This is a genomic window from Paenarthrobacter sp. NCHU4564 (assembly GCF_052156435.1).
GTDB lineage: Bacteria > Actinomycetota > Actinomycetes > Actinomycetales > Micrococcaceae > Arthrobacter.
The window spans coordinates 1-52,482 of sequence record NZ_JBQLIS010000028.1 but is presented as its reverse complement, the minus strand read 5'-3'; the positions used below and the strand labels follow the sequence as shown (position 1 = coordinate 52,482).

Below are 52,482 nucleotides of genomic sequence, written 5' to 3'. Positions count from 1 at the left end.
AGAGGGTCAGCGCAGGAGGGGGTTTTGGTGAGAGAGGGTTGGGGTGGGTGGGGGTTTTGGTGAGAGAGGGTCAGCGCGGGGTGCGGAAGCGGCTGAATCCCCGCCATAAGCCGTAGATGGCCCCGCCGACTGTGGCGGCCTTGAGGCCGAGGGTTGCCGCCCGGCGACCTGAACGGAAGTCATATACAGGCCAGTTGTTCTCCCGGGCGTGCCTGCGCAGGCGTGAGTCGGGGTTAATGACGACGGGGTGGCCCACCATGGTGAGCAGGGGGATGTCGTTGGCGGAGTCGCTGTAAGCCCAGCAGTGGTCCAGATCCAGACCTTCCTGCTCAGCCACCAGTTGGACCGCGACGGCTTTGGCGGGGCCGTGCAGGATGTCGCCGACGAGCCGCCCGGTGTACATGCCACCTTCGATCTCGCCCACCGTTCCCAGAGCGCCGGTCAAACCCAGCCTGGTGGAGATGACCGTGGCAACTTCGATGGGCGTTGCCGTCACCAGCCATACCGGCCGGCCCACCCGAAGATGTTGCTCCGCCAAGGCTTTGGTGCCCGGCCAAATCCTGGACTCGATCATCTCGTCGTAGACCTCTTCGCCAAGGGCCTTGATGTCATCGACCGTGATCCCTGCCGCGAGCGTCAAGGCGGAATCGCGAACCGCGTGGACATCGTCCATGTTCTCGCCCCGCAGGACAAACTTGAATTGCTTCCAGGCAAACCCCGCCGCCTGTGACAGCGTGAAAGCCTTGCGTTCGTACATTTTGCGCGCAACGTGGAAGAGGCTGGCGCCCTTCATCAACGTATTGTCGACGTCGAAGAAGGCAGCTTCGCCGGTGTGCAACTGTGCTCGGGCAGTCGCGGCGACAGCGGCGTTCTTCTCCTCGGGCATGCCTCGAGTCTAGTCAATTGCCGGTGTCCTGCGCTGAGGGCACACAGAAGGCGATACCGGGGGTGGGATGTGAGGGAGGAGACGGGGTTAATGTGGAGTCATGGCTACTCCCGACATCGTTCTCCTCACCAAAGCTGACTGCCACCTGTGCACTGAGGCGCGTGCCGCCGTCTGGCGGGTTACGGCCGCCTTGGGGATCGAATGGACCGAGCGCGGGATCGACGCCGACCCCGACCTCCGCGACCGGTTCGCCGAGGAGATCCCGGTGGTTTTGGTCAACGGCGTGCAGCGCGACTTCTGGAAGATCGACGAGCAACGGTTGGAGCGCACCATCAGGAAAGTCATGGAAGCCTGAGCCTGTCAGGTTGCATGCGGCCGCTTTGGTTGAGCCCGGCAATGAGCCATAGAGTGGAACAACAAGCGACGCAATGGAGAACACCGTGACTGCGCTGGAACCGTCCCCGGGAGCTACAACCGGAGACAACGAACCTGCGGCAAAGCAGATCCCGCCCGCGGCCGTGGCCCGGATGACCCTCTATTTGCGCGCGCTCAATTCGTTGCTGGCCGAGGGCGTGGAGCGTGTCTCCTCGGAGGCGCTGGCCGAGGCATCCGGCGTCAGTTCATCGACGCTCAGGAAGGACCTGTCCTACGTGGGCTCCTACGGAACCCGGGGCGTGGGCTATGAGGTCCAATACCTGAGCCGCCATATTGCCGCCGCGCTCGGACTGACCCATGACTGGAAAGTGGCGATCGTCGGCGCCGGAAACCTGGGCAAGGCGCTGGCGCGGTACGGGGGGTTCGAATCCCGTGGTTTTGACGTGGTGGCGATCTTTGACGCCGACCCCATGGTGATCGGCAACGAGGTTGGGTGGCTGCGCGTCAGCGACTCCGCTGAACTGGAACGCGTCCTGGAACGCACCCATACCAATATGGTGGTCCTGGCACTGCCGGCCACGGTGGCGCAGGAGGTATGCGACCGGGTCATCGCTGCCGGTATCCGCAGCATCCTCAGTTTTGCCCCGGTCCTCCTCCAGGTTCCGCCCCACGTGAATCTCCGCAAGGTGGACATGGCCACCGAACTCCAGATCCTGGCTTACCACGCACAAAGGGCGCAGACACCGGGTCAAGCTGTGTAGCTTTACCGGGTCCGCGCCCTGTGCGTGATTCTTTAGCGGCCGTAGGGGTTCTGGTACGGGTTGCCGAACGCTTGCTGCTTCCGGAAGTACGGAGCCGACGCCGGCAGGTACAGCAGGACAATGGCCGCAACTCCCAGCAGGATCACCACCAGCTGGAGGAAGCCGTAGGTGGGACCGAGGGTAAACACGCTGGTCAGGCCGAAGACGGAAATCGCAGCGAAGACGGTGCCCAGGATGCGGGCCCAGTTCTTGCCCTTGCGGACCGGGAAGGCGACCAGTGCGTAAAGACCCAGGGAGATGATGGCTCCGATGACGCCGCTGACGGCAAAGAGGCCCTGCATGCCCTCGAAGGCCTCCGGCGGGAATTCCTGTCCCTGCCGTTCGGCCTCGGCAACCATCAGGTCAATCATCGGCTGCGCGCCGGAGAAGGCCAGGACCAGGGAGCTGATGGCGGAGAGGACGCCGGCGGCAATGATCATCCAGAAAGCGGTGTTGACCAACTGGGGAACACTGCTGGGCCCGGGCTGCTGGCTGGGCCAGTTGGTGTCCTGGCCGTACTGGGGCGCCTGCTGGCCGTAGGGGGAGGGCTGCTGGCCATACGGCGATTGCTGTCCGTACTGCGGAGCCTGTTGCCCGTACTGGGGCGATTGCTGTCCATACTGCGGGGCCTGTTGCCCATACTGGGGCGCCTGCTGCCCGTACTGGGGAGCCGAAGGCTGTCCGGACTGCGGTGCCTGCTGTCCGTACTGGGGCGTCTGTCCATACTGGGGAGTGGACGGCTGGGAGCCCTGCTGCTCAGGCTGGGAATCGCCGGGGTTGGACGGCGGGTATGGAGGGTTGCTCATGGCATTCCTTTGCTTGGGTGGACTGCTGGTACCTCTGCCGGGAAAAGCAAAACCCTGCCCCCAGCGTGGTTCTGGTTCCACCGTACCTCCACGGTCCGGCGCGGGGGAGAATCACACGCTGGATTTCGCCCCTGAGCACCGCAAATCATCACGCGGGCGTACTCCTTGATGATGAAAGCCGCGGCCGGTCCAGTGGACCAGCCGCGGCTCCCGGCACTGTTTCGGTGCGAACCACCCATGCGGATGAATGCACGACGGCGGCAGCGCACCTGCCGTCGAATAGTTCAGGCGGTGCCCTTGACCGCCTTGAACCACAGCTGCGAGTTGGGCAGCCACATGAGGACGACGGCCACGGCGCTGACGAGGAAGCCGAACAGGTTGCTGCCCAGTCCGGAGCCTGCTGCGCCGAGGTTGGCCGCACCGAAGATGGCAAGGAGCAGGGAGATTCCTGCGATGACGGTCAGGGCCAAACGGGCCCATTCCTTTCCTTCCTTCATTTTCATGGCCAGGATTACCTGCGCCACAGCCACGGCGAGGCTGATGAGGAGCAGAACCAGGCCGATTGCGGCGAGCCCTGGCGCGAAGGCGAAGGCAGCAATGAGGGCGAAGAATCCGATCAACCCGAACAACAGGCCGAGAAGCCCGGAGATCACCCAGATGAAGTAGGAGACCTTCAGTTCCGTGGGAAGTCCCTGGGTCTTGAAGAGCCCGGAGAAGCCTCCCTGCGGCAGGACATCGTTGAAGTTCCTGGGACCGTCCGTGGGCATTTCAAAATGGAAGCCGCCGGACTGGCCAGGTTGCTGGTACCCGCCGCCCTGCTGGCCGGGCTGGTTGTAGGCACCCGGTTGCTGTTGCTGGCCGGGCGGGGACGGGGGCTGGTAGCCCTGGGGCGGTTGGTAGCCCTGCGGGGGCTGGTAACCCGCAGGCGGAACATTGCCGGGCTGCGGAGGCTGGGCGCCGGGCTGCTGTGGCTGTGGTGTTTCATCCGGGGTACTCATGGCATCACTTTAGACCGCAGGGTGCAGTAAACATAGGCAATCCGGCGGGTACTGGAGGCAACTTGCGCGGGGCCGGACCGGTGCCCCGGGGAGGGCCGCCAGCCAAAGCCGGCTTAAAGCAGAACGGCGCCCCGGGCCGAAGCCAAAAGGGGCGCCGTTCAGGCAGGGGTTGCCGGGAACTTAGGCAGCAGCCGGTGCGATGAAGGCGAGTTCGAGATTGATGACAACCTTGTCGCTGACCAGCACGCCGCCGGCCTCGAGGACGGCGTTCCAGGTAAGGCCGAACTCCTTGCGGCTAATGGTGGTTTCGCCGGAGACGCCGGCGCGGGTGTTGCCGAAGGGGTCCACGGCCACGCCATTGAATTCGGTCTCGATGGCGACTTCCTTCGTGACACCCTTGATGGTGAGATCGCCCACAAGGTCGAAGCCGTCGCCGTTTGCCTTGACGTGGCGGGAGACGAAGGTGATCTCCGGGAACTTCTCCACGTCGAAGAAGTCCTCGCCCTTGACGTGGCCGTCACGGTTGGCGTCTCCGGAGTCGAAGCTGGCGGTCTGGATGGAGGCGGTGACCTTGGAGTCGGTGAGGGTCTCGCCGACCTCGAGAGTTGCCTCGGCTTCCTTGAACTGGCCACGGACCTTGCTGATGCCGGCGTGGCGCACGGTGAAGGCGATTTCGCTGTGCGAGTTGTCCAGGGTCCAGGTGCCGGTGGTGACGTTGGCGGGAAGGGTCATCATGCTTGTTGCTCCTCTTAGTGGAAGGTTCCGGTGCTACCCCGGGTGATTACTTGAAGCGTCAACCGAGGTTCGTATCCAGTATAAACATGCATATGCATCTTTTATTCCAACGTGACGGAACTTTTTGGGAAATTTTTGAGTTCTACTCTCGGTAGAAGATTTCAGATCGCTACGTATCTTTGAGAAACTGGTAAACATGCCCCAAGCAACTGTCCATCTGCTTCGCCATGGCGAGGTTCATAATCCCGATGGCGTCCTGTATGGCCGGCTGCCCGAGTTCCACCTCTCCGAGCGGGGCCGGGAGATGGCCCGCATGCTCGCCAACCACTTCGCCGAACGAGCCCGCCAAGGGTCCAACATCGTCCATCTCGTGGCGTCCCCCCTGACGCGCGCGCAGGAAACCGCGATGCCTACCGCCGAAGCCCTGGGCCTTGAAATCCACACCGAGCCCCGCATCATCGAGGCCGAGAACCACTTCGAGGGGCTGCACCCCACCCGCAGTGAATTCCTGAAGCCCAAGCACTGGTTCTACTTCCGGAACCCCATGCGGCCATCGTGGGGAGAAGCCTACAAAGACCAGGCCGCGCGAATGCTGGCCGCGGTAGAGGATGCAAGGCTCGCAGCGATCGAAGCAGGGGGAGACGGGGCAGAGGCCATCATGGTCAGCCACCAGTTGCCCATCTGGACCACACGCCTCACGGCCGAGGGCCGCAGGCTTGCGCATGATCCCCGCAAACGCGAGTGCACCCTGACGTCCTTGACGTCACTGGTCCTGGATGATCGCGGCAGGATCGTCCGCGTCGACTACAGCGAGCCGGCTGCCGTCCTGCTTCCCGGTGCCGCCAGCACCCCCGGAGCGTGAAAGCGAATCATGGATAACAACCCCTCCCGCCGCGGTGTCCTGTCTGCCGGCGGAGTACTCCTTGCAGGGCTCACCATGGGTCTGTCCGCCTGTGCCCAAAAGGACTCCCTGGCCGACCAGGCACGCGCCGGCGACAACAAGAACTACGTGGCCGGCGATGGCTCCGTGACCGAGTTCGCCAAGGCCGACCGCAGCGCCCCCGTGCAGCTCCAAGGCACCCTGTTCAACGGCTCCTCCGTCAAGCCGGAAGACATCGTCGGCAAAGTCACCGTGCTGAATTTCTGGTTCGCCGCGTGTGCGCCCTGCCGTGTCGAAGCCCCTCAGCTGGAGGCCCTCCACCAGGAGTTCAAGGACCAGGGCGTGCAGTTCTTCGGCGTGAACCTCCGGGACGAGAAAGCCACGGCAGAAGCTTTCGACAAGACCTTCAACATCACCTACCCCAGCTTCAATGACCAGGACGGAGCCGTGTTGCTCTCCGTGTCCGGGATCGTGCCTCCAGGCGCCGTGCCCACCACGCTGGTCCTGGACAAGGAGGGCAGGGTGGCATCTCGCGTGCTCGGCGAGATCGAGAAGAGCACTTTGAAAGCGCTCATCACCACCGCGGCAGCCGAGTAGCCAACCATGAACAGTCCCTTCGCCGAGACGATCCTCAACGGGTCCTTGCTCCTGGCCGTGCCCGTGGCGCTGCTGGCCGGGCTCGTGTCGTTCCTGTCGCCCTGTGTGCTGCCGCTCGTCCCGGGCTACCTGGGCTACGTGACAGGACTGACCGGCGTCGACCTCCAGCGCCAGCGGCGCGGCCGCATGCTGGCCGGAATCGGCCTGTTCGTCCTGGGCTTCTCGGTGATCTTTGTCCTGCTGGGCGGCGCGTTCGGCCAGCTGGGGACACTCGTGACCGGCCGCCAGAACGCGTGGATCACCCAGATTCTGGGCCTCTTGGTGATTCTGATGGGCGTGGTGTTCATGGGTGGGTTCTCGTGGTTGCAGCGCGATGCGAAGATCCACGCGAAGCCGCCGGCCGGCCTGTGGGGTGCGCCCCTGCTGGGGCTGACGTTCGGGCTCGGCTGGGCGCCCTGCATCGGTCCCACCTACTCCGCCGTGCAGCTGCTCAGCCTCTCCGGCGGTTCGTCGGCGGCCAAAGGCGCCCTGCTGGCGTTCATCTACAGCCTTGGCCTGGGCATCCCGTTCCTGCTGATCGCCTTGGCGGTCCGCCGCGGCATGGGTGTGATGGCCTTCTTCCGGAAGCACCGCCTGGCCATCCAGCGGACCGGCGGAGGCATTTTGGTTTTGCTCGGCATCCTGATGGCCACCGGTGTGTGGGGCATGTGGGTGACCGAGTTGCAGTACTGGTTCCAAACCGACGTGAAGTTGCCGATCTGATGAGCGAGTCCGTGAAAGCCAAGAAGAAATCGCCAACCGCCGGCGAAGCCCCGTCCGAGGGTGGGGACAAGCTCCAGCAGGCCAAGTCCGACGCCGCCCTGCCCGCGCTCGGTGTCAAGGGCATGATCCGCTGGGCCTGGACGCAGCTGACCAGCATGCGCACTGCGCTGTTCCTGCTGCTTCTCCTTGCCATCGCTGCGGTCCCCGGTTCGCTCTTCCCGCAGCGGCCTGCCAACCCGTCGGTGGTGACGCAGTACATCAAGGACAATCCGTCTTACGGCGAACTCCTGGATGCGCTCCAGTTGTACGACGTCTATTCTTCGGCGTGGTTCTCGGCCATCTACCTCCTGCTGTTCATCTCGCTGATCGGCTGTGTCACGCCGCGTGCGATCGCCCACTACAAGGCGATGAAGTCGCAGCCGCCCCGCACGCCCAAGCGCCTGTCCCGGCTTCCGGAGTACGGCACCCTGGTGCTGCCCGCCGACGCCGGGATCCCGGCGTCGAAGGCCATCCATGATGCCGCCGGGCTGCTCAGGAAGCGCGGCTACCGCGTTGAGGTAAGGGACGCCGACGGCGAGCTGCCGAACCTGGGTGCCGAGCGGGGATTCATGAAGGAAGTTGGAAACCTGGTCTTCCACACCTCCCTGATCGGCGTGCTGGTCTCCGTGGCCATTGGCGGCCTCTTCGGCTACAGCGGCCAGCGCATCCTGGTTGAGGGGGACACGTTCGTCAATACCCTGGTGGGCTACGACCAATTCACTCCAGGCACCAACTTCCAGAGCAGCTGGCTGCAGCCCTACTCCATCCGGCTGGATAAGTTCGAGGCACAGTTCGACCGCGAATCGGCGGGCAAGATCGGCCAGCCCATCGATTTCACCGCTGATGTGACCACCAAGGATTCCCCGGACGCACCGGAGCAGAAGGAAGTCCTCAAGGTCAACGAGCCCGTGAGCCTGGGCGGTACCAGTGTCTACCTGACCGGTAATGGCTACGCCCCCGTGGTGACGGTCCGTGACGGCAGCGGAAACGTTGCCTTCCAGGGCCCGGTGGTTGCCAAGCTGCAGGGTGACAACTACTACTCGTCCGTGGTGATCAAGGTTCCGGACGGCCGGCCCGAGCAGCTGGGCTTTGTGGGCTTCTTCCTGCCCACGGCCTATGTCACGGAGGACGGCGTGTCCTTCAGCGCGAGCCCGGAATTGTTCAACCCGCAGCTGAGCCTGAACTCCTACTACGGGGATCTGGGCCTGGACAAGGGTGTGCCGCAGAACGTCTTCGAACTCGATGTCTCCGAGCTCCAGCAACTCAACGGGCGGGACCTGGAAGCCGGGGGCATTACGCTGGCACCGGGCATGACCAAAGACCTGCCTGACGGCAAGGGAAGCATCACCTTTGACGGGGTCAAGAAGTACGTGGGCGTGGACATCCACCACAACCCGGGCCAGCTTTATGCCCTGATTTTCGGCTTGCTTGCAGTGGCGGGCCTGGTGACTTCGCTCTACATCGGCCGCCGCCGCGTCTGGGTCCGCACCGGAACCCATCAGGACGGCCGCACCATGGTGGAGTACGGCCTCCTGGCGCGCGGTGAAGACCACCGCCTCACCGGTGAAGCCGCAGCACTGCGGGAGCTCTTTGCCCGTGAGTGGCAGGTTTCCACCGATACCACCAATGCCTCCAATACAGTCTCTTCCACAACCTCGAAGGACCAGTAATGCCCGTCATCAACGAAACCCTGGGCCAGTACAGCGAGCTGTTCATGCTGCTCGCGGCCGGAACGTACACCGTGGCCTTCATTGCCTTTGCGTGGGACCTGGCCAGGAGCAGCAAGACCCTGCGGGCAGTGGACCTGAAGGCGGCCGCCTCGTCGGCTGCCACGAAGGTGGCCGTGGCGGCCGGCAGCGCCGGTGCAACAGCCGGAACTCCCGACGACGGCGGGCCGGCTGACCGGGCCGGGCGTCCGGCGTCGGGCATCTCCTTGGAGGAATCCACGGCGGCAGGCGACATGAAGTACGCGGCCGAGCGCCGCGTGCCTGCCCGCGTGGGTGTGGCGCTGACGGTCCTGGGCGTGCTGATCCATGGCGCCGGCGTGGTGACCCGTGCCCTGGGCGCCGGCCGTGTGCCCTGGGGCAACATGTACGAGTTCCTCACCACGGGTGCCTTCGTGGCTGTGGCAGTGTTCCTGATCGCCTTGATCCGCCGCGACCTGCGATTCCTGGGCACGTTCATCGTTGGCTTGGCCATCATCATGCTGGTGGCCGCCTCGGTGGCGTTCTGGACCCCCGTGGGCCACCTGGTTCCTGCGCTCCAGAGCTACTGGCTCATCATCCATGTTTCGATCGCTGTCCTGGCTTCGGCGCTGTTCACGCTGACTTTCGCCATGTCCGCGCTGCAGCTGGTGCAGTCCTACCGGCAGAAGAACCTGGCCGCCGGCCGGGCCGACAACCTGGGCTTCATGCGGCTCGTGCCCAGCGCGCTCAGCCTGGAGAACCTCTCCTACCGGATCAACACGGTGGCGTTCGTCGGTTGGACCTTTACGCTGATGTTCGGCGCCATCTGGGCAGAGAAAGCCTGGGGCCGTTTCTGGGGCTGGGACCCCAAGGAAGTGTGGACGTTCGTGATCTGGGTGGTCTACGCCGGCTACCTCCACGCCCGCGCCACCCGTGGTTGGACCGGAACCCGTGCGGCATGGCTGTCCATTGTGGGCTACGCCTGCGTCATCATCAACTTCACGCTGGTGAACACGGTCTTCAACGGACTGCACTCCTACTCCGGCCTCTGAGCCGCGCATTCCGGCCCTGAACAGGGCTTCTGTCCGGACCGGGTCAGGCTGGCCCGTCATGCCGCCCTGACCGGCGTCGGCCGATTCAGTAATTGAGCCTTTTGCGCGCCCAAGGCAAGTGCTAACTTGTTGGGAACCCGCTTGTGATGAAGACCGCATGCGCTATGCCGTGTTCTTTTTCGAGGTAACCATGAGCTACGTTCTCGCCATTGACGTCGGGACAAGTTTCACCGCAGCAGCCTTGATGAAGCCCGTTGAACGGGTTGGACCAACGGAGCCCTCCGCCGCAGGTGCCGCTCCAAGGCCTGCCATCCTGCCCCTGGGACTGCACAGCAATGCCGTGCCCTCGGTGGTGTATTTCGCAGAGGACGGCCGGGTCCTGGTGGGCGAGGCCGCCGAGCGCCGGGGCCTTGATGACCCCGCACGGATGGTGCGCGAGTTCAAGCGCCGCATCGGCGACTCCGTACCCATCGCGGCAGGGGATTCGTGGCTGGGTCCGGAAGAGGTTTTCGCCCACATGGCCCGCTGGGTGGTGGACCGGGCGGAGGAGCGCGAGGGTGGTCCGGCGTCCGCCCTGGTCCTGACCCATCCTGCGTCCTGGGGCGGACACCGCACCGCCGTGGTGCGCGAGGCCCTTGCGCAAGCCGGCCTCCCGGAAGTCACCCTGATCAGCGAACCCGAGGCCGCCGCCCTGCACTACGCTTCCCAGACGCGTGTGGAGGATGGCAGCACGATCGCGGTCTACGACCTGGGCGGCGGGACGTTCGACACCGCGATCCTCCGCAAGGTGGCGGCCGGCGATTTCCGGCTTCTTGGCCATCCGGACGGCATCGAAACCCTGGGCGGCGCCGACTTCGACGCCGCCGTTGTGCGTCATGTGGTTGATTACCTGGGCGGGACAGTGGCCGCGCTTGACCCCGAAGCGCCGGAAACATTGGCCGGGTTGTCCAGGCTGCGCCGTGAATGCCGTGAGGCCAAGGAAGCGCTCTCCGCAGACAATGAAGCAACCATCTCCGTGTCCCTGCCGGGGACTCAGCAGTCCATCCGTATTGTGCGGTCCGAGTTCGAGGACCTGATCGATGCACCGGTCCGCAGCACCGTGGAGGCCCTTGAGGGAAGCCTGGAGCGCATGGGGCTGGCGCCTGAGGACCTCAGTGCCGTGCTGTTGATCGGCGGCTCCTCGCGCATCCCGCTCGTGGCGGAACTGATCTCGGCAGGGCTGGGCCGGCCGATCGCCGTCGACGCCGATCCCAAGTCCTCCATTTGCCTCGGTGCGGCGGCAGCGGTGGCCGGCGCCCTGGGCCTTGGTGCCGCCGCCAGTCAGGAGGAAAGCCCGACGGCGGCTGGTCCGGTCGCTGCGGCTGTACAGGCCCGCGGAACACAGGAAACACAGAGATCGGAGTTCCCGGTGGGGGCGGGCACCGCGCAGCACCTTTTTGCCCGGGCGCACGCCCCGGGCCACCGGACCCACCCGGCTGCCGGACGGCACGCGCCGCGGTCACGGGTGAAGATGACCGCCGCGGCTGCGGCGGCCGCCACGGTCCTGACGGTGGCCACCGCCACGGCCGCGCAGAGTCCGGACGGAAGCGGGTTGCTGGCGTCGGTATTCGGGGCCCAGGCCGCGGATGTCATTCGCGACGGCGGCACTCCTGCAGGCGGCCAGCAAGCCGCCCAAGCACCCGCCGGTGGGACGGATTCGGTCCCGGCGACCGGACGGCCGGCGTCGGGATTGGAGGCCAGCGCGCGCAGCGGAGCGGCGAGGACGGGCGCCACCCGGCCCCAAACCCCTACCCGGCAAGGTACCTCAGGTTCCGGGGCGGGGTCCGCGGGCTCCGGTACAGGTACGGCTGCCGGCGCCGGCGCCGGCAGCGCAGCGGGACCTGCTGGGGCAGGCACCGGCAGCGGAACAGGCACCGGAACAGGGACCGGCACGGGAGCCGGCACCGGAGGAACAGCGACGGACGGAACCGGCGGAACCACCCCGGGCACGGGGACGCCGGCGCCGGATCCCGGGACCACTCCCACAACGCCAGGCGGAGCCGCAAGCGGTCCTACTCCGGACCCGACCACCCCGACCGTGCCCACCACGCCTCCCGTGGTCAACGACCCCACCACGCCGCCTGTGGTCACGGACCCTGTGACCCCGCCGCCCACCGGGCCAACCACACCGCCGGCAACGGAACCACCAGCGCCCGCCCCTGAACCGCCGGCCACCCAGGACCCGGTGCCGGACCCCGCTCCCACCATCACTGAAAGCAGTCCCGGTCCGGATCCCGCGCTGACCCCCGGAGCGTAGGCATGGGCAGGGCGCACGCCGGAGCCGATTCCACCGCGGCCGGAACCCAGCCGGACCTCCAGATGCTGGCGGCCGGGTTGAGCGGCACCACGGCATCTGTCAGGGAACTGTTGCTGGCACTGTCGGCCGGGTTTACGCTGCCGGGGCCACTGCCGGCCACCCTCGAATCGAGGGAGGATCTGGGCGTCATCATCGAAACGGCGAAGGAGAGCGGGCTCCTTTCCGAGGACGGCCGGGTGGTGGGTACCGTTCAGCACGCTCTCCTGACCGGCACACCGGACGCCCATCTGCACGCCCTTCAACGGGAGCTGGTGGACAAAGTACTGTCCGCCGGACTGCCGTTCACTGATCTGGCCCGGGAACTGGCCCGCGGTGGTTTGCACGACGCCAGGGTGGCGGCCGAACTCGAGCGGGCTGCCGCCGTCGTGGTTGATACGGACCCGCGGCTGGCAGCTGACCTGTTTGCCGAGGCCCTCCTTGCCGGGGCCGATGAATTGGACAAGGCCGCACAACGCGCCCAGGCCGCGGCGGCGATCGGCGAGCTGGACACCGCAGGCCAGCTGGTGGACCGGCTGCTGGCCATGCCGGATCCGCCCGGGCTGCTGCTGGGCGTGGACGTGGCCGCGTCCGTATGGTCGCAGCGCGGGATGCTGGCCCGGGGCGCCGATACCTACAGCTGGCTGGGCAAAGAACGTCTTGGTTCCTCGGCTCCATTGGCTGCCGTTGCGATGGCCGGCTCCGGCGACCTGGCCATGGCCGAAGCCGTCCTTGAGGCCAACCGGATGTCCGGCTCACCGACCCTGCTGGCGGTCTCCTTGTCGCTGACGGGGCAGGGGCTGCGGCAAACACTGGGCCCCGAACCCCAACTGGGTTTGCCGGACCTCATCCGCGCCTCGGACATGATGAATGCGGCCGGGACCGTGATTCCCATGCCGGAGACCCCTGCCGCCCTCGCTGCGTTGTGCGCGCTGCACGGCGGCGAGCCCGCGCTTGCTGAAACCATCCTGAGATCGGCGTTGACGGCCGGGCAAGGCGGCGACCCGGCAAGACCCCGGCACTTCCTGCTCCTGGCCTGGTCCCTGATGCACCGCGACAACGCCGACGAAGCGCGGCTGGCAATCAACGAGGCCCTCAAAACGAACCCGTGGAACCTCCCGCCCAGGGACGCGTTCCTGCATGCTGCCCTGGACGTGGGGCTGGCCCGTCGTGGCGGTGACGTCCACGAACTGGTGGTGGCCTGGGACCGCGCACGCGAGGCGATGATGCACGTGTCCGTGGACCTGTTCAATCTGCTGCCGTGGGGTGAACTGATGATCTCGGCGGCGCGCCTGCGGGAGACGCCCAAAGCAGCGCATTACCTGTCCGCTGTCCCGGAACTCCTGGAACGCCTTGGCAACCCGCCGCTGTGGGGCGTGCCGGTGCACTGGGCAGGGGTGGAAGCGGCGTTGCTGGCCGAAGACCCGGCCGGACTCGCGCCTCATGCTGCAGCCCTGGTGCGTGCATCGGAGCACAGCCACTTGGCTTCAGTGCTCGCCAGGGGCGGCCGGGCCTGGGTATCCGTGCTGGCCGGACGCTTCGAAGCCTCCGATGTCGAGGCAGCGGCCCGTGGTCTTGCCGCCGTCGGGATGCCCTGGGAGGGTGCCCGGCTGGCAGGCCACGCCGCCGCGCACGCCGACGAGCGGCGCGATATGGTCAAGTTGCTCGCCTGTGCCCGGGACATCCACCCGCCGGCTTCCGGCGGCACAGCACCGGGAATACCGCAACAGGTAGCGGCAACGGACCCGCCCCCGGAGACCCGGGCCGACGCGGCTGGGCTCAGCGCCCGGGAGCGGGAGGTTGCCCGGCTGCTGCTGGAGGGCAAGACCTACCGGGAAATCGGGGAGGCGATCTACATTTCCCACCGCACCGCTGAGCACCATGTGGCCCGGATGCGGCGGCGACTGGGGGCCGAAAGCCGTTCCGAACTGCTCTCCAGGCTCCGGATTGCCCTTGCGGAGGGGTACCCGGACCGGGAACATCCCCCTGAACCCCCTCTTGGTCCCCCGCGAATCCCCTAACGCCCGGGGTGCGGGTAGGGGGACCACACCCGATGCCCCGCCCACCCCCACCTCAATACGTTGGTTCCAAGCCCGGCAAAGGCGCCGGGCGGCAACCACCAACCACAGAATTTGAGGGAGCATCCAATGCCTACACTCGCACAACAGCTCGTGCAGTTCCTGATGAGCCTGTTCAACGATCCCGAAGCCGCCGAGGAATTCGTCCGGGACCCGGAAGCCGCCTTGGCTGCCGCAGGGCTCCGGGACGTCTCCTCCGCTGACGTGGACGCAGTCCGGCCGGTCGTGCTGGACTACGCGCCCATCAATGCCCGTTCCTCGTTCGACCGCGAATACAACACCGGCGGAAACCACGGTTCCACCGGTGGTTGGGGCGGCCGTGACAATGACGACGACGGCGGTTACGGCGGCGGCGGCCACGGCGGCGGCGGTTGGGACGGCCACGACGACCACGATGACGATCATGATGGTGGCCACGGCGGCGGTTGGGGGGACCATGATGACGATCACGACGGCGGTCACGGCGGCGGCGGTTGGGACGGCCACGACGACCACGATGACGATCATGACGGTGGCCATGGCGGCGGTCACGGCGGCGGCGACTGGGACGACCACGCCCATGCAGTCCAGCAGCTGGTGCACGTGGTCAACAACTACTCGTACACCACCACCATTGACGACCGGGACACGATCACCGACCAATCCGTGAACCAGAACATCTGGGCCGACGGAGACGTGACCCAGCTCTTCAACCAGGATGCCGTGGTTGCCTCCGGTGACGGCGCAGTAGCTGCCGGCGACGACGCCGATGTCAGGGATTCGAACAATACCGACAACTCGGTGGACAACTCCGAGGACAACTCGGTCACGGTGGACGCCCGCGGCAACAACGACATCTCCATTGGAAACACGTACGAGGACAACTCGGTCACCAAGGACTCCTACAACACCGATGTGGACCTTGACCTGGACGTGGACATCGAGGATTCGTTCAACGACGACCACTCGACGCACACGGACAACTCGCACACGAACATCCACAACACGGACTCCTACAACGAGGACTCGTACAACGACGACCACTCCAACAACCTGGAAGTTGGCGACGTGGACGTGGAGTACACCAACATCGAGGACTCCACGATCATCAAGGACAACGAGGTCACGGTCGATTACCGGGACGACCACTCCACCAACGTGGAAGTGGACGACGTCCAGGTCATCAACGACTCCATCGTGGTCCAGGACAACGAACTGGAGTACAAGGAAGACAACTCGGTCACGATCGACGACATCGACGTGGAATACACCAACGTGGAGGACAACGTGGTGGTGGCCGACAACGAACTCGACGTCGAATACAACGACATCGACCATTCAAACGTCATCGCCAAGAACGAGGTGGAGATCGACTAACAGTGCAGTTCCATCAGGCGTAGCGCCCTCTAAACGCTAAGGCCCCGGCAGTGCCCGGCAGGTGATCCATCCCCTGCCGGGCACTTCGTGGCCCCCACCAACCGGACAGGCAGGAAGGCAAGGACAGAGCGTGGCGGAAAAGACAAGCATGGCCACCTTGGTGGAACAAGGCATGGCGCTGGTGGGGGACCGGAGCGACCTGCGCCGGAGACTGGAGAACACCCTCGCCCGCCTGGCCGATCCCAGCGTCCGCGTGATCGTGGTGGGGGAGTTCAAGCAAGGCAAGAGCCAGCTCATCAACGCCCTTGTCAATGCACCGGTCTGCCCCGTGGACGACGACGTAGCCACCACCGTGCCGACGGTGGTACGGCAGGGGGATCCGGCGTCGGCGTTTGTGCTGGTGGCCGACGGCGACCGCAACCGTGAAGCGGAGGACGAGGGTGGCGAACGCCGCCTGGAACGCCGGGTGGTCAGGCTTGAGGAACTGGCCGACTACGTGTCCGAAAAGGGAAACCCCGGCAACGCACGGAACATCGTGGCGGCGGAAGTGGCGCTGCCCCGGAAGCTGCTCGCCGGAGGGCTGACCATGGTCGATTCTCCCGGAGTCGGGGGCCTGGGATCCAGCCATACCCTGACCACCCTGACAGCCCTGCCATCAGCCCACGCCATGGTGTTCGTGTCCGACGCCTCCCAGGAGTACACCGAACCCGAGCTTCGCTTCCTGCGCCAGGCCATGCGTGTCAGCCCCAACGTGCTGTGCGTCCTGACCAAAACGGACCTGTACCCCAGCTGGCGGCACATCGAGGACCTGGACCGCCGGCACCTGGCCGGCGTCGGACCTGACATCCCGTTGTTCCCCGTGTCCTCCGAGCTCCGCCTGCAGGCCGCACGCCTGCAGGACCAGGAGCTCAATGACGAATCCGGATTCCCTGCCCTGGTGTCCTGCCTGCGGAATGACATCGTGGGACAAGCCACCGCACTCCGGCGCAAATCCGTGGGCCACGATCTGGTTTCCGTCACCGACCACCTCCGGCTGGCCCTCCAGTCCGAGCTGGAGGCCCTGGAAAACCCCGCCGGTACCCCGCACATGATCGCCGGCCTGCAGGCAGCTAAGGAAGACGCAAACTCCCTCCGCAAAAAATCGGCGCGGTGGCAGATCACCCTCAATGACGGCATTACCGATCTCATAGCGGACATGGAATACGATTTGCGCGACAGGATGCGACGCATCCAACGTGAAGCCGAGACCGCGATTGACCAAGGCGATCCCGGGCCCGCCTGGGACCAGTTCGCCAGGTGGCTTGAGCAGAGCACGGCCGCAGCCGTGTCGGACACCTTCGTCTGGACCAGCGAAAGGGCCCAATGGCTGGCCGGGCAGGTAGCGGAGCACTTCTCCGAAGACGAAGTTGCCCTCCCCGCCCTCCAGGTTTCGGACACCGGTGGTGTGCTGGACCCGGTCGCGGACATCCAGGGCCTGGACGACGGAAAGCTGGGACCGTTGCAGAAGGTCCTCATCGGGATGCGGGGTTCCTACGGTGGGGTCCTCATGTTCGGTCTGCTGACCGGAATCTTCGGCATGGCCCTGATCAACCCACTGTCCGTGGGTGCCGGGCTCATGCTGGGCCGGAAGGCATACCGGGAAGACAAGGCAGCCCGGCTTAAACAGCGGCAGACCGAGGCCAAGATCCTGGTCCGGAAACAGGTTGACGACGTCATCTTCCAGGTGGGCAAGCAACTCAAGGACCGGCTGCGCCTGGTACAACGAGCCACCCGGGACCATTTCACCGACATCGCGGAGGAACACGCCCGCTCCCTGTCCGAATCCGTGGCAGCGGCACAGAAGGCAGCGGCCACCTACGCCGCTGAACGGGATTCCAGGATCAAGGACATCCGTACCAGGCTCCGCGCCGTGGATTCCCTGCATGCCGCCTCGCTCCGGTTGATGGACGCGCCCGGATCCGTGACGGCACAACAGCACATCCGTCCAGCCGCCGTGCCGGCCGAATGACCGACTCCGGGATCCCCGACCTCCTGCGGCAGGCGCGGGAGGTGTTCGGTCATGACGCAGCGGCGCTCGCCGTGGTGGACGAGCTCCGGCAGCGTTGGGAAGGGCCACTCCGCATTGCGGTCGCAGGGATGGTCAAGGCCGGGAAGTCCACCCTGCTCAATGCCATCATCGGCGAGGAGATCGCTCCGACGGACGCCGGAGAATGCACCCGGATCGTCACGTGGTACCGCTACGGCGCGACGCCCCGGGTGACGCTGCACCCGTTGGCCGGAGGCTCGTTGGCCGGAGGCCCCAGGAACGTACCTGTGACGCGCGAGGAAGGACGCCTTGTCTTTCCGCTGGATGGTACGCCGGCTGAGGACGTGGAGCGCTTGGTGGTGGAGTGGCCGGCGCCGGGCCTGAAAGACCTGACGCTCATTGACACGCCGGGCATCGCTTCCCTTTCCACGGATGTTTCCGGCAGGTCCACCGCCTTCCTCCTCCCACAGGACGCGCCTTCCGCCGCGGACGCGGTGATCTATCTGATGCGCCACATGCATGCAGCGGACCTGGGGTTCCTGGAATCCTTCCGGGACACCGCCGCCGGGCAGTCCGGAACAGTCAACGCGCTGGCTGTCCTGTCCAGGGCCGACGAAGTGGGTGCCGGCAGGATCGACTCCTTGATCTCCGCAGCTGTCATTTCAGAACGGTACAGTCAGGACCCGGACGTGAAATCCCTGGCACTGGGGGTTGTTCCCGTCGCGGGCCTCCTTGCCCAGAGTGCCCGGACCATGCGGCAGGCAGACTTCGATGCCCTGCTCGCTGTGGCCACCATGGACAGGGAACAGCGCGAACGCCTCCTGCTGTCCGCCGACCGCTTCATCCGGGGGATGGGAACCGCAGGCTCCGATGGCGCCGGGCAGTTGGACACGGCGACCCGGAAATCGCTGGTCAACCGCTTCGGACTCTTCGGCATCCGGCTCGGCGCGGCACTGATCCGGGGCGGCATCGACGCGCCCACCCCCTTGGCACACGAACTCGCCCGGCGCAGCGGGCTGGGACACCTGCTGGACAGCGTGGACCATCTCTTCCAGAGCCGGGCCGGGGCGCTCAAGGCGCGTGCCGCCGTCGTGGGTTTGGAAGCATTGCTCCGCACCGCACCTGCCGGGAGCGCAGAGCCGCTGGCGACCGCACTCGAACGGGTCCGGTCCGGCGCCCACGAATTCCGCGAACTGAAGCTCCTGGCCGCACTCCGGACCGGCAGCGTGCCCTTGGACCTTCGGCAGAGCGAGGAGGCAGAGCGTGTGGTGGGTGGTCACGGCGACCTGCCTGCGGTCAGGCTGGGATTGCCCCCGGACAGCAGTCTTGAGGAGATCAGCGATGCTGCACGTTCCTGCCTGAACCGGTGGCGTGCCCTGGCGGACAATCCCCTGATGCAACCGGCCGCCGTCGAAGCCTGCCGCGTGGTTCAGCGCAGCTGTGAGGGGATGTTGGCGGGCATCCCGGCCGGCCGCTGACCGACCCGCACCTATCCGCCCTGCCTGGCGCCCCCGGACCCAACCAGGTCGCACTTGTGCGCGTTTTGAGCGCTCAAAACGCGCACAGCTGCGACCTACTTGGGGGTGAGCCACTGCGTGGTGGAGGGAAAGAAGAGCAGGACCAGTCCCGCGGCGGCCAGGATGTACTGGGCAGCCAGCAGGATAATGGCGAGGGCCCCGTCCCCGCCCGGCGCCACCAGCCAGTCCGCGGTCATGACCACCACTACGGCATGGAAGAGGACCACGGGGGCCAGGACCCAGCGCGCCCAGCTGCGCTGCTTGAAGGCTACGGCCACCAGCACGGCCTCCATGGCGGTCACCAAGGCGAGAAGGGCCAGGCTGCCAAGGAATACGACGGCGGTGGCGCCCTCGACTGCCTGGGCGTCGCCATCCGGGACCATGCCGGCGATGACGCCTTTCAGGCGTTCGAACTGCGAGTCACGGTCCAGGAACCCGGTGACGAGGACCGCTGCTCCTGCCACGAAGCTGGCGATCCATAAGGCTTTGGAAGCCAAGGCTGGACCCGGAGGCCGCACCGCCGCCGGAATGGGTGGCGGTACCGGGAGCGAGATGCCTGGGCGTGCAGGGGGAGCTGGTGGACCTGACGGGGGCCCGCTGGCTGATGATGCGGTGACAAAACTTTGGGAGGACCGTGATTCATCAGCTTGCTGGGCCATGGTTGCCTACTTCAGCTCGTCCGTGTCATGGGGATCCGGCTCGCCGCGCTTGGCCTCGCCGGAGGGGAATCCCGGGGCACGGTCCGTGGTGGCGTCGCCGGAGGTGCCATCGGATTCGTTGAGCTTCCGCTCCTTGGCCTCGAGCTCAGCCCTGAGCTTTTTGAGGCGCGCTTCTTCCGCCTGGTTGCGGCGGCGGACTTCCAGGTTGCGGAGGAACTCGGGATCGTCGTCCGGTGCCGTGGGATGCCGGCGTACCTGCGGAGCCGAGGGCTTGCCGTAAGGCCTGCCAAAGATGAACCACAGGATGGCGCCCAACAGCGGCAGGAGGATCATGACCACGATCCACGCCGGTTTGGAGATGCCGCGCGTGAGGCGCCCGTCGGTACGGATCACGTCCACGAGGGCGTAGACGAAGATGACAAGGACGACGACGACGCCAACAACCCGGAGCATGCACCAAGTCTAATCGCCGGAAGCCGTTCGCTGGATGCCTTGTTGGGGCCGTGATCAGAGTGCAACCATCACGGCGGCTAAACTTGGATGGTGGCTTTCCTGAAGTATTCCCTGATCCGTTTGGCGCTGTTTGTGCCCTTGTTCGTGCTTTTCCTGTTTTTGGGGACGGGAGTGTTCCTGGCAGTGCTCTTTGCCGGGCTGATTGCCTTTGCCATCAGCTACCTGTTTTTCCAGAAGCAGCGGGACCAAGCCACCGCTGCCATGCGCGAGCGTTTCTCCGGCCGGGCCAAGCCCATCCGCACAGCCGGCGAGGTGGAAGACGCCGCGGCTGAGGACGGCCTCGTGGAGAAGAACCCGGACGTTGCCATCGACAACGACAAACGCCGCCCCCAGGCATAATCCCTTCGCCGCTACCGGCGTAGTCCGGACCTAGAACCCGGTGCTGAGCACCAGGCCCAGTGAGAACAGCAGGCTGTAGCCGAGGTTGATCAGGCCGGTCTGCTTGAGGACCGGGATGAGGCTCTTGCGCTTCTTTCCGTTGACCATGAGCCACGCCGGCATGAGGCAGGCCGGAATCAGCAACAGCACGATCAGCATCCACGGCTTGGTGGGTGCCAGGATGATGACCAGCAGAATGGCAACGCCCAGCATCAGCACGTAGCTTTCGCGGGCGTGCCGGTCGCCCAGCCGTACGGCCAGTGTCCGTTTGCCGGCCGCTGCATCCGTGGGGATGTCGCGGACGTTGTTGGCCATCAGCAGGGCGCACGCGATCAGGCCCGTGCCGATCGCGCCCACTACGGCGGCCAGGCTCACTTGTCCGGCCTGGGTGTAGGTGGTGCCCAGGGTGGCAACCAGCCCGAAGAACACGAAGACGAAGACATCGCCCAGACCCAGGTAACCGTAGGGGTTCTTGCCGCCGGTGTAACCCCATGCCGCCAGGACACAGCCCACACCCACCAGAATCAGCCACCACGTCTGCGTGATGATCACCAGGATCAGACCACACAGCATCGCCAGCCCAAAGAGGCCGAAGGCCGCCCACTTGACCTGCTCCGGCTTGGCCGCTCCCGAGCCCACCAGTCGCAGGGGACCAACGCGGTCTTCGTCCGTGCCGCGGATTCCGTCCGAGTAGTCGTTGGCGTAGTTCACGCCCACCTGCAGCAGGAGGGCCACCAAGGCGGCGAGGATAGCGTTGGGCAGCCGGAATGCATGGAGTTCAAACGCCGCCGCCGAGCCGATCAGGACAGGGGCAATCGCCGCGGGCAGAGTGCGGAGCCGGGCTCCTTGGATCCATTGTGCAGCTGTCGCCACGTGCAGTACCTCGTGTGTTTCGCGTAGATCTTCAGTCAGGTTCGTTAGGGGAGAACCTGTCTATTGTCCCTGATGCAGCCGTTCCAGCTGTTCGATCATGGCCAGCCTGTCCGGTTTTCCGTTCGGGAGCATGATCAGTTCCTTCTCCACGAGCACCGTCTTGGGCGCCAAAATGCCCAATGCGGTTTCGCGTCGGGCAGTAAAACCCTTGATTCCACCGGGCGTGGGGTTCGCCATTGCCACGTAGGCCGCTACCGCCTGGCCCCACTCGCGTGAGGCGACGCCGGCCACGAAAGCCGCCGTGACGCCGTCGAGCTCCTCCAGCTTGCTTTGGATGTAAGCGGCGGAGGCCTTGACGCCGCCGGTGATGATGACGTCGTCAGCGCGGCCCAACACGGTGAGCCTGCCGTCGGCGCTGAGCTCGCCCAGGTCACCGGTGACGTACCAGCGGACGTCGTCCTCCTCGAAGAAGACGTCAGTGGAAGCGCGCGCGCTGTCCAGGTAACCAGCCGCAACGGTCTCGCCGCCCAGCAGGATCCGGCCTTCCAGGTCGCCCCCACCGATGCGGACTTCGACGCCGTCCAGCGGCTGGCCGTCGTACACGCACCCGCCGCACGTCTCGGCTGAGCCGTACGTGGTGACCACGTTGAGTCCCGCTGCCTGCGCGGCCGCGAGCAGTTCGGCGGGTGCCGGTGCGCCGCCCAGCAGGATCGCGTTGAAACGGCGCAGCGCGGCCAGGGTTCCGGGGGCGGGGGAGTCCAGCAGCCGCTGGAGCTGCGTGGGGACCAGCGATGTGAAGCGGATCCGGTCCGTCAATTCTTCGGCAGCGGCCGTGAACGCCTCGGGAGTGAAGCCGTTGGACTGGTCCATGACCCAGGGCCGGGTTCCGGCGTAGAGGGAGCGGACCAGGACCTGCACGCCGGCCACGTACTGCAGCGGCAGTGCCAGGAGCCACTGGCCCTCGCCGCGGAGTGCGATGGCCGTGCCCACGGACGAAGCCGCCAGCGCATCGATGGTGAGGACCGTTGCCTTGGGCGTTCCCGTGGAACCGGAGGTCCGGACCACCACGGCAGCGTCCTCGACGCCGGTCTCCACTGGAACAGCAGTCGGCTGCCCGGTGGCGTCAGTGACGATTTCGACGGCGGGACCCTCGCCATGGAGGGCAGCGGACAGGGCCTTGAGAATGGGATCGATGTCCACGGTGGTCCTAGAAGTAGTAGGGGAACGGGGACCAGTCGGGGTCGCGTTTTTGCAGGAACGCTTCCTTGCCTTCCACCGCCTCATCCGTCATGTAGGCAAGGCGCGTTGCTTCACCGGCGAAGACCTGCTGGCCGGCAAGTCCGTCATCTGCGAGGTTGAACGCGAACTTGAGCATGCGGATCGCCTGCGGCGACTGCCGGGCGATGTCTGCGGCGTACTCCAAGGCGACCTCTTCCAGCCGCTCGTGGTCCACGGCCTCGTTGACGGCGCCCATGCGGACCATGTCGTCGGCCGTGTATTCACGGGCCAGGAAGAAGATTTCCCGCGCGGCTTTCTGCCCGATCTGGCGGGCCAGCAGCGCCGAGCCGTATCCGGCGTCGAAGCTTCCCACCGTGGCGTCAGTCTGCTTGAACTTGCCGTGCTGGCGGGAGGCGATGGTGAGGTCGCTGACCACGTGGAGCGAGTGCCCGCCGCCAGCCGCCCAGCCGTTGACGACGGCGATGACCACCTTGGGCATGGTCCGCATGAGGCGCTGGACTTCGAGGATGTGGAGGCGACCGGCGCGGGCGGGGTCGATGAACTCAGCAGTATCTCCCCCTGCGCCCTCTACCTGGTACCGGTAGCCGTCCCGCCCACGGATGCGCTGGTCGCCACCGGAGCAGAAGGAGTGCCCGCCATCCTTTTCGGAAGGACCGTTGCCCGTGAGCAGGACTGTGGCGACGTCCGGGGTCATGCGGGCGTGGTCCATGGCACGGTAGAGCTCGTCCACCGTGCCTGGACGGAATGCGTTGCGGACCTCGGGCCTGTTGAAGGCGATCCGGACGGTGGGGAGGTCCCTGACTCCGGCTTCCGTGCGCTCAACCTGCCGGTGGTACGTCATGTCCTTGAAGTCGTCAAAGCCGGAGACTGTGCGCCAGCGCGAGGGGTCAAAGACGTCGGAAACCTTGGCGGGGAGATCGTTGTTCACAGTCCGAGTCTAGTAATGGCCTCAGCTGATGCAGAACTCGTTGCCCTCCGGGTCGGCCATGGTGTGCCATACGTGCGGCCCCTGGTTGGCGGTCCACAGGTGCGTGGCCCCGCGGGCTTCCAGTTCTTTGCGGACCACGTCCTTGTCCCGTCCCTCCAGCCTGACGTCCCAGTGCACGCGGTTTTTCACGGTCTTCGGGTTGGGGTCTGTCTGGAAGAGGATGCGGCGGCCGGTCTTGGGATCGGTGTCCTCGGCGGGAACGATCGCGCAGCCCTCCGCCCAGACCAGTTTGCCGTTGTGGGTGATGGTCTGGTCCTCGGTGGCGTATCCCTGGTCGATCATGGACCGGATGAAGTCCTCGTCCTGTGGCTCCACCGCCCATTCGAGGGTCTCCGCCCACCAGTCCGCGAGCTCGTGGGGCTTTTTACAGTCGACGACTACCTGGATGTTGAGTGTCATGTGCTCCAAGCTAGTCCGGCGGTGGGTGGCCGGGTAGGCCTATGCGGTCACTTCCCGTCCGCATCACCCAACTGGGTCGCATTTGTGCGCGTTTTGACGGCACAAAACGCGCACAAATGCGACCTAGTTGGGGAGGAGGTCGGCGGGGACTGCGTAGATCAGGAGTACGGCCAGCAGGTTCTTCGCGGCGTGGACCAAGTAGGAGAACATGAGGTTCTTGCCCGTCCACACGTAGACCGCCACCAGCACTACCGCCATGCCCAGGTACGGAGCCAGGGCCTGCAGGACGAGGCCCTCGCGTCCGACGACGTGGATCGAAGCAAAGACCACCACGGAAATCCCGCAGCAGATCCACAGGTTCACATACTGGGAGAGCTTGCCGATCAACAGGTGCCGGAAGAGGTATTCCTCAACGAACGGCCCAAGCACCACCAGCAGCGGGACCATCAGCCACGCAGGGATCTGCTGCAACATGCCCTGGATGCCCAGTTGGTTTTGGGAGCTTTGCGCACCGCCCAGCACTCCCAGCAGGATCGCGGTGACGATCAGCATGACCACCACCGCCAGCGGCACCATGCCCAGCGTGAACCACGGGCGGGTGCCCAGGATGCCCAGGTCCCGGCGCGCCACGCGCCAGGCGGAGGCAAGGGCGAAAATCCCGACGGCGGCATAAAAGATTGCGTTGATGGCATAGGACGCTGTGGCCGGGTCGCGGAAAACCTCAAGCATGAGCCTTTGGACGGATCCGCCTGCGAAGACAAAGAGGAGCGTGAGGCCGGTGTAGGCGGCAACAGCCACGGCATCCAGCGCGTTGTAGCGATAGAGCTTCGGCCGCAGTGACATGGTGCCCATGCAACCAGCCTAATCTTTGCCGCGTCCTGCATGCGGCGGCTACACTTTTCGGTATGCCTAACTTTTCGTTTCGGCGCGCCAAAGATGTCCGCCGTTTCGCTGCTGTCCTGGTCACCCTGGCCGTTGCCCTGGGCCTCTCTGCCTGCGGGGGGAGTTCCCCTGCCGGAAACGGGGACAAGCCCATGGTCCTCACCACCTTCACTGTCCTGGCCGACATTGCCCGGAACGTGGCCGGTGACAAACTGCAGGTGGAATCGATCACCAAAGCCGGGGCGGAAATCCATGGCTACGAGCCCACCCCCGGGGATATCCGTAAAGCTGCCCAGGCGGACCTCATCCTGGACAACGGCCTGAACCTTGAAGCATGGTTCGACCAGTTCGTCGAGGATCTCGACGTGCCCCACGCCGTAGTGAGTGAAGGCGTCGATGTCATGGAGATCGGCGAAGACAGCTACCAGGGCAAGCCGAACCCGCATGCGTGGATGTCGCCGGACAACGTCCAGATCTATGCCAACAACATGGCCAAGGCGTTTGCCAGGCTGGCACCGGAGCATGCCTCGGAATTCGAGGCCAACGCCAAGTCCTACAACACCCAACTGCAGACGGTTAAGGACGAGATGGTCAGCAAGCTCGCGGTCCTGCCCGAAGCGCACCGTGCGTTGGTCACCTGTGAGGGGGCCTTCTCCTACCTGGCGCGGGACGCCGGCCTCAAAGAGGTGTACATCTGGGCCGTCAACGCCGAGCAACAGGCCACGCCGCAGCAGATCGCCCGGGCTATCGGGTTCGTCAAGGACAACCAGGTGCCGGCCGTGTTCTGCGAGTCGACGGTGTCGGACGCGCCCATGCAACAGGTGGTGGGTGCCACCGGAGCCAAATTCGGCGGAGTCCTGTACGTGGATTCCCTGTCCGAAGCCGACGGCCCCGTTCCGACCTACCTGGACCTTATCCGGCACGATGCCAAGACCATCACGGAGGCACTCACAGGAGGTGCGCAGTGAGCAGCCCGGCGATCGCCGTCCAGGAAGTCACCGTCCACTACGGCGAAGTGCTCGCCCTGGACTCGGCCTCTTTCACCCTGGACCACTCACGGATTTGTGGTTTGGTGGGGATGAACGGTTCGGGAAAATCCACGCTGTTCAAAACCATCATGGGCATGGTCAAGCCGGATTCCGGCCGGGTCCTCATCAACGGCCACACACCGGCCAGGATCCGCAGGGAAGCAGGGATCGGCTACGTTCCCCAGAGCGAGGATGTTGATTGGGCCTTCCCGCTGTCCGTCCGCGACGTGGTGATGATGGGCCGCTACGGGCACCTCGGTTTCACCCGCCGCCCCCGCAAGGCGGACCGGGACGCCGTCGAGCATGCTTTGGAACGCGTGGAACTGGCTGACTTTGCCGACCGCCAGATCGGCCAGCTGTCCGGCGGCCAGAAGAAGCGGGCCTTCGTGGCCCGCGGCATCGCCCAAGGAGCAACCATGATGCTCCTCGATGAACCCTTCGCAGGTGTCGACAAGAGGTCCGAGGCGACCATCACCAGGCTGCTCCGTGAACTCGCCACGGACGGCGCCACCATCCTGGTCTCCACCCACGATCTCCATGCCCTCCCGCAGTTGTGCGACGAGGCCGTGCTCCTTATGCGCAAAGTCCTCATGCACGGCAGTCCCGATGTGGTCCTCCAACCAGAAAACCTGGCCATGGCTTTCGGCCTCGACGTCATGAACAGGGGCTGAGATGGAATTCCTCCTCGAACCGCTCAGCTACGACTTCATGGTCCGGGCATTGGCCACCACAGCCATCGCAGCAGTCGTGTGCGCGGTCCTGAGCTGCTGGCTCGTCCTGATCGGTTGGTCCCTCATGGGTGACGCCGTCTCGCACGCGGTGCTGCCCGGCGTCGTCCTGGCCTACATCGTGGGGGCGCCGTTTGCCCTGGGCGCGCTGGTCTTTGCCCTGATCGCAGTGACGTTGATCGGGGTGGTGCGCAATACCAGCAGGGTCAAGGAAGACGCTGCGATCGGCATTGTGTTTACGTCCCTCTTTGCCTTCGGGTTGGTCCTGATCTCAGTGACACCCAGCCAAACCGACCTGAACCACATCATCTTCGGCAACCTTCTGGGCGTCAGTATGGCGGACCTCATCCAGGTGGTGGTCCTGGGGGCGGTGGCCTTTGCCATCCTGATCCTCAAACGCCGCGACCTCACCCTGTACGCCTTCGACCCCACACACGCCCACGCCATAGGACTGTCCCCGCGCATGCTCGGTGCACTGCTGCTGGGTCTGCTGGCGCTGACGTCGGTGGTGGCCCTGCAGACCGTGGGAGTGGTGCTGGTGGTGGCCATGCTCATCATCCCCGGATCCACCGCGTACCTGCTCACGGACCGCTTCAACCGGATGCTCGTCATCGCGCCCGTGATCTCCGTGCTGTGCTCCGTCACCGGCATCTATCTGAGCTACTACCTGGATACGGCATCGGGTGCCATGGTGGTGGTCACGCAAGGTGCGGTCTTCGCCGTCGTCTATCTCTTCAGCCCGCGGCAGGGCCTGATCGGAACCCGGCTGGCGAAGGCCCGGCGGAGGAGGACCCTGGCCGCCGCGGCTTGACGCAGCTGCGTCCGTCCGGGCAGTCTGGACCGATGAAGTCTTGAGCGCAGCCCCCACTTTCCGGCTGCATCCCCAGTGCCCGAGCGGCGTTCCGCTGCTTCCTGCGTACCTGCGAGGATCCTCTTGACGAACCATCTTCACCTTTCCGGCGTGTCCCACGGCTATGGGGACCGCACACTTCTTGACGCCGCCCACCTGGTGATCGGCCACGGTGAACACGTGGCGGTTGTCGGCGAAAACGGGGTCGGCAAATCCACCGTCCTGCGGCTGCTCGCCGGCGTTGAAACGCCCGACGCCGGTAGCGCGGGTGTGGCGGGCGGGCCCGGCTACCGGGTGGGGTACCTCGCCCAATCAAAAGGCCTCCCCGGGTGGTTGACCGTGGAGGATGCCATCGATGCTTCCCTGGCAGCCCTGCGAACGCTGGAAGCGCGCATCACGGAGCTGGAACGCGGCCTCGAAGACGCCGACGCTGAAACCCTCGACCACTATGGAAGCCTGCAGACCGAGTACCAACTCCGGGAAGGCTACGGCGCCGAATCGCGGGTTGAAGCAGCGCTCGACAAGCTGGGGCTGGGAGGCCTGGACCGCCGTCGTACGCTGTCAACCCTGTCCGGTGGCGAGCAGGAACGGGTAGCGCTCGCCTGCCTGCTGGCCGATCCGGCAGATGCCCTGCTGCTGGACGAACCCACCAACCATCTGGATGCTTCGGGCGTGGACTGGCTTGAGCGTCGCCTCGCAGCACACCGCGGGACCGTGGTGGTGGTGTCCCATGACCGGATGCTCCTGCGCGAGGTCGCTGGCACCGTCATTGAGGTGGATGGGGACCGCCGCCGCGTCAACCGCTACGGAATGGGCTACGACGGCTACCTGCGCGAAAAGGCTGCCCAACGCGCCCGCTGGGTCCAGGAATACGCGACGTGGATCGACGCCATGGCGGCCGAGCGCCTGCAGGCCGCGACGGTGGCGGACGGGATGGGCTATGGCCGGCGGCGCGACAACGGCAAAATGGCTTTCGGCGTCAAGACGGGCACCTGGGAGCGGGCAGCGGCCAGCAAGGTCCGCAATGCACGGGAACGCCTCCAGCGCTTGGAGGCGAACCCCGTGGACCGGCCGCCCGTACCGCTGAAACTGGATGCCTCCTTGGACGGCGCTGTGAAGGACAGCGCCGGACCCGCGATCGAAGCACGCGGCATTGCTGTTCCTGGTCGGCTGGTGCCCACGGACCTCCGGGTGGAGGCCGGCGAAAAAGTGCTCATCACAGGCCCGAATGGTGCCGGTAAGTCAACCCTGGTATCGGTTCTCGCTGGAATGCTGCAGCCGGCCGCCGGGACGGTGACGGTGCGCGGCGCCGTGGGATACCTCCGCCAGGAACTGGAGGTGCCGAAGCGGCCAGGACTCAGGCTCCTGCCGGCGTTTGCGGCCGGACTCACCGGCAGCCTGGAAGAACACGCCGAGGCGCTCCTGCGCCTGGGGCTGTTCAGTCCCGCGGAGTTTTACGTCCCGGTAGGAAGCCTGTCCGCAGGGCAGCAGCGGCGCCTTGCCTTGGCACGGCTGCTGCTGGGCAACCATCAGACGATGATCCTGGACGAACCCACCAACCACTTGGCTCCCGTGCTCGTGGAACAGCTGGAAGAGGCGCTCGCGGAGTCCGCGGGGACGGTGGTTATCGTGAGCCACGACCGGGCGCTGGGGGAGTGGTTCGACGCTTGTGCCGGTCATGCGGAAGCGGGGAACTGGGTGCGCTACGGCATGCAGGATGGGGAGTTGCTGTAGGCCGCTTGTTGCCTGCGTCACGGGTCCTCCGTCACATGGCGTAAGATAGACGGGTTGCGCGAACCTTCGGCGTTCTGCGGTCTGCGTCACACAACGGGATCCTCAAAGGGAAATCCATCGAATTTTGTGTGGCAAAGCCGCGCGTGTTCCGGCACTGGCGCGACCCCCTACAGCAACACCCCGACCCACAAGGAACAGCTGTGCCGCAAAGTACCCCCACAGAAGTCCAGAACCCCACGGCTCCATCCACCGCCGTCGGGAGCACCCTCAGCGCCGAGGGTTACCAGAAGACCCTGAGCCGTCGCCACGTCACCATGATCGCCATGGGCGGCGCAATCGGCGTCGGCCTCTTCATGGGCGCCGGTGGCCGCCTGGCCTCCACCGGCCCCGCCCTGATTTTCTCCTACGCCATTGCCGGCGTCATCGCGTACCTGCTCATGCGCGCCTTGGGCGAACTCATTATGTACCGCCAAACCTCGGGCTCGTTCGTGAGCTACGCCGGCGAAATGTTCGGCAAGAAGGGCGCCTACCTTTCCGGGTGGATGTACTTCATCAACTGGGCCATGACCGGAATCGCCGAGCTGATCGCGATCGGCCTGTACTTCCAGTTCTTCTTCCCCAATGTCCCGGTGGAGTTGTCCGCCATCGCAGCGCTGGTGCTGTTGGTGGCCGTGAACCTCTTCAGCGTGAAGGCGTTCGGCGAGTTCGAATTCTGGGCTTCCTGCCTGAAGGTTGCGGCAATCGTGATCTTCCTGGCCGTGGGCACCTTCATGGTGGTCACCAACGCCAAGGTCGGCGAAGGCAACGCTTCGGTGGCCAACCTCTTCCATGACGACGGCGGTATGTTCCCCAAGGGCGCATTGGTGATGATCCTTGTGCTGAATGCCGTGATCTTCGCGTACAACGCGATCGAACTGGTGGGCATCACCGCCGGTGAGATGGAGAACCCGGAACGTGAAGTACCCAAGGCGATCCGCGCCGTCGTCCTCCGCATCGTGGTGTTCTACGTAGGTTCCGTGACGCTGCTGGCCATGCTCCTGCCGTCGGACCAGTACAAGGCCGGCACCTCGCCATTCGTCACCGTGTTCGGCCAGATGGGCCTCGGCTGGATGGGCGATGTCATGAACATGATCGTCATCACCGCCGCCCTGTCCTCCTGCAATTCGGGCCTGTACTCGATCGGCCGAATCTTCCGCACCATGGCCAACAACGGGCATGCTCCGCAGTGGTTGACCAGGATGTCCACCCGCCATGTCCCTTACGCTGCCATCCTTGCGATCGGCGCGGTGTACCTCGTGGGCATCCTCCTGAACATCTGGCTGGGCGGCTCCTACGCCTTCGACCTCGCATTGAACACCGCGTCCATCGGCGTGATCTTCACTTGGGGTTCGATTTTCGCCAGCCAGATCGCCCTGCGGAAAAAGCGCGGCAAGGTGTCCAGCCTGCCAATGCCGGGTTCGCCGTGGACCAGCTGGCTGGGCTTGTTCGCCCTGTTGGCCATCACCGTGCTGATCGGTTTTGACACCATGACCAACAAGGAAACGGGCGAGGTCTTCCTGCTGGGACTCTGGACCCTGGCGACCATCCCGTTCTTTGCCCTGGTCCTGTGGCTCGGCTGGCAGAAGGTCAAGCACCGCGAACCGAAGAGCGAGCTGTTCTCTTAAGCAACTGACTGGCATTAGGGGTTGTTCTGACGCCTCAGAGCAACCCCTATTGCCAGCTACTTGGGTGTCCAGCCTTGACCAATGAGCGCGTTCCTCACCTTGGACACGGCCCGGTGGGCATCGATTCCCATGTGACGCTTTGAAATGCGGACAAGTCTCCAGCCCGCGCGGCTGTAGTCTTCCTCCCGTTCAATGTCCCGGACAATTTGGGCGGGCTCTGAGTGCCCCTCGCCTTCATACTCCACGGCGACGCGCTGCTCACGGAAGCCAAGGTCGGGTTCACGCACGACGCCGGAACCCAGTTCCGTGGGCCGGTTGAGTTCCGGTTCGGGCAAGCCAGCCCGTTCGAGTGCCAGTCGAAGTCGCGTTTCCGGCGCGGAATCGGCACCGATCCGCGCCTGATCCAATGCCAGTCGCGCTTTCCGGATGCCGGGCGTCCCCTTGTGCCGATCCAACATCTCTTCCAGCTCTTCGCGGGTGCAAAACGGCTCGCTTCGCCCCTCAAAGGCAGCCCGCGGCCTCCTCAGCAGGTGATCGGCGACGACTGTGATTTCATCGATCGTCATCCGGCGGGCGCAGTCGAGCCACGTGCGGGGCCTTGTGGTGATGAGCAAGCCGTTCAGATTGGTGATTTCGTCGTCGAAGAACTGGCCCACATGCCCTTTGACCCCTTTGCGGCGCGGTATGGCCATCGTGTCCGGACGCGAGAGGTGGATCGTGGACTCGTGACTGCCTGGCAGGAAGCCCGGAAACTCCCACAAGAGAAACGCCGTTGCGTGCGAAGCGGCTGAAAAGGCAGTCACCACCGTATAGGGGCGCACGATCTGCGGTAGCTCAAGTTTGCCGGTCGAGGGAGACCGAATTCCCCTGCTTGGTGCCCCCAACGCGCGGTGCCTCCAACGCTGACGCGAGACGCCGGCGTCGAGCGCTTCCTGCCAGGTGAACGGCGCTGACTTGAGGGGATCCGGCAACGGTTGTGGGAGTCGCATCTCCACATGCTGGCAAACCTGCCCGGCGCGCGGGACGTTATCCACAGCTCCCGTGGACTCCACCCCAACTGACTGGCATTAGGGGTTGCTCTGACGCCTCAGAACAACCCCTAATGCCAGGCAGTTGGGAGTGTCGGTGGCCGGGTCTAGGCTCGATGTATGGAGCACACCACCACCCTGACCAAGCACGTCAATGCCAGCCCGGAGAAAGTGTGGGCCGTCATCTCGGACATTCCAGGCTCGGCCGGCACCATCTCGGGCATCGATTCGATCCAGATGCTCAGCGAAGGCCCGTACGGCGAAGGGACCCGCTGGAAGGAAACGCGGACCATGATGGGCCGGCAGGAGACCGTGGAAATGTGGGTGTCGCAAACGGACCCGCCGCGCAGTACCACGGTCAAGGCCCTCCAGGGCGGCGCTGACTACACCAGCCGTTTTTCCCTCCACGAACGCGACGGCGGTACGGACCTCAGCCTGACGTTCGGCGCGGAGGTCCTCAAGCCCACGCTGATGAGCAAGATAACCATGGCCCTGTTCGGGAAGATCGGCATGAGTTTCACGCGAAGAGCGCTGGCGAAGGATCTCGCCGAAATCGCGGCCAAAGCGGAATCCCTCTGATGGTGGCAACGAAAGTTGCTGCGCCCAGGATTTCTCCGGTGCGGCTGGATGAACTGCGCGACGACGACGCCCCGGACTTCCAGCGTGGCGAACGGTACGACGGTATGAGGTTCACCCGTGTATCCGCGGACGGTGAAGAACTGAGCGGCGCCGATTTCATCGAGTGCGAGTTCAATGCGGTCTCCTTCAATGAGTCCCAGTTAAGGGGCGCCACGTTCCGTGAATGCACGCTCGCGGAGCCTTTCGCTCCGGTGTTGATGGCAGCCCGGACATCGTGGCAGGACGTGGACATCAGCAACCCCCGGTGGGGTTCGGCCGAACTTTATGAAGGAACCTGGCGCTCTGTCCGAATAGACGGCGGCAAGCTGGATTACGTCAATCTGCGCGGTTCAAAGCTGACGGATGTGCAGATTTCCGACTGCATCATCAACGAGTTGGACCTTGGCGGCGTTGCGGGAACCCGGGTCGCGCTGAAGAACTGCACCATCGGCACCCTGGATGTCACCGGCGCCAAGTTCAAGGATGTGGATTTGCGCAGTTCGGAGTTCCGTGGAATCAACGGGCTTGCGGGGCTGTCCGGCGTGGTGATCGACGACTACCAGTTGAGCCTGCTCGCGCCGCTTCTTGCCGGGCACTTGGGCATCCTCGTGGTGTGAGGCGTCTGCGCATGACGCGACTCGCCTGTTGACCGGCCCGCACCACCGTGTAATCTTTATAGAACGAACGGTCGGTATATTATTCCGGGCCGGCCCTTTCACTTTGCGAAGGATGTTCTCATGGTCGAGGCTTTTCTTGTTGGCGGCGCACGGACGCCGGTCGGTCGCTATGGCGGGGCATTGTCCTCGGTCCGCCCCGACGACCTCGCCGCCTTGGTGGTCCGGGAAGCTGTGGCGCGTGCCGGCGTCGACCCTGACGCAATAGACGAGGTCATCCTCGGCAACGCCAACGGCGCAGGTGAGGAAAACCGCAACGTGGCCCGCATGGCCACCATCCTCGCCGGACTTCCCCTCCACATCCCCGGGATCACGGTCAACCGGCTTTGCGCTTCAGGTCTGAGCGCCATCATCATGGCCAGCCAGATGATCAAGTCCGGAGCCGCGGACATCGTGGTGGCCGGTGGCGTGGAGTCCATGAGCCGCGCGCCGTGGGTGCAGGAGAAGCCCACCGCCGCGTTCGCAAAGCCCGGAGAGATTTTCGATACCTCCATCGGCTGGCGCTTTGCCAATCCCCGCTTCACCAAGGGCGAGCTGTCCCGCGACGGCAAGATGACGTACTCCATGCCGGAAACGGCCGAGGAAGTAGGCCGGGTAGACAACATTTCGCGGGAGGATGCCGATGCTTTCGCGGTCCGATCCCACGAACGCGCGCTGGCGGCCATCGCAGGTGGGCGGTTCAAGGACGAGATCGTCCCCGTCACGGTCAAGACCCGCAAGTCCGAGACCGTGGTGGACACGGACGAAGGACCGCGCGAGGGAACCACCATGGACGTCCTGGCCGGCCTGCGGCCAGTGGTTCCCGGCGGTTCCGTGGTGACGGCAGGGAACTCCTCCAGCCTGAACGACGGCGCCTCCGCCATCATCGTGGCCTCCGAGGCCGCCATCAACAAGTTCGGCCTGACGCCGCGCGCCCGCATCATTGACGGCGCGTCAGCCGGATGTGAACCGGAAATCATGGGCATCGGTCCCGTCCCTGCCACGCAGAAAGTCCTGGGCCGCACCGGCCTCAGCGTGGAGCAGCTCGGCGCCGTGGAACTCAACGAAGCCTTCGCCACCCAGTCACTGGCCACCATCCGCCGTTTGGGGCTGAACCCGGAGATTGTGAACAACGACGGCGGCGCCATCAGTCTGGGGCACCCGCTCGGTTCCAGCGGCTCGAGGATTGCGATTACGCTGCTGGGCCGCATGGAGCGCGAACTCGCCTCCCACACCGGCCCGAAGCTTGGGCTGGCCACCATGTGCATTGGTGTCGGCCAAGGTACGGCCATGCTTCTGGAAGGCGTCTAAATGGGACTGAAACCCGAAGACTTCACAACCCTCCTCCTCGAGGAACGCGACGACCGGCTGATCGTGCTTCTCAACCGGCCCGAAGTCCGGAACGCCATCGACCAGAAGATGGTGGATGAGCTCCACACGGTCTGTGCTGAGCTGGAGAAAAATCCCAAGGTCCTTATCATTGCGGGCACCGACGGTGTGTTCGCCTCAGGAGCGGACATCGGCCAGTTGCGTGAACGCCGCCGAGACGACGCCCTGCAAGGCATCAACTCCACCATCTTCGCGAGGATCGCCAAGCTTCCCATGCCCGTCATCGCCGCCTTGGACGGTTACTGTCTGGGTGGCGGTGCGGAACTGGCCTATGCTGCCGACTTCCGTATCGGAACGCCCAGTGTTCGGATCGGCAACCCGGAAACCGGGCTGGGCATCATGGCAGCCGCGGGTGCCACCTGGCGGCTCAAGGAACTGGTGGGAGAGCCCAAAGCCAAGGAAATCCTCCTGGCAGGTGCCGTGCTCCGTGCCGAGGAAGCCCTGCGGATCAACCTGATGACCGAGATCCACGAGGCTCCCGAGCTCATGGAAGCGGCAAACAACCTTGCGGACCGCATCGGCCGCCAAGACCCCCTGGCTGTCCGGATTACCAAGTCGGTGTTCCACGCGCCGGCCGAGGCCCACCCGCTGATCGACACCCTGGCCCAAGGGATCCTCTTTGAGTCGCAGGCCAAGTTCGACCGCATGCAGGCGTTCCTGGACAAGAAGTCCGCCAAGGAAACCACAGGATCAGCCCAGGACAACACCACGGACAGGAAGCAGCCATGACAACCAGCCCTGAAATTCCGCATGTAGTTGGCGTCCTCGGTGGTGGCCGCATGGGCGCTGGAATTGCCCACGCTTTCCTCACCAAGGGAGCCACGGTCATCGTGGTGGAGCGCGATCACGAGGCCGCAGCCGGAGCCCAGTCCCGTGTTGCCGACGCAGTAGCCAAGTCCGCCGAGCGAGGCACGTTGACGGGCACGCCGGAGGAAACCATGGCCCGCTTCAGCACGTCCACGGATTACTCGTCGTTCATACACTGCGGACTGGTTGTCGAGGCAGTGCCCGAAGATTTCCAGCTCAAGGTCAACGCGCTGAAAGCCGTGGAGGACCACCTCTCCGCCGAGGCGTTCCTTGCCTCAAATACCTCGTCCCTGTCCGTCACGGAACTGGCCGGCGAGCTCCGCCGTCCGGCCAACTTCCTGGGCCTGCACTTCTTCAACCCGGTCCCGGCGTCCACCCTCATCGAGGTTGTCCTGGCCAAGGAGACCTCGCCCGACCTCGCTGCCGCGGCCAAAAGCTGGACCGAGGCACTCGGCAAGACCGCCGTCGTCGTCAATGACGCTCCCGGCTTTGCCTCCTCGAGGCTGGGCGTCGCCATCGCCCTGGAGGCGATGCGCATGGTGGAAGAGGGCGTGGCGTCCGCGGAAGACATCGACGCTGCGATGGTCCTGGGCTACAAGCACCCCACCGGCCCGCTGAAAACCACGGACATCGTGGGCTTGGATGTGCGGCTGGGTATCGCCGAGTACCTGCACTCCACACTGGGTGACCGCTTCGCCCCGCCCCGGATCCTCCGCGAGAAAGTCGCCCGGGGGGAACTGGGTCGAAAGACGGGCAAGGGCTTCTTCGACTGGAAGGACTAACCCACCGTCCCCCAACTGGGTCGCATTTGTGCGCGTTTTGAGCGCTCAAAACGCGCACAAATGCGACCCAGTCGGGTCCGCTAGGCTTGCCGGGTGACTGCGATTGAACCCCTGACCCTGAACGGCGCCTTTGTAACGCTTGAACCCCTCAGCCGTGAGCATCACGACGGGCTGGTGGAAGCGGCCAGGGATGGAGAGCTGTGGAAGCTCTGGTACACCTCGGTTCCGTCTCCGGAAAGGATGTCCGCCGAAATAGACCGGCGGCTGGCTTTGCAGGAGTCGGGGTCCATGGTTCCCTTTGCCACGCGCCTGAACAGCAACGGCAAGCTCATCGGAATGACCACCTACATGAACATCGACACGGCTACACCCCGGGTCGAGATCGGCTCAACCTGGAATGCCGCATCTGTGCATGGCACGGGCACCAACCCCGACTCAAAGCTGTTGCTCCTCCGGCACGCCTTCGAGACCTTGGGGTGTCCCGCCGTCGAATTCCGCACCCACTGGCTGAACCATCAGTCCCGCGACGCGATTGCCCGCCTCGGCGCCAAGCAGGACGGCGTGCTGCGCAACCACAGCCGGACCTCCGACGGCGTTCTGCGCGACACCGTGGTGTTCTCCATCCTGGAGCACGAGTGGCCTGCCGTGCGCACCGGGCTGGAGTTCCGTCTGGCCAAATACACGCGCTGAGATGGTGGCACCGGAACAAGGCCCGCGCATCAGCGTTCGAGCGGCCATCATCATGGTCATTGTGGGCGGGTTGTGGCTGCTGATCTTCAACTTTGCGCCGCCGCCCCCGGGCATGGTCCATGGACAAGGGACCGTTGTCGACCAGGAAATCAGTTCCAAGGGCCTGTGCGAACCGATCGCCGAGGTGGTCATAGACGGCACAACGTATCGGACGCCGCCGGGGACCAGCGATGAGCCCTGCGCCTATGAACTGGGAGAGTCCATAGCCGTCACGTATTACCCGGACAATATCCCGGAGACCCTGGAGATTCCGTTGGAAGGTTCGTCGAAAAAGGCTGTCGCCCTGCTTCCGTGGGTTGGCATTGCCTTGGTGGCTGGAGGCGTCGTCCCGTTGGTGGGTCATGTGGCTCGCCGGCGGGCTTCCCGGTCCTGAAAATCCCGTCAAAAGGTCTTTGCGGCACGCCCCACCAGGCGTAATCTAGCCAACACATTGCCCCGGTAGCGGCCGGTTGGTGGGCGAGCCGCGGCTTCCGCGAGCAGCATTACCGCTGCGGGTGGAGGCGCCGGAGCCCCATCACCGCAAAGGGGAGTAGTCATGGCAAAGAATCGCGTACGACGCCGGATCACGGCTTTGGCGGGCAGCCTCGCCATGGTGGCGCTGACCTTGGGTTTCGCCACCGGCCCAGCCGCCGCAGCACCGCCGCCGCCTGTTAACTATGTGGCGTTGGGGGACTCGTATACCGCCGGGACAGGGGCGGGCGGCTCGGTGCGTACCGCGGTCTGCTGGCAAAGCGACGGCGGATACGTGGACCTGGTTGATGCTTCACAGCGAGTGGACCTGGTGGCCAATGCCGCCTGCCACGGGGCGATCCTGGCTTTCGATCCCCTCAACCCGAGTCCGTTCTACAACGGCGCACCGACAGTTGCGGAGCAGATTGCCGCGTTGGCCCTCAGCCGCGACCTGTCGGGTGAGACTGATCTGGTCAGCATCACCGCTGGCGCCATTGACGCCGGCAGCCTCCTCGCGCTTCAGGCTTGCTCCACCCCCAACACCCAGTTGTGCGCGGCAACCGTGGCGGGAATCATCCAGAACCTCGGCAGTCTTGAGGCCGCCTTGGAACTGACGTACCAGTCGATCCAGGCTGCGGCTCCGAACGCCACTATCGTCGTCATGGGATATCCCCGCCTGTTTGACCCGTCCCAGGGGGATATCGTGATCGGCGGGGTTACCGTTGTCCCGGTGGAGAACCAAATTGCCGTGAATACGGCCGTGGATGCCCTCAATGCCACCATCGCGAAGGCCGTGGCGGAGAGCGGCACCAACGCCGTGTTCGTTGACGTGACCAAGCGCTTCCTGGGCCATGCCGTGAACTCGGACAATCCATGGATCGTGCTGGACCTGACACAGCCCTTGGCTGACTCGAACTTCCATCCGAACGACGCCGGCCACCAGGCCTACGCATCGGCACTGCTGTCCGCGGTCAAGCCTGCCAAGCTGGTCAAGCAGTAACCGCGTTGCCGACCCGCTGCCAGGGTGCAGCCCTGCAACCTGGCAGCGGGTCTGCGACTGGAAAGCCCGGGTGTGCTTAGCATGGCTTCCATGAACGGAACGGGATCGCACCTTCGCATGGATTGGGACGGCGCCGTGAACGCCTGGCAGATCGCCGGGGACGTGTACAGGATGGGACGCCATGAGTGGGTCACCGAATCCGGGTGGCAGCAAATGTACGACGACGGCGTCCGCACGGTCATCGATCTTCGCGCCTCGCGCGAGCGGCGGCAACGCGACGCAGATCCCGAGGTGCCTGACGCCGTCAAGGCGCGCATCGACGTCGTACATTGCCCCACGGAAGATCCGGACCATAGCGACTACAACGATCTCTTCGGTCCCTATCTGAAAGACCCTTCGCAGTACGGTGACTACCTCCGGCTTTTCCCGGACAAGATCGCAGCGGTGTTCAGGGCCATTGCGGCGTCGTCCGGCAAGGTAGTGGTCCACTGTTCGGCTGGCCGGGACCGCAGCGGTGTGATCGCCCTGATGCTGCAGCGTTTGGGTGGTCTGGCCGACCAGGAGATCGTGGAGGGCTACGAGCTCGCCGCCCGGGGGATCAACGAGCGCCACCGCACCCATGGCGCACCGCACGACCATGACCCGTACCTGCCCGACGACGATCTGGAACGGATGCTGCGGGGCCGGCGGAGCGGCCTGAAGGAGTTCATGGACGGGCTCGACGTCGTGGCTTTCCTGGTTGCCAACGGCGTCACGGAAGAGGAGATTGCGGCGGTTCGCGCGAAGCTGGGCCCCACGGCTTCCACCGCTGCTACCATGCAGGATTGATCACACTTCCCAAATGGAACGGACAAGCCATGACAGCCGGTGCCCGCGTCACGATTGTGACCCGAACCAAGAACCGCCCCATCTTCCTGGCCCGCGCACTGGACGACATCTTTGGGCAAACGTTCCAGGATTTCGAGCTCGTGATAGTGAACGACGGCGGCGACCCGGCTGCAGTTGACCGGCTCACCTCCCGGCGACCTGACGGGGAGCGGGAACGGATCATTACGCTGCACCACCCGGAATCGGTAGGCATGGAAGCTGCTTCCAACGCCGGCATCAAGGCGGGCAGCGGCGAGTTCCTCGTGATCCACGACGACGACGATTTCTGGGCGCCCACGTTCCTGGAGCAGACCGTTGCCTACCTGGATGATCCGGCCCACGCATCCGAGAGCGGCGTGATGGTCCGTACGGAGATTGTGATCGAGGAGGTGGATGGCGAAGAGATCAGGCCTGTCCGTCGCGAGATCTTCTGGGCCGACCTGCGCCAGATCACACTGGCCGACATGCTCAAGATCAACCGCGCCGTTCCGATCTCGTTCCTGTACCGGCGCAGCCTGCACGACGCCGTGGGGTACTTCGACGAGAGCCTGCCGGTAGTGGGGGACTGGGAGTTCCACCTCCGCGTCCTGAGCCACTCCCGGGTGGGCTTCCTGGACGGGGAACCTCTCGCTTTTTGGTCACAGAGGCCCGAATCGCAAGGCCATGACGGTAACAGCATCTTTGCCCAGGCCACCGACCACACCCAGTACGATGCCCTGGTGCGCGATGGACATCTTCGCGATGAGGTTGCCAAGGGCGGGCTGGGGTCGTTGCTGTACCTGACCCGCGTGCTGGCCGAGCAGGAGGAGCTGATCCGTGCCCAGCAACGCCGGCTGGACGAGTCGTCCGCCAAGCTGGACCACGTGCTGGAACGCCTGGACGCCCTGAACCACACCATCATCACCCGGACCAGCGTGGGCGAATTCCTGAAGAAGCCCGTCAAGCTCGCCCGGAAGCTGAGTGGCCGGGCCTAACGCTCTCTCACGTACCGCCCGTCCTGACCGGTTGCTCTCTCAGGCATGCCCAAAATTCCGCTGTGCTGGCCCGCGCCCTTCATGTACCCTGTATATATTACCGAACGGCCGGTCAGTAATGTTGGGTCTTCCAGCAATGGCCGTGCCGATTCCATGTGCCTCGGAAGGACCCGTCGACGATGACCACAACTGCAGTCGCCCCGGAAACCACAGCCGTTACCACCGTCCCCAGCTACGTTCAGGATGCCTGGTGGACTCCCGCACCTGATGCCAGGACCGTCCCGGTCCGGGATGCCAGCACCGGAGAAGTGCTGGCCAACGTGAGCACCGACGGACTGGACCTTGCCGCCGTCGTACATCACGGACGCACCACGGGCCAAACGGAACTTGGCAAGCTGACTTTCCACCAGCGGGCGCTGAAGCTCAAGGAACTGGCCATGTACCTCAACGGCCGCCGGGAGGAACTGTACGCGTCCTCGTCGCAGAGCGGTGCCACCAAGATTGACAACATGATCGACATCGACGGCGGAATCGGTGTGCTCTTCACGTTTGGCTCCAAGGGGCGTCGCGAACTGCCCAACTCGCAGGTCATTGTGGACGGTCCCATGGAGGTCCTGTCCAAAGACGGTTCGTTCGCGGGCGAGCACATCTACACCCGGATCCCCGGCGTGGCAGTCCAGATCAACGCCTTCAACTTCCCCGTGTGGGGCATGCTGGAAAAGTTTGCCCCGTCGTTCCTGGCGGGCGTTCCCACGATCGTCAAGCCGGCCACACCCACCGGCTACGTCGCCGCCGCCGCGGTCAAGGCGATCATTGAATCCGGCATCCTTCCCGCAGGGTCGCTCCAGCTGATCTCCGGCTCGGCCCGCACGCTCCTGGACGAACTCGACTACCGCGACCTCGTGTCCTTCACTGGCTCTGCGTCGACCGCCACTTCGCTCAAGTCGCACCCCAACGTGGTCCAGGGCGGCGTACGGTTCACCTCCGAGACGGACTCCCTGAACGCAGCCATCCTCGGTCCGGATGCCGTTCCCGGCACGCCTGAGTTCGATGCCTTCGTCAAGGCCGTCGTGACCGAGATGACCGTCAAGGCCGGCCAGAAGTGCACCGCCATCCGTCGCGTGATTGTTCCTGCTGAATTGACGTCGGAGGTCGCCGCTGCCATTGGCGCCCGCATCAACGAGCGCGTCGTGGTCGGCGACCCGCGCGCCGAAGGCGTCACCATGGGCGCGCTCGCCTCGCTGGAGCAGCTCGCCGACGTCCGTGCCGCCGTCCAATCAATGCTCGACGCCGGCGGCGAGCTTGCGTACGGAAGTCTCGATTCGCCGTCGGTCACCTCGGTCGGCGGAACCGTTGGCGTAGTGGAAGACGGCGCTTTCATGGCGCCGGTCCTTCTCAGCTGGGCCGACGCTGAAGCCGAAGAGGTCCACTCCGTGGAGGCCTTTGGTCCGGTGTCTTCGGTGATCGGCTACTCCGATCTGGCCGATGCAATCCGGTTGGCCGCCCGGGGTTCGGGTTCGCTGGTGGCCTCCGTGTGCACCAACGACCCGTCCGTGGCGCGCGAGCTGGTCGCGGGAATCGCGGCACATCACGGGCGCGTTCACATGCTCAACCGCGAGGACGCACGCTCGTCCACCGGCCACGGCTCGCCCGTTCCACACCTGGTGCACGGCGGTCCCGGCCGCGCAGGCGGCGGCGAGGAACTGGGCGGCATCCGCTCCGTGCTGCACCACATGCAGCGCACCGCCATCCAGGGTTCGCCGAACATGCTTACGGCCGTGACCGGTCAGTGGCACACCGGCGCCGACCGGAACTTTACTGTGGAGACCGAGGGTGAGCACCCGTTCCGCAAGTCACTTGCCACGCTGCGCATTGGCGACGCTGTGCGTTCGGAGCTCCGCCAGGTCTCGCTGGATGACATCACTGCTTTTGCGAACTCCACGGGCGATACCTTCTATGCCCACACCAACCAGGAAGCAGCCGAAGCCAACCCGTTCTTCCCCGGCATCGTGGCGCACGGATACCTGCTGCTGAGCTGGGCTGCCGGCCTGTTCGTGGAGCCTGCTCCGGGTCCTGTGCTGGCCAACTACGGCTTGGAGAACCTGCGCTTCATCACTCCTGTGGCCGCGGGGGATTCCATCCGCGTGACGTTGACCGCCAAGAAGATCACGCCGCGTGAGACCGATGAGTATGGGGAGGTTGCCTGGGACGCCGTCCTGACCAACCAGAACGACGAAATCGTAGCCACGTACGACGTCCTCACCCTCGTAGAAAAGTAACCCTCTCTCACCGATCGCCTGTTTTTGGTTGACGCTCTCTCACCGATCGCCGGTTTTTGGTTGACGCTCTCTCACCGATCGCCGGTTTTTGGTTGACCCTCTCTCACCGATCGCCGGTTTTTGGTTGACGCTGTCACCTAACTACGAAGCGCTTCCCGGAAGGGAAGCGTTTCGTAGTTCGGCTTGATCAGGGTTGATACTCGGCCTGCTGGCCGAGTGTTTCATGGATGCAGAGGATGTTGTTCTCGCTGTCCATGAACCAGGCGCACTTTTCTGCTTCGGTTGTACAGATGTGGTTTTTGCGTCTTGAGGTCGGGCAGGTAGTAGTCCTGGAACGCGACGCCCCTGGCTTTCATCTCGGCAACCAGTTGCTCGATGTCGTGGACCTCAAAACCGAGTGCGGTATGGCTGGAGGAGGGCTGGATGCATTGTGCCACCTCCCACGCAAGAAGTCCTCGCTGGCCGCGACGCGGGAGACCTTACCAATTCGTGTCTGGTCTCGGGCCGACGTCGGTGAGAGAGGGTTGCGCCCAGTGGTGAGTTTGGTGAGAGAGGGTTGCGCCCAGTGGTGACTTTGGTGAGAGAGGGTCAGGCGGCGGCGTGGAGGCCGTCGAAGGCCATGGTGATGACGTCGTCGGCGAGCTTCTCCGGGGACAGCGAACCTCCGGGCTTGTACCACTCGACGATGGAGTTGATGGTGCCGAACAGCAACCGGGTGACGGTGCGCGGATCGATGTCCTGGCGCAGGGAGCCGTCCTCGCGGGCAGCAGAGATGAGCGCGGCCACCCGGTGGTCGAAGTTGCGGCGGCGTTCCAGGGCGTCCCGTTCGATGTCCGTGTTGCCCCGCAACCGCAGCAAAAGCGTGACGAACGGAAGCCGGTCCACCAGCACGGCAATGGTCTGCCGCAACACGAATTCAAGCCGGGCGTCGGCCGGGCCGGTCAGTGCGGCAGGTTGCTCAAGGATCGCCTCAAGTCCCCCCAGCGCATGATCCAGTGCGAGCTTCAGCAGGTCGCCCTTGGACGGCACATGGTGGTAGATGGCTGACTTCGAGATCCCGAGGTTCTCGGCCAGGATGCCCATGGACGTTGCGTCGTAGCCGTGGCGGTTGAAGACGTCGACGGCGATGCGGAGCACCGACTGCTGGTCGTAGCCGGGCCGTCCGCGCTTGGCTGTGGTCTCAGAAGGCATGGTGGCATTTTCTCACGATCTCTTGGCGGTCCGCCGTTCGGCGTCGCGGCATGTCAGGAGATTGCGGCGCCGCGTGCCCTGTAGGACACGCGGCGCCGCGTCAACAATTCAGCCCTTGGGCCGAAGGTCGTAGATCCGACGGAGCTTTCCGTTGGAGCGTTCCAGTGAGCCCGGTTCAACGACGTCAACGACGCAAGACGACCCGACATGGATCTTGATTTGCTCACGCAAGGTGTGGGCCGCCGTCGTACCTGCCTCAACCGGAACGGACTCGCGGCGCTCAATCCTGACCGTCAGCGAATCCATGCGCTTGCCCTCCGGGCGGGTGATTTCCAGCTGGAAATGCGGGCTGAGCTCCGGGATACGCAACGCGATTTCCTCGATCTGCGACGGGAAGAGGTTCACGCCGCGGAGGATGATCATGTCGTCGCTGCGTCCGGTGATGCGGCCCATGCGGCGGTGTGCCGGGCGGGCGGTGCCGGGGAGCAGGCGGGTGAGGTCCTTGGTGCGGTACCGGATGATCGGCAAGGCTTCCTTGGTCAGGGACGTAAAGACCAACTCGCCCGGTTCCCCATCGCCAAGGACCGTGGAGTGGTCGAACGGATCGATGATCTCAGGGCGGAAGTGGTCCTCCCAGATGTGGCAGCCGTCCTGGGTTTCAACGGCTTCGCCGGCCACGCCCGGCCCCATGACTTCGGAAAGCCCGTAGATGTCCGAGGCCTTGATGTTCATGGTGGTTTCGAGTTCGTGGCGCATCTCCTCGGTCCAGGGCTCCGCGCCCAGAACGGCGTACTTGAGCGAGGTGGACGTGGGGTCGATGCCCATGTGCGCCATGGCATCGGCGATGGTCAGCAGGTACGTGGGCGTCGCCAGGATGGCATCCGGCTGGAAGTCCTGGATGAGCTGGATCTGGCGTTCGGTCTGGCCGCCGGACATCGGGATGACCGTGCAGCCGAGCGCCTCCGCGCCTGCGTGCGCTCCGAGTCCGCCGGTGAACAGGCCGTAGCCGTACGCGTTGTGGACCTTCATGCCGGGCCGCACGCCGGACGCGCGGAGCGAACGGGCCACCAGCGTGCCCCAGTTGGCGAGGTCGTTCTTGGTATAGCCCACCACGGTGGGCCGTCCGGTGGTGCCCGAGCTGGCGTGGATCCGGGCAACCTCGTTCTGCGGCACGGCGAACATGCCGAACGGGTACTCCAGGCGCAGATCCTCCTTGGTGGTGAAGGGGAACTTGCCGAGGTCGCTGAGTTCGCGGAGATCTGTGGGATGCACCCCGGCTTCGTCAAACTTGCGCTTGTACAGGGGCACGCGGTCGTAGGCGTACGCGACAGTGTGCTGGAGCCGGTTGAGCTGCAGTGCCTCCAGTTCGTCCCGGGACATGGTTTCCTCGCGGTCCAGCAAGGGCGCGTCGGCAGGTGCGGCGACGGTGTTCTGGGTCATGGTGTTCCTACTTCTTGGAGATGGTGCGGCTGCGGCCACGGAACTCTGCAATGAGCTCTCCCGGCGCGTCGGTGGTGGGGTTGGCCGCTGCGTCGGCGGCGTAGAGCTGAATGTCGTACAGGCCGCTGCGGCCGGTACTCGCCCGGCGGTTCGCGACGGCGGTGATCGTCTGGCCTTCGAAGGCCGGCTTGATGAAATTAATATCGACGCCGGATGCAACCGTGATGTTGGCAGCTTCCTCGCGCGTTGGGTTGGCCGGGTTGCAGGCCAGTGCGAAGGCGGTGTCGCCGAAGGCGAAGATCATTCCGCCGTGGGCCATGCCGAAACCATTGAGCATTTCCTGCCGGAGGGTCATGCGGATGGTGGCGTGGCCGTCGTCGAGCTTGAGTACCTCGATGCCCATCCATTCGGACGCGTAATCGTTGGTCAGGATGTGGTGCTGGGCACCGGAGAGGGTAGTTTCCACCATGCGTCATTGCCTCCAGCTTTATTTACCGAATGTTCATTAGGTAATCCCAGATCGGCCCAATAGTCAAGACTGCACACGGAACGGCGCTCGCCTAGTAGCCTCAAAGGCATGCCGGATATCGCACTTCCCATCCTGACCGAACGGCTCATCCTCCGCCGGTTCGAGGCCGAGGACCTCGACCGCTTCCACGGCTACCAATCCCTGCCCGAAACGGCCCGGTTCCTGCTCCGGCCGGAACTGAGCAGGACAAAGTCCATGGAAGTGCTGGGCCGGTACGCCAACTTCGAATTCAAGCAGGAAGGGGACTGGGTCTGCCTTGCGATTGAACGCCAGGACAGACCCGGCCTGTTGGGCGAAGTGGTGCTCAAATGGCTGGAGGGGCCGGGCCAGGCGGAGGTCGGCTGGATCCTCCACCCGGATGCGCGGGGGCAGGGCATCGCCACGGAAGCGGCCGAGGCTGTCCTGGACCTGGCCTTCGGCCTCCTCGCCTTCCATCGGGTGGACGCAAAGCTCGACTCGCGGAACACCGGTTCTGCCGCGATCTGCAAGCGGATCGGCATGCGGCTGGAAGCCTCGTTGGTGGACATCTGGCACTACCGGGGACAGTGGGCCACGGAGGACATCTATGCCATCCTCGATTCCGAGTGGAGGGAGCGCCGCTCCGTCAGCTGATGGGCCACGTCTTGTGGTGTTTCAGCTGCTCCGTGAGGTCCGACGCCGGCAGGGGACGGCTGAAGAAGTACCCCTGTCCGCTGGTGCAGCCGATGCTGAGCAGGTAATCAGCCTGCTCCTCGGTCTCGATGCCCTCCCACACAGCATTAAGGCCGCAAGCGCGGATCAACTGCAGGACCGCCGCCAGAAGGGCCGGCTGTGAGGGATCGCTGCCCAACGCGGCCAGCAGCGTGCGGTCCACCTTGACCGCGTCCACGGGCAGCCGGCGGAGGTAACTGATGGACGAATAGCCGGTCCCGAAGTCATCGATTTCCAGCCCGACGCCCAGGCGGCGCAGGCTGTTCAGGGTGTAACGATCGAGGTCGTTGCCCTGAATCACCGCGCTTTCCGTCAGTTCCAGCACCAGCAGCGACGGGTCCAGCCCGGCCTCCGCCAGGGCGTCCCGGACGTCCTCCACGAACTCCAGCCGTTGCAGGTCGGCTGCGGAAACGTTGATGCGCATGGTGAAGTTGTGGCTCGCCGTGAGGGGGTCGCTGCGCCATTGCTGCAACTGCCCGACGGCGGTGCGCAGCACCCAGCCGCCCAGATCGGAAATCATTCCGGTCTCCTCGGCGATGGGAATGAACTCGTCCGGCATGATGATTCCACGCGTGGGATGTTTCCAGCGCACCAACGCCTCCACGCCTTCGATTCCGCGGGTGTCGAGGCGGATGATCGGCTGGTAGTTGAGAATCAGCTGGGATCCGGCAATTGCTTCCTTGAGGTCGCCGACCAACTGGTTGCGAAGCTGCCGGGCATGCAACATGGCGGGCTGGAAGATCTTGAGCTTGCCCTTGCCGTCCGTCTTGGACTCGTACATGGCGATATCGGCTTCCATCATGAGGTTCTGCGCGCTCTGGCCGGCTTCGGCCATGCGTAAACCCATGCTGGCGCCGCAACGGAGATGCTCGCCGTCGATCTCCATGGGACTGTCCAAGGCGGCAAGGACGCGGTTGCCGATGGACGTGGCCATGGAGGGAGTGACGTTGTGCAGGAGGATAGCGAACTCATCCCCGCCCATGCGGGCCACCATGTCCTGCTCCCGGACGGCGCCGCTGATGCGTCGCGCCACGGTTTCCAGCACCATGTCCCCGATGGTGTGGCCCAGCGAGTCGTTGATCGCCTTGAAGCCGTTCATGTCCAGCAGGAGGATGGCCGGGCGCTGGCTGCCGTTGTGGCCGGTCTCCTGGGCATCGGACAGTGCGTCGGCAAAGGCGGAGCGGTTGCTGAGGCCAGTGAGGGGATCGGTCATGGCCATGAGCTGCATCTCGCGGTGGGCGTCATGGAGCTGCTGGGTCCGGGCCGCCACCCGCTGTTCCAACTCGGCGTAGATGATTTGGAGATCCTCTGCCAGGAGGTTGGTGCCCATGATCACGGCGTCGATCTCATCGCGGGCGTCGGATACTTCGATCCTGGCGTTGAGGTCCCCCGCGGCCAGTTTGACGATGCCGTCCAGGAGCAAGCCCAGGCGCGGATCATTGCCTGAATAGGTGTTGCTCTCGGACATGTTCACCCCCGTGTGCCAAGCCTAGCTTTCCACACATCCCGTTCAACAGGCCCGCGGCAGGCTGGCTCCTCAGTCGTCCCGGGCAGGGAGATCCCCGGCACTGTCCCCGGCCCCCACAGCGTCCCGAAGGTAGTCACGGACGGCTGCGCTGCGTTCGGGAAGAGCGGCCTGGTCAAAAAGCTTCACGGTCTGGTCGAACGTTGCCACCGCTTCATCCAATCGCCCCAGCCCCACCAGCGTGCGGGCCAACAGGAAGTGCGCTTCCGCGGACGTTTGGGTGGCCAGGATGGAGGAGCGGGCGCAGAGCGGCTCGAGGATGTCCAGGGCAGCTTGGTACAGCTTGTTGAGATAGTTCCAGTGCGCCCGCACCAGGGACATTTCCAGGTGGTCGCGCTCCGAACCGCCAACAATGTCCGTGGCGAGCTCCGCCCGTTCGATGCAGCGCAGGGTGGCAGCGTCGCTGAGCTTGGCCTGGAGCCGCATTTCGGCAGATGCCCGGTTGAACCTTGCCCACAGGTCCACGTCCTTGGAAGGCGAGAGCCGTTCAGCTGCGAGATCGTGGTACAGGCCGCCGTCGGAAACCCGTTCGGCGAGGAAAGCGACATTGCCGATCACCCAGTAGCCCTTACCCGCTGTGTCCTCGTCGACATCGGTGAGCAGGTTTTCCAGTTCCAGGCATTCCCGCCAGGCATCATCCAGCAGGCGGCTTTCGGCGAGTGCCGCGATCAGTGCCCGCTGGGCGAGGATCTGGACATAGAGGAGATCCGGGTCGCGGGCAGCCAGTTTTGCGGCCTCCGACGCTGTCACGGCCGCCTCAGCGAGCCGCCCGAGTCCTTGCAGACCGACGGCGACCATGGTGCCCGCCTTCGCGCCGAGTTCGGGTGAAGCAGCCGTCAGTGGATGCCCGTTCAGTTCACTGGCAAGGCTGAGGTATTCCTCGATCCTGCCCTGGTCCCGGCGGCATTCAGCCCGCAGGTACTGCATGTCCCACCACGATTGGTCGTCTCCTGCGGCACTGGCCAGGTCGCTGGCGTCTCCCGCCAAACGGAAAGCTTCGTCGAAGTCCCGTTCCTTCCACTTCGCGCGTGCAGTGAGTCCTGCTGCGAGGTGGGGCGAAAGATTGGGACTCTGCATGAGCCCATTATCCATGTCATTGCAGAAGAAAAGCTCGTATAGTTTGCCCCGTGACTTTATTCAAGTCACACACGGAAATTCGCATCAGAACGAAAGGGCACAGCGGATGAAGAAATTTGCGGCAACACTGCTCATGGCAGCAGTCCTGGCAGTCACCGGACTCGCTGCTCCGGCTAATGCCGAGCCTTCGCAGGACAGCACGGCAATCGGCTGGTGGCCGAACAGCACTACCACCAAGACGAACACCACCAGCATTGGTTGGTGGCCGAACTAAATCTGGGGGAGCGCCTTTTAGGCCACATGACTCAAACTGATGCCCTGGGCTTGCGAGCCCGGGGCATCAGTTTTATTTCGTTGAATGTCGAAGATTAGTGACCGTGTCCGTCAGGGCAGACCGTGCTGCATGACAGTCTTGTCAAAGGCCTACGGGCCGCCAACGGGCAATTCCACTGACACCGTGGTGCCGGCCCCGAGGGTCGAGTCGAGGTCCAGCCGTCCCATGTGGCGGCTGACGATATCGTGGGCGATCGCCAGGCCAAGTCCGCTGCCGGGCACGGCGGCGGCCGTGGCGTTGGATGCCCGGAAGAAGCGCGTAAAGATATGCGGGAGGTCGTGCTCGGGTATGCCGAGCCCTGTGTCGGCGACCCGCACCAGTGCTGCCCGTCCGCCGTCTTCGGACGCCGACAGCAGGCTGGTGATTCCGACCCTTCCGCCTTCGGGCGTGAATTTGATGGCGTTGGCCACGATGTTGGTGAAGACCTGTTCCAGCTTCGCTTCGTCGGCAGTGACCTCAATGTCCTCCGCTGCCTCCGTGAAGGAAACAGAGACGTGCCGCGACTCGGCCAGCGGACGAAGCGTCGCCACCACCACCTGGAGCAGTTTGTCGATGTCCACCGGCTTGAGGTCCAGGTTGCTGCCGTCCTGCATCGAAACCGTGAGCATGTCTTCGATGAGCCGGCGCAGGCGGTCCGAGTTCCGTGCGATGACTTCCAGCATCTTGTTGATGCCCTCAGGGACGGGACCGCCGGAGCCGTCACGGATCATGTCCAGGTAAGCGGTGATGGAAGTGAGGGGCGTACGGAGTTCGTGGTTGACCGTGGCCAGGAAGTCGGTCTTGGCCTTGTCCAGCTGCCGGAGCTGGTGAAGAACCCGCTGCTGGGCGCTGATGAGGTGGCCCTGGATGAGCCCGTGGGCCACATTCCCGGCCACGTGCTGCATGAGGGCGATTTCGGGCCGGGTCCAGTCGTGCCGGCGTTCTTCCGTGGCCAGGAGAATGATGCCCAGCGCGGTGGCACCTTCGCCCACCGGGAGGATCACGGACGACACGGGGTTGAGCTCAGGGGACCAGTCCTTGATCGCCCTGGTGACTTTCGCTTCGGGCTCCGCGCGGTGGTCGCTGACGGCAAGGACGTCAGCTTCGGTCCATAGCCTGTTGGTGGCTTCGACGATGATGCCTTCGTTACCGCCCAGCCGCGACGGGAACTGGGTGACGCCGTCGCGGTTCCATTGGGCGCGGATGGTGGGGACCCGCTCGTCACGGAACGTTGCAAACCACACGTGGTCCATGTCCAGCGCCTCACCAAAGCCGCGGACCACATGGTCGGCGATGAGTTGGGGATCGTTGGTTTCCCGGATCGCCGAGGAGACGTTGCGCAGGCTTTCACGGAGGGCTTCGATTTCGCCCCGTGACCGGGACCGCTCCTTGGACCGTCCGATCAGCGTGTTGACCCGGTGTACCAGCTCGTCCGGGCGGACGGAGTTGATCACGTAGTCCACCACGCGCCAGGCTTCGGCGTCTTCGAGATCCACGGAGTCGCCGGCGTCCAACAACAGGAGGACCGGAATGCCGGGGCTCCTGAGTCCATGCCCCAACGCATTTTCCAGGATCAGCACGTCGGCCACGTTGTGGTCCAGCTGCACCACCAAGGACTCCGCATTCGATGCCGGGAAGATATCGAAGCCGGCGGCACTGAGGGTGGCCGTAATGAAGGCCATGCGTTCGGCATCGGAATCCGCCACCACCGCGGAGCGGGAAACGTGCTGCACTTCGGCCCCGTTCGTCTCCACTGAGCCCCTTCCGCCACAACTGTCGTTCCACGGTAAATCCAGATTTGGCAACACACTATCAGCGCAATTGGGGCGAGCGGACGTGTCACGCCAAAACGCGGTTTATTGCGTGGTGCAGCCTGCCTTTACTTTGCCGCATGGATTGGCGAGCCTAGGAAGTGCCAACAAGGGGAGGCCCCCGCTGCCCCTTTCCACCACGCGATGAGGAGCCCAGTGGATCAGCCCGGAACACCCCAGAACCACCAGCAGGTGGAATTCGATCTGGTCCTTGAAGAGTCGGGCGTGCTTCGGTTGACGTGGCCACGAGGTGCCCGCATCAAGGAAGATGACGCGCAGCGGGCCATGGACCGGGTGAACGAGCTCTGCGGCACTGACAGGCACCCCATGATCGTGGACATGGCCACCACCGACGATGTCACCCGAGGCGCCCGTTCCGTCTTCGCCAAGCCGTGCCAGGCTTCCAGCATTGCTTTGTGGGGCGCGTCCCCGGTGGACAGGGTCATCGCCAACTTTTTCCTGGGCATCATGAAACCGCCGTGCCCCACCCGCTTTTTCACTGACGAAACAGAAGCGCTGGCGTGGCTGAAAGAGCAATAGCGGCACATATATTGGGAGGATGCTCGCAGCCCTGAAGAAGTACCTGCTGATTCCCCGGCTCATCAAGCTTTCTTCCGCAGCTCCGAAAGATCCGCGTACGGCCTGGGACAAGTACTGGGGCGATGTCCGGACCACGGGGGCCACGGGCGACGTCCTGTGGGATTCGGGCAGTTCCCACGAGCTGGAGGGCTACCTGCCCACGTTGGCGCAGCTGGATCCGTCCTTGCCGGTGGTGGACGTAGGTTGTGGGCACGGAAGCTACACCCGGCTCCTGTCCAAAAACTTCCCCCACGCGCTGGGACTCGACTACGCCGCCAACGCTGTGGACCGGGCACGCCGGGAGTCCACGGATTTCCCGGCGACGTCCTACGCTGTGTGCGACATGACAGCGCCTGACGCTGCACGAATCGTCGCGGACGCCCTTGCGGAGGCAGGCATCAGGGGCGACGCCAACGTCTTCATCCGGGGGGTCCTCCACGTGCTGGACCCCAAGGGCAGGGCGGCGTTGGCAGCGAACCTGCTGCCCGTCGTCGGGAAACGCGGCAGCGTCTTCCTGTCCGAGACCAACTTCCGCGGCACTCCGGTGGATTACGTCACGCACCTGGGCGCCACGCGCCATTCCATTCCCGCGCCGCTTGAGTGGGCCATCAGGGGCTTGCCCATGCCGGGCCGTTTTGGTGCGGCGCAGCGGGCCAAAGCATTCCCGGCGGTGGACTGGACCGTTGTGGAGGAAGGCTCGGCGAACATCGAGACCCGTCCCCTGAGCAACCCTTCCTCCCCGGACGTGATCCCCGGCTACTACGCCGTCCTCCGCCCCCGTTAACCCATCTGGGTCGGGGTTTTTGGGGGGGTTTGGGCGCCCAAAAACCCCCCAAAAGGGCCCCGGGGGGGGGGGGGGGGGGGGAGTGTT

The 52,482-nt window shown here is 64.8% G+C and carries 52 protein-coding genes; 34 read left to right on the top strand and 18 right to left on the bottom strand.

Annotated features, from left to right (window positions below):
* Positions 1–70 precede the first annotated feature (70 nt).
* Positions 71–886 (bottom strand): HAD family hydrolase, encoded by an 816-nt coding sequence (locus tag ACSVIE_RS19955; protein WP_426003910.1) that lies wholly within the window; start codon positions 884–886, stop codon positions 71–73.
* A gap of 100 nt (positions 887–986) precedes the next feature.
* Between ACSVIE_RS19955 and ACSVIE_RS19950 the strand changes: the two genes are divergently transcribed.
* A complete protein-coding gene (locus ACSVIE_RS19950; protein WP_442424980.1) occupies positions 987–1,241 on the top strand; it encodes a glutaredoxin family protein in 255 nt (84 codons plus the stop codon).
* A gap of 73 nt (positions 1,242–1,314) precedes the next feature.
* A complete protein-coding gene (locus ACSVIE_RS19945) occupies positions 1,315–2,022 on the top strand; it encodes a redox-sensing transcriptional repressor Rex (RefSeq protein ID WP_426003908.1) in 708 nt (235 codons plus the stop codon).
* A 32-nt stretch (positions 2,023–2,054) separates the two neighbouring features.
* On the opposite strand, the gene ACSVIE_RS19940 is transcribed toward ACSVIE_RS19945, so the two are convergent.
* The 3 genes from ACSVIE_RS19940 to ACSVIE_RS19930 form a co-directional block, all read right to left on the bottom strand.
* Positions 2,055–2,867 carry a hypothetical protein gene (locus ACSVIE_RS19940; protein WP_442424979.1) on the bottom strand — a complete coding sequence of 271 codons (813 nt, stop codon included), beginning with the start codon at positions 2,865–2,867 and terminating at the stop codon, positions 2,055–2,057.
* Between the two features lie 284 nt (positions 2,868–3,151).
* Entirely contained in the window at positions 3,152–3,865 is a 714-nt protein-coding gene (locus ACSVIE_RS19935) for a hypothetical protein (RefSeq protein WP_442424978.1), read from the bottom strand.
* A gap of 180 nt (positions 3,866–4,045) precedes the next feature.
* Positions 4,046–4,597: a YceI family protein gene (locus ACSVIE_RS19930; RefSeq protein ID WP_426007598.1), complete on the bottom strand. Its 552-nt coding sequence runs from the start codon at positions 4,595–4,597 to the stop codon at positions 4,046–4,048.
* A gap of 199 nt (positions 4,598–4,796) precedes the next feature.
* Between ACSVIE_RS19930 and ACSVIE_RS19925 the strand changes: the two genes are divergently transcribed.
* The 10 genes from ACSVIE_RS19925 (at position 4,797) to ACSVIE_RS19880 (ending at position 18,885) form a co-directional block, all read left to right on the top strand.
* Positions 4,797–5,462, top strand: coding sequence for a histidine phosphatase family protein (locus ACSVIE_RS19925; protein ID WP_426003905.1), 666 nt, complete (start codon positions 4,797–4,799; stop codon positions 5,460–5,462).
* 9 nt (positions 5,463–5,471) lie between these two features.
* Positions 5,472–6,077 (top strand): TlpA family protein disulfide reductase, encoded by a 606-nt coding sequence (locus ACSVIE_RS19920; protein ID WP_426003904.1) that lies wholly within the window; start codon positions 5,472–5,474, stop codon positions 6,075–6,077.
* Between the two features lie 6 nt (positions 6,078–6,083).
* A complete protein-coding gene (locus tag ACSVIE_RS19915; protein ID WP_426003903.1) occupies positions 6,084–6,839 on the top strand; it encodes a cytochrome c biogenesis CcdA family protein in 756 nt (251 codons plus the stop codon).
* The gene (resB, locus tag ACSVIE_RS19910; protein ID WP_442424977.1) at positions 6,839–8,548 is read left to right on the top strand and encodes a cytochrome c biogenesis protein ResB; all 1,710 of its coding nucleotides are present in this window, start codon (positions 6,839–6,841) and stop codon (positions 8,546–8,548) included. Before ACSVIE_RS19915 ends, resB begins: the two co-directional genes overlap by 1 nt.
* Positions 8,548–9,615 carry a c-type cytochrome biogenesis protein CcsB gene (ccsB, locus tag ACSVIE_RS19905; protein ID WP_442424976.1) on the top strand — a complete coding sequence of 356 codons (1,068 nt, stop codon included), beginning with the start codon at positions 8,548–8,550 and terminating at the stop codon, positions 9,613–9,615. Before resB ends, ccsB begins: the two co-directional genes overlap by 1 nt.
* A gap of 157 nt (positions 9,616–9,772) precedes the next feature.
* Positions 9,773–11,911 (top strand): Hsp70 family protein, encoded by a 2,139-nt coding sequence (locus ACSVIE_RS19900; protein ID WP_442424975.1) that lies wholly within the window; start codon positions 9,773–9,775, stop codon positions 11,909–11,911.
* A gap of 2 nt (positions 11,912–11,913) precedes the next feature.
* Positions 11,914–13,968, top strand: coding sequence for a LuxR C-terminal-related transcriptional regulator (locus ACSVIE_RS19895; protein ID WP_442424974.1), 2,055 nt, complete (start codon positions 11,914–11,916; stop codon positions 13,966–13,968).
* Between the two features lie 126 nt (positions 13,969–14,094).
* Positions 14,095–15,381: an IniB N-terminal domain-containing protein gene (locus ACSVIE_RS19890; protein ID WP_442424973.1), complete on the top strand. Its 1,287-nt coding sequence runs from the start codon at positions 14,095–14,097 to the stop codon at positions 15,379–15,381.
* Positions 15,382–15,511: 130 nt separating this feature from the next.
* The gene (locus tag ACSVIE_RS19885; RefSeq protein ID WP_442424972.1) at positions 15,512–17,389 is read left to right on the top strand and encodes a dynamin family protein; all 1,878 of its coding nucleotides are present in this window, start codon (positions 15,512–15,514) and stop codon (positions 17,387–17,389) included.
* Positions 17,386–18,885: a dynamin family protein gene (locus ACSVIE_RS19880; RefSeq protein WP_442424971.1), complete on the top strand. Its 1,500-nt coding sequence runs from the start codon at positions 17,386–17,388 to the stop codon at positions 18,883–18,885. Before ACSVIE_RS19885 ends, ACSVIE_RS19880 begins: the two co-directional genes overlap by 4 nt.
* Positions 18,886–18,980: 95 nt before the next feature.
* Here the strand turns inward: ACSVIE_RS19880 and ACSVIE_RS19875 are convergent, their stop codons facing one another.
* Both ACSVIE_RS19875 and ACSVIE_RS19870 read right to left on the bottom strand, forming a co-directional pair.
* Entirely contained in the window at positions 18,981–19,421 is a 441-nt protein-coding gene (locus ACSVIE_RS19875) for a hypothetical protein (protein ID WP_442424970.1), read from the bottom strand.
* Positions 19,422–19,589: 168 nt separating this feature from the next.
* On the bottom strand, positions 19,590–20,036 hold the full coding sequence (locus ACSVIE_RS19870) for a PLD nuclease N-terminal domain-containing protein (protein WP_426003892.1): 447 nt from the start codon (positions 20,034–20,036) through the stop codon (positions 19,590–19,592).
* 87 nt (positions 20,037–20,123) lie between these two features.
* Here ACSVIE_RS19870 and ACSVIE_RS19865 point away from each other — a divergent pair, with 87 nt between their 5' ends.
* Complete coding sequence (locus ACSVIE_RS19865) at positions 20,124–20,435, top strand: DUF4229 domain-containing protein (protein WP_426003891.1); 312 nt, start codon at positions 20,124–20,126, stop codon at positions 20,433–20,435.
* A gap of 30 nt (positions 20,436–20,465) precedes the next feature.
* Here ACSVIE_RS19865 and ACSVIE_RS19860 read toward each other — a convergent pair whose 3' ends face one another.
* From ACSVIE_RS19860 to ACSVIE_RS19840, 5 genes are all read right to left on the bottom strand, one after another.
* Positions 20,466–21,347 carry a 1,4-dihydroxy-2-naphthoate polyprenyltransferase gene (locus ACSVIE_RS19860; protein ID WP_426003889.1) on the bottom strand — a complete coding sequence of 294 codons (882 nt, stop codon included), beginning with the start codon at positions 21,345–21,347 and terminating at the stop codon, positions 20,466–20,468.
* Positions 21,348–21,407: 60 nt separating this feature from the next.
* Entirely contained in the window at positions 21,408–22,547 is a 1,140-nt protein-coding gene (locus ACSVIE_RS19855; protein ID WP_442424969.1) for an AMP-binding protein, read from the bottom strand.
* A 7-nt stretch (positions 22,548–22,554) separates the two neighbouring features.
* The gene (locus tag ACSVIE_RS19850) at positions 22,555–23,514 is read right to left on the bottom strand and encodes a 1,4-dihydroxy-2-naphthoyl-CoA synthase (protein ID WP_442424968.1); all 960 of its coding nucleotides are present in this window, start codon (positions 23,512–23,514) and stop codon (positions 22,555–22,557) included.
* 21 nt (positions 23,515–23,535) lie between these two features.
* Positions 23,536–23,973, bottom strand: a complete 438-nt coding sequence (locus ACSVIE_RS19845) for a VOC family protein (RefSeq protein WP_442424967.1) — start codon at positions 23,971–23,973, stop codon at positions 23,536–23,538.
* Positions 23,974–24,096: 123 nt separating this feature from the next.
* A complete protein-coding gene (locus tag ACSVIE_RS19840) occupies positions 24,097–24,825 on the bottom strand; it encodes a CPBP family intramembrane glutamic endopeptidase (RefSeq protein WP_442424966.1) in 729 nt (242 codons plus the stop codon).
* A gap of 53 nt (positions 24,826–24,878) precedes the next feature.
* Between ACSVIE_RS19840 and ACSVIE_RS19835 the strand changes: the two genes are divergently transcribed.
* The 5 genes from ACSVIE_RS19835 (at position 24,879) to ACSVIE_RS19815 (ending at position 30,859) form a co-directional block, all read left to right on the top strand.
* Entirely contained in the window at positions 24,879–25,823 is a 945-nt protein-coding gene (locus ACSVIE_RS19835; protein ID WP_442424965.1) for a metal ABC transporter substrate-binding protein, read from the top strand.
* On the top strand, positions 25,820–26,554 hold the full coding sequence (locus ACSVIE_RS19830) for a metal ABC transporter ATP-binding protein (RefSeq protein ID WP_442424964.1): 735 nt from the start codon (positions 25,820–25,822) through the stop codon (positions 26,552–26,554). Before ACSVIE_RS19835 ends, ACSVIE_RS19830 begins: the two co-directional genes overlap by 4 nt.
* A 1-nt stretch (position 26,555) precedes the next feature.
* The gene (locus ACSVIE_RS19825; RefSeq protein ID WP_442424963.1) at positions 26,556–27,422 is read left to right on the top strand and encodes a metal ABC transporter permease; all 867 of its coding nucleotides are present in this window, start codon (positions 26,556–26,558) and stop codon (positions 27,420–27,422) included.
* A gap of 123 nt (positions 27,423–27,545) precedes the next feature.
* Positions 27,546–29,195, top strand: coding sequence for an ABC-F family ATP-binding cassette domain-containing protein (locus ACSVIE_RS19820; RefSeq protein ID WP_442424962.1), 1,650 nt, complete (start codon positions 27,546–27,548; stop codon positions 29,193–29,195).
* Positions 29,196–29,395: 200 nt separating this feature from the next.
* The gene (locus ACSVIE_RS19815; protein ID WP_442424961.1) at positions 29,396–30,859 is read left to right on the top strand and encodes an amino acid permease; all 1,464 of its coding nucleotides are present in this window, start codon (positions 29,396–29,398) and stop codon (positions 30,857–30,859) included.
* A 56-nt stretch (positions 30,860–30,915) separates the two neighbouring features.
* Here ACSVIE_RS19815 and ACSVIE_RS19810 read toward each other — a convergent pair whose 3' ends face one another.
* Positions 30,916–31,893, bottom strand: coding sequence for an endonuclease domain-containing protein (locus tag ACSVIE_RS19810; RefSeq protein WP_442424960.1), 978 nt, complete (start codon positions 31,891–31,893; stop codon positions 30,916–30,918).
* A gap of 114 nt (positions 31,894–32,007) precedes the next feature.
* Between ACSVIE_RS19810 and ACSVIE_RS19805 the strand changes: the two genes are divergently transcribed.
* The 12 genes from ACSVIE_RS19805 (at position 32,008) to ACSVIE_RS19750 (ending at position 43,028) form a co-directional block, all read left to right on the top strand.
* A complete protein-coding gene (locus ACSVIE_RS19805) occupies positions 32,008–32,466 on the top strand; it encodes an SRPBCC family protein (RefSeq protein WP_442424959.1) in 459 nt (152 codons plus the stop codon).
* On the top strand, positions 32,466–33,122 hold the full coding sequence (locus tag ACSVIE_RS19800) for a pentapeptide repeat-containing protein (protein WP_442424958.1): 657 nt from the start codon (positions 32,466–32,468) through the stop codon (positions 33,120–33,122). Before ACSVIE_RS19805 ends, ACSVIE_RS19800 begins: the two co-directional genes overlap by 1 nt.
* A gap of 120 nt (positions 33,123–33,242) precedes the next feature.
* Complete coding sequence (locus ACSVIE_RS19795) at positions 33,243–34,469, top strand: thiolase family protein (protein WP_442424957.1); 1,227 nt, start codon at positions 33,243–33,245, stop codon at positions 34,467–34,469.
* Entirely contained in the window at positions 34,470–35,276 is an 807-nt protein-coding gene (locus tag ACSVIE_RS19790; protein ID WP_426003871.1) for an enoyl-CoA hydratase/isomerase family protein, read from the top strand.
* Complete coding sequence (locus ACSVIE_RS19785) at positions 35,273–36,136, top strand: 3-hydroxyacyl-CoA dehydrogenase family protein (RefSeq protein WP_442424956.1); 864 nt, start codon at positions 35,273–35,275, stop codon at positions 36,134–36,136. The genes ACSVIE_RS19790 and ACSVIE_RS19785 overlap by 4 nt, the downstream gene beginning before the upstream one ends.
* 93 nt (positions 36,137–36,229) lie before the next feature.
* Complete coding sequence (locus ACSVIE_RS19780; protein WP_442424955.1) at positions 36,230–36,826, top strand: GNAT family N-acetyltransferase; 597 nt, start codon at positions 36,230–36,232, stop codon at positions 36,824–36,826.
* A 4-nt stretch (positions 36,827–36,830) separates the two neighbouring features.
* Positions 36,831–37,259, top strand: coding sequence for a hypothetical protein (locus tag ACSVIE_RS19775; protein ID WP_442424954.1), 429 nt, complete (start codon positions 36,831–36,833; stop codon positions 37,257–37,259).
* Positions 37,260–37,421: 162 nt separating this feature from the next.
* On the top strand, positions 37,422–38,336 hold the full coding sequence (locus ACSVIE_RS19770; protein WP_442424953.1) for an SGNH/GDSL hydrolase family protein: 915 nt from the start codon (positions 37,422–37,424) through the stop codon (positions 38,334–38,336).
* A 90-nt stretch (positions 38,337–38,426) separates the two neighbouring features.
* On the top strand, positions 38,427–39,164 hold the full coding sequence (locus ACSVIE_RS19765) for a tyrosine-protein phosphatase (protein ID WP_442424952.1): 738 nt from the start codon (positions 38,427–38,429) through the stop codon (positions 39,162–39,164).
* On the top strand, positions 39,161–40,177 hold the full coding sequence (locus ACSVIE_RS19760; protein WP_442424951.1) for a glycosyltransferase family 2 protein: 1,017 nt from the start codon (positions 39,161–39,163) through the stop codon (positions 40,175–40,177). The genes ACSVIE_RS19765 and ACSVIE_RS19760 overlap by 4 nt, the downstream gene beginning before the upstream one ends.
* A 179-nt stretch (positions 40,178–40,356) precedes the next feature.
* A complete protein-coding gene (paaZ, locus tag ACSVIE_RS19755; protein WP_442424950.1) occupies positions 40,357–42,456 on the top strand; it encodes a phenylacetic acid degradation bifunctional protein PaaZ in 2,100 nt (699 codons plus the stop codon).
* 236 nt (positions 42,457–42,692) lie between these two features.
* Entirely contained in the window at positions 42,693–43,028 is a 336-nt protein-coding gene (locus ACSVIE_RS19750) for a hypothetical protein (protein ID WP_442424949.1), read from the top strand.
* Positions 43,029–43,044: 16 nt separating this feature from the next.
* On the opposite strand, the gene ACSVIE_RS19745 is transcribed toward ACSVIE_RS19750, so the two are convergent.
* The 3 genes from ACSVIE_RS19745 to ACSVIE_RS19735 form a co-directional block, all read right to left on the bottom strand.
* Positions 43,045–43,647, bottom strand: a complete 603-nt coding sequence (locus tag ACSVIE_RS19745) for a TetR/AcrR family transcriptional regulator (protein WP_426003862.1) — start codon at positions 43,645–43,647, stop codon at positions 43,045–43,047.
* A 108-nt stretch (positions 43,648–43,755) separates the two neighbouring features.
* On the bottom strand, positions 43,756–45,087 hold the full coding sequence (gene paaK / locus ACSVIE_RS19740) for a phenylacetate--CoA ligase PaaK (protein WP_426003861.1): 1,332 nt from the start codon (positions 45,085–45,087) through the stop codon (positions 43,756–43,758).
* 7 nt (positions 45,088–45,094) lie between these two features.
* Positions 45,095–45,556 (bottom strand): hotdog fold thioesterase, encoded by a 462-nt coding sequence (locus ACSVIE_RS19735; RefSeq protein ID WP_442424948.1) that lies wholly within the window; start codon positions 45,554–45,556, stop codon positions 45,095–45,097.
* Positions 45,557–45,664: 108 nt separating this feature from the next.
* Between ACSVIE_RS19735 and ACSVIE_RS19730 the strand changes: the two genes are divergently transcribed.
* Complete coding sequence (locus tag ACSVIE_RS19730) at positions 45,665–46,228, top strand: GNAT family N-acetyltransferase (RefSeq protein WP_426003859.1); 564 nt, start codon at positions 45,665–45,667, stop codon at positions 46,226–46,228.
* Here the strand turns inward: ACSVIE_RS19730 and ACSVIE_RS19725 are convergent.
* Positions 46,221–47,774, bottom strand: a complete 1,554-nt coding sequence (locus tag ACSVIE_RS19725) for a putative bifunctional diguanylate cyclase/phosphodiesterase (protein ID WP_442424947.1) — start codon at positions 47,772–47,774, stop codon at positions 46,221–46,223. The genes ACSVIE_RS19730 and ACSVIE_RS19725 overlap by 8 nt on opposite strands.
* 69 nt (positions 47,775–47,843) lie before the next feature.
* On the bottom strand, positions 47,844–48,908 hold the full coding sequence (locus ACSVIE_RS19720) for a hypothetical protein (protein ID WP_442424946.1): 1,065 nt from the start codon (positions 48,906–48,908) through the stop codon (positions 47,844–47,846).
* 106 nt (positions 48,909–49,014) lie between these two features.
* Between ACSVIE_RS19720 and ACSVIE_RS19715 the strand changes: the two genes are divergently transcribed.
* Entirely contained in the window at positions 49,015–49,182 is a 168-nt protein-coding gene (locus ACSVIE_RS19715) for a hypothetical protein (RefSeq protein WP_426003856.1), read from the top strand.
* Between the two features lie 149 nt (positions 49,183–49,331).
* Here ACSVIE_RS19715 and ACSVIE_RS19710 read toward each other — a convergent pair whose 3' ends face one another.
* The gene (locus ACSVIE_RS19710) at positions 49,332–50,975 is read right to left on the bottom strand and encodes an ATP-binding protein (RefSeq protein WP_442424945.1); all 1,644 of its coding nucleotides are present in this window, start codon (positions 50,973–50,975) and stop codon (positions 49,332–49,334) included.
* Positions 50,976–51,188: 213 nt separating this feature from the next.
* On the opposite strand from ACSVIE_RS19710, the gene ACSVIE_RS19705 reads away from it, so the two are divergent.
* Both ACSVIE_RS19705 and ACSVIE_RS19700 read left to right on the top strand, forming a co-directional pair.
* Complete coding sequence (locus tag ACSVIE_RS19705; protein WP_442424944.1) at positions 51,189–51,572, top strand: DUF7793 family protein; 384 nt, start codon at positions 51,189–51,191, stop codon at positions 51,570–51,572.
* A 19-nt stretch (positions 51,573–51,591) separates the two neighbouring features.
* Complete coding sequence (locus ACSVIE_RS19700; protein ID WP_442424943.1) at positions 51,592–52,395, top strand: class I SAM-dependent methyltransferase; 804 nt, start codon at positions 51,592–51,594, stop codon at positions 52,393–52,395.
* The last annotated feature ends 87 nt before the right edge of the window (positions 52,396–52,482 follow it).

What these genes read in the sequence shown, in the direction of transcription:
- ACSVIE_RS19955 (WP_426003910.1), bottom strand. Translation starts at nt 886, where the DNA reads ATGCCCGAGGAGAAGAACGCCGCTGTCGCCGCGACTGCCCGAGCACAG.
- ACSVIE_RS19950 (WP_442424980.1), top strand. Translation starts at nt 987, where the DNA reads ATGGCTACTCCCGACATCGTTCTCCTCACCAAAGCTGACTGCCACCTG.
- ACSVIE_RS19945 (WP_426003908.1), top strand. Translation starts at nt 1,315, where the DNA reads ATGGAGAACACCGTGACTGCGCTGGAACCGTCCCCGGGAGCTACAACC.
- ACSVIE_RS19940 (WP_442424979.1), bottom strand. Translation starts at nt 2,867, where the DNA reads ATGAGCAACCCTCCATACCCGCCGTCCAACCCCGGCGATTCCCAGCCT.
- ACSVIE_RS19935 (WP_442424978.1), bottom strand. Translation starts at nt 3,865, where the DNA reads ATGAGTACCCCGGATGAAACACCACAGCCACAGCAGCCCGGCGCCCAG.
- ACSVIE_RS19930 (WP_426007598.1), bottom strand. Translation starts at nt 4,597, where the DNA reads ATGACCCTTCCCGCCAACGTCACCACCGGCACCTGGACCCTGGACAAC.
- ACSVIE_RS19925 (WP_426003905.1), top strand. Translation starts at nt 4,797, where the DNA reads ATGCCCCAAGCAACTGTCCATCTGCTTCGCCATGGCGAGGTTCATAAT.
- ACSVIE_RS19920 (WP_426003904.1), top strand. Translation starts at nt 5,472, where the DNA reads ATGGATAACAACCCCTCCCGCCGCGGTGTCCTGTCTGCCGGCGGAGTA.
- ACSVIE_RS19915 (WP_426003903.1), top strand. Translation starts at nt 6,084, where the DNA reads ATGAACAGTCCCTTCGCCGAGACGATCCTCAACGGGTCCTTGCTCCTG.
- resB (WP_442424977.1), top strand. Translation starts at nt 6,839, where the DNA reads ATGAGCGAGTCCGTGAAAGCCAAGAAGAAATCGCCAACCGCCGGCGAA.
- ccsB (WP_442424976.1), top strand. Translation starts at nt 8,548, where the DNA reads ATGCCCGTCATCAACGAAACCCTGGGCCAGTACAGCGAGCTGTTCATG.
- ACSVIE_RS19900 (WP_442424975.1), top strand. Translation starts at nt 9,773, where the DNA reads ATGCGCTATGCCGTGTTCTTTTTCGAGGTAACCATGAGCTACGTTCTC.
- ACSVIE_RS19895 (WP_442424974.1), top strand. Translation starts at nt 11,914, where the DNA reads ATGGGCAGGGCGCACGCCGGAGCCGATTCCACCGCGGCCGGAACCCAG.
- ACSVIE_RS19890 (WP_442424973.1), top strand. Translation starts at nt 14,095, where the DNA reads ATGCCTACACTCGCACAACAGCTCGTGCAGTTCCTGATGAGCCTGTTC.
- ACSVIE_RS19880 (WP_442424971.1), top strand. Translation starts at nt 17,386, where the DNA reads ATGACCGACTCCGGGATCCCCGACCTCCTGCGGCAGGCGCGGGAGGTG.
- ACSVIE_RS19870 (WP_426003892.1), bottom strand. Translation starts at nt 20,036, where the DNA reads ATGCTCCGGGTTGTTGGCGTCGTCGTCGTCCTTGTCATCTTCGTCTAC.
- ACSVIE_RS19865 (WP_426003891.1), top strand. Translation starts at nt 20,124, where the DNA reads ATGGTGGCTTTCCTGAAGTATTCCCTGATCCGTTTGGCGCTGTTTGTG.
- ACSVIE_RS19845 (WP_442424967.1), bottom strand. Translation starts at nt 23,973, where the DNA reads ATGACACTCAACATCCAGGTAGTCGTCGACTGTAAAAAGCCCCACGAG.
- ACSVIE_RS19840 (WP_442424966.1), bottom strand. Translation starts at nt 24,825, where the DNA reads ATGGGCACCATGTCACTGCGGCCGAAGCTCTATCGCTACAACGCGCTG.
- ACSVIE_RS19835 (WP_442424965.1), top strand. Translation starts at nt 24,879, where the DNA reads ATGCCTAACTTTTCGTTTCGGCGCGCCAAAGATGTCCGCCGTTTCGCT.
- ACSVIE_RS19825 (WP_442424963.1), top strand. Translation starts at nt 26,556, where the DNA reads ATGGAATTCCTCCTCGAACCGCTCAGCTACGACTTCATGGTCCGGGCA.
- ACSVIE_RS19805 (WP_442424959.1), top strand. Translation starts at nt 32,008, where the DNA reads ATGGAGCACACCACCACCCTGACCAAGCACGTCAATGCCAGCCCGGAG.
- ACSVIE_RS19800 (WP_442424958.1), top strand. Translation starts at nt 32,466, where the DNA reads ATGGTGGCAACGAAAGTTGCTGCGCCCAGGATTTCTCCGGTGCGGCTG.
- ACSVIE_RS19795 (WP_442424957.1), top strand. Translation starts at nt 33,243, where the DNA reads ATGGTCGAGGCTTTTCTTGTTGGCGGCGCACGGACGCCGGTCGGTCGC.
- ACSVIE_RS19790 (WP_426003871.1), top strand. Translation starts at nt 34,470, where the DNA reads ATGGGACTGAAACCCGAAGACTTCACAACCCTCCTCCTCGAGGAACGC.
- ACSVIE_RS19785 (WP_442424956.1), top strand. Translation starts at nt 35,273, where the DNA reads ATGACAACCAGCCCTGAAATTCCGCATGTAGTTGGCGTCCTCGGTGGT.
- ACSVIE_RS19770 (WP_442424953.1), top strand. Translation starts at nt 37,422, where the DNA reads ATGGCAAAGAATCGCGTACGACGCCGGATCACGGCTTTGGCGGGCAGC.
- ACSVIE_RS19765 (WP_442424952.1), top strand. Translation starts at nt 38,427, where the DNA reads ATGAACGGAACGGGATCGCACCTTCGCATGGATTGGGACGGCGCCGTG.
- paaZ (WP_442424950.1), top strand. Translation starts at nt 40,357, where the DNA reads ATGACCACAACTGCAGTCGCCCCGGAAACCACAGCCGTTACCACCGTC.
- ACSVIE_RS19750 (WP_442424949.1), top strand. Translation starts at nt 42,693, where the DNA reads ATGTTGTTCTCGCTGTCCATGAACCAGGCGCACTTTTCTGCTTCGGTT.
- ACSVIE_RS19745 (WP_426003862.1), bottom strand. Translation starts at nt 43,647, where the DNA reads ATGCCTTCTGAGACCACAGCCAAGCGCGGACGGCCCGGCTACGACCAG.
- paaK (WP_426003861.1), bottom strand. Translation starts at nt 45,087, where the DNA reads ATGACCCAGAACACCGTCGCCGCACCTGCCGACGCGCCCTTGCTGGAC.
- ACSVIE_RS19735 (WP_442424948.1), bottom strand. Translation starts at nt 45,556, where the DNA reads ATGGTGGAAACTACCCTCTCCGGTGCCCAGCACCACATCCTGACCAAC.
- ACSVIE_RS19730 (WP_426003859.1), top strand. Translation starts at nt 45,665, where the DNA reads ATGCCGGATATCGCACTTCCCATCCTGACCGAACGGCTCATCCTCCGC.
- ACSVIE_RS19725 (WP_442424947.1), bottom strand. Translation starts at nt 47,774, where the DNA reads ATGTCCGAGAGCAACACCTATTCAGGCAATGATCCGCGCCTGGGCTTG.
- ACSVIE_RS19720 (WP_442424946.1), bottom strand. Translation starts at nt 48,908, where the DNA reads ATGCAGAGTCCCAATCTTTCGCCCCACCTCGCAGCAGGACTCACTGCA.
- ACSVIE_RS19715 (WP_426003856.1), top strand. Translation starts at nt 49,015, where the DNA reads ATGAAGAAATTTGCGGCAACACTGCTCATGGCAGCAGTCCTGGCAGTC.
- ACSVIE_RS19700 (WP_442424943.1), top strand. Translation starts at nt 51,592, where the DNA reads ATGCTCGCAGCCCTGAAGAAGTACCTGCTGATTCCCCGGCTCATCAAG.